At 44.4% G+C, this 56249-nt stretch carries 38 protein-coding genes and 1 pseudogene; 19 read left to right on the top strand and 20 right to left on the bottom strand.

The genetic code is table 11. The features are described from left to right. Positions 1 to 363 precede the first annotated feature (363 nt). Both pta and ackA read right to left on the bottom strand, forming a co-directional pair. Positions 364 to 2508, bottom strand: coding sequence for a phosphate acetyltransferase (pta, locus tag L2755_RS14195; protein WP_248981341.1), 2145 nt, complete (start codon positions 2506 to 2508; stop codon positions 364 to 366). A 103-nt stretch (positions 2509 to 2611) separates the two neighbouring features. Then, entirely contained in the window at positions 2612 to 3808 is a 1197-nt protein-coding gene (gene ackA, locus L2755_RS14190) for an acetate kinase (protein ID WP_248981340.1), read from the bottom strand. A 200-nt stretch (positions 3809 to 4008) separates the two neighbouring features. On the opposite strand from ackA, the gene yfbV reads away from it, so the two are divergent. Then, entirely contained in the window at positions 4009 to 4452 is a 444-nt protein-coding gene (gene yfbV / locus L2755_RS14185; protein ID WP_248981339.1) for a terminus macrodomain insulation protein YfbV, read from the top strand. 35 nt (positions 4453 to 4487) lie between these two features. Here the strand turns inward: yfbV and pflA are convergent, their stop codons facing one another. The 3 genes from pflA to L2755_RS14170 form a co-directional block, all read right to left on the bottom strand. Then, a complete protein-coding gene (pflA, locus tag L2755_RS14180) occupies positions 4488 to 5228 on the bottom strand; it encodes a pyruvate formate lyase 1-activating protein (protein ID WP_248981338.1) in 741 nt (246 codons plus the stop codon). 71 nt (positions 5229 to 5299) lie between these two features. Then, positions 5300 to 7582 (bottom strand): formate C-acetyltransferase, encoded by a 2283-nt coding sequence (pflB, locus tag L2755_RS14175; RefSeq protein WP_248981337.1) that lies wholly within the window; start codon positions 7580 to 7582, stop codon positions 5300 to 5302. A gap of 542 nt (positions 7583 to 8124) precedes the next feature. Further along, positions 8125 to 9654 (bottom strand): DUF3360 family protein, encoded by a 1530-nt coding sequence (locus L2755_RS14170; protein ID WP_248981336.1) that lies wholly within the window; start codon positions 9652 to 9654, stop codon positions 8125 to 8127. Positions 9655 to 10600: 946 nt separating this feature from the next. Between L2755_RS14170 and focA the strand changes: the two genes are divergently transcribed. Then, positions 10601 to 12163, top strand: a complete 1563-nt coding sequence (gene focA, locus L2755_RS14165; protein WP_428847799.1) for a formate transporter FocA — start codon at positions 10601 to 10603, stop codon at positions 12161 to 12163. A 47-nt stretch (positions 12164 to 12210) separates the two neighbouring features. Here focA and L2755_RS14160 read toward each other — a convergent pair whose 3' ends face one another. Further along, positions 12211 to 13125, bottom strand: a complete 915-nt coding sequence (locus tag L2755_RS14160; RefSeq protein ID WP_248981335.1) for a LysR substrate-binding domain-containing protein — start codon at positions 13123 to 13125, stop codon at positions 12211 to 12213. Between the two features lie 411 nt (positions 13126 to 13536). On the opposite strand from L2755_RS14160, the gene L2755_RS14155 reads away from it, so the two are divergent. The 3 genes from L2755_RS14155 to yfcC all read left to right on the top strand — a co-directional run bounded on the left by L2755_RS14155 (position 13537) and on the right by yfcC (position 16851). Further along, positions 13537 to 13728, top strand: coding sequence for a YhdT family protein (locus tag L2755_RS14155; protein WP_248981334.1), 192 nt, complete (start codon positions 13537 to 13539; stop codon positions 13726 to 13728). Continuing rightward, on the top strand, positions 13721 to 15172 hold the full coding sequence (gene panF, locus L2755_RS14150; RefSeq protein WP_248981333.1) for a sodium/pantothenate symporter: 1452 nt from the start codon (positions 13721 to 13723) through the stop codon (positions 15170 to 15172). Before L2755_RS14155 ends, panF begins: the two co-directional genes overlap by 8 nt. Before the next feature lie 200 nt (positions 15173 to 15372). Next, complete coding sequence (yfcC, locus tag L2755_RS14145) at positions 15373 to 16851, top strand: putative basic amino acid antiporter YfcC (RefSeq protein ID WP_248981343.1); 1479 nt, start codon at positions 15373 to 15375, stop codon at positions 16849 to 16851. 153 nt (positions 16852 to 17004) lie between these two features. Here yfcC and L2755_RS14140 read toward each other — a convergent pair whose 3' ends face one another. From L2755_RS14140 to L2755_RS14125, 4 genes are all read right to left on the bottom strand, one after another. Continuing rightward, on the bottom strand, positions 17005 to 19623 hold the full coding sequence (locus L2755_RS14140) for a TonB-dependent receptor (RefSeq protein ID WP_248981332.1): 2619 nt from the start codon (positions 19621 to 19623) through the stop codon (positions 17005 to 17007). A 1226-nt stretch (positions 19624 to 20849) separates the two neighbouring features. Next, the gene (locus L2755_RS14135; protein WP_202285230.1) at positions 20850 to 21206 is read right to left on the bottom strand and encodes a glutathione S-transferase N-terminal domain-containing protein; all 357 of its coding nucleotides are present in this window, start codon (positions 21204 to 21206) and stop codon (positions 20850 to 20852) included. A gap of 89 nt (positions 21207 to 21295) precedes the next feature. Further along, a complete protein-coding gene (locus L2755_RS14130) occupies positions 21296 to 21928 on the bottom strand; it encodes a Type 1 glutamine amidotransferase-like domain-containing protein (protein WP_248981331.1) in 633 nt (210 codons plus the stop codon). 214 nt (positions 21929 to 22142) lie between these two features. Next, positions 22143 to 25244 carry a DUF748 domain-containing protein gene (locus L2755_RS14125; protein ID WP_248981330.1) on the bottom strand — a complete coding sequence of 1034 codons (3102 nt, stop codon included), beginning with the start codon at positions 25242 to 25244 and terminating at the stop codon, positions 22143 to 22145. A 187-nt stretch (positions 25245 to 25431) separates the two neighbouring features. Between L2755_RS14125 and L2755_RS14120 the strand changes: the two genes are divergently transcribed. Next, entirely contained in the window at positions 25432 to 25764 is a 333-nt protein-coding gene (locus tag L2755_RS14120; RefSeq protein WP_248981329.1) for a 2Fe-2S iron-sulfur cluster-binding protein, read from the top strand. Positions 25765 to 25778: 14 nt separating this feature from the next. Continuing rightward, positions 25779 to 26441 (top strand): FAD-binding oxidoreductase, encoded by a 663-nt coding sequence (locus L2755_RS14115; RefSeq protein WP_248981328.1) that lies wholly within the window; start codon positions 25779 to 25781, stop codon positions 26439 to 26441. A 17-nt stretch (positions 26442 to 26458) separates the two neighbouring features. Here L2755_RS14115 and L2755_RS14110 read toward each other — a convergent pair whose 3' ends face one another. After that, complete coding sequence (locus L2755_RS14110) at positions 26459 to 26845, bottom strand: VOC family protein (RefSeq protein WP_248981327.1); 387 nt, start codon at positions 26843 to 26845, stop codon at positions 26459 to 26461. Positions 26846 to 26999: 154 nt separating this feature from the next. Here L2755_RS14110 and L2755_RS14105 point away from each other — a divergent pair, with 154 nt between their 5' ends. The 3 genes from L2755_RS14105 to L2755_RS14095 all read left to right on the top strand — a co-directional run bounded on the left by L2755_RS14105 (position 27000) and on the right by L2755_RS14095 (position 28594). Next, complete coding sequence (locus L2755_RS14105) at positions 27000 to 27707, top strand: DUF445 family protein (RefSeq protein ID WP_248981326.1); 708 nt, start codon at positions 27000 to 27002, stop codon at positions 27705 to 27707. Between the two features lie 139 nt (positions 27708 to 27846). After that, positions 27847 to 28197 carry a VOC family protein gene (locus tag L2755_RS14100; protein ID WP_248981325.1) on the top strand — a complete coding sequence of 117 codons (351 nt, stop codon included), beginning with the start codon at positions 27847 to 27849 and terminating at the stop codon, positions 28195 to 28197. A gap of 52 nt (positions 28198 to 28249) precedes the next feature. After that, positions 28250 to 28594 (top strand): 5-carboxymethyl-2-hydroxymuconate Delta-isomerase, encoded by a 345-nt coding sequence (locus L2755_RS14095; RefSeq protein WP_248981324.1) that lies wholly within the window; start codon positions 28250 to 28252, stop codon positions 28592 to 28594. An 85-nt stretch (positions 28595 to 28679) separates the two neighbouring features. Here L2755_RS14095 and asnB read toward each other — a convergent pair whose 3' ends face one another. Then, positions 28680 to 30350, bottom strand: coding sequence for an asparagine synthase B (gene asnB, locus L2755_RS14090; RefSeq protein WP_248981323.1), 1671 nt, complete (start codon positions 30348 to 30350; stop codon positions 28680 to 28682). Between the two features lie 414 nt (positions 30351 to 30764). Then, positions 30765 to 32411: a M28 family metallopeptidase gene (locus L2755_RS14085; protein WP_248981322.1), complete on the bottom strand. Its 1647-nt coding sequence runs from the start codon at positions 32409 to 32411 to the stop codon at positions 30765 to 30767. Positions 32412 to 34137: 1726 nt separating this feature from the next. Here L2755_RS14085 and L2755_RS14080 point away from each other — a divergent pair. Then, positions 34138 to 36279, top strand: a complete 2142-nt coding sequence (locus tag L2755_RS14080) for a TonB-dependent receptor (RefSeq protein ID WP_248981321.1) — start codon at positions 34138 to 34140, stop codon at positions 36277 to 36279. A gap of 188 nt (positions 36280 to 36467) precedes the next feature. Here L2755_RS14080 and L2755_RS14075 read toward each other — a convergent pair whose 3' ends face one another. Both L2755_RS14075 and L2755_RS14070 read right to left on the bottom strand, forming a co-directional pair. Then, positions 36468 to 39287 (bottom strand): FAD-binding and (Fe-S)-binding domain-containing protein, encoded by a 2820-nt coding sequence (locus L2755_RS14075; RefSeq protein ID WP_248981320.1) that lies wholly within the window; start codon positions 39285 to 39287, stop codon positions 36468 to 36470. Between the two features lie 78 nt (positions 39288 to 39365). Further along, positions 39366 to 41009 (bottom strand): L-lactate permease, encoded by a 1644-nt coding sequence (locus tag L2755_RS14070; protein WP_248981319.1) that lies wholly within the window; start codon positions 41007 to 41009, stop codon positions 39366 to 39368. A 713-nt stretch (positions 41010 to 41722) separates the two neighbouring features. Here L2755_RS14070 and L2755_RS14065 point away from each other — a divergent pair. After that, on the top strand, positions 41723 to 43123 hold the full coding sequence (locus tag L2755_RS14065) for a cache domain-containing protein (RefSeq protein WP_248981318.1): 1401 nt from the start codon (positions 41723 to 41725) through the stop codon (positions 43121 to 43123). Beyond that, positions 43120 to 43740, top strand: a complete 621-nt coding sequence (locus tag L2755_RS14060; RefSeq protein WP_248981317.1) for a response regulator — start codon at positions 43120 to 43122, stop codon at positions 43738 to 43740. The genes L2755_RS14065 and L2755_RS14060 overlap by 4 nt, the downstream gene beginning before the upstream one ends. Before the next feature lie 186 nt (positions 43741 to 43926). On the opposite strand, the gene L2755_RS14055 is transcribed toward L2755_RS14060, so the two are convergent. From L2755_RS14055 to purM, 3 genes are all read right to left on the bottom strand, one after another. Next, complete coding sequence (locus L2755_RS14055) at positions 43927 to 44997, bottom strand: DcaP family trimeric outer membrane transporter (RefSeq protein WP_248981316.1); 1071 nt, start codon at positions 44995 to 44997, stop codon at positions 43927 to 43929. A gap of 596 nt (positions 44998 to 45593) precedes the next feature. Beyond that, a complete protein-coding gene (purN, locus tag L2755_RS14050; RefSeq protein WP_248981315.1) occupies positions 45594 to 46238 on the bottom strand; it encodes a phosphoribosylglycinamide formyltransferase in 645 nt (214 codons plus the stop codon). Further along, positions 46238 to 47278 carry a phosphoribosylformylglycinamidine cyclo-ligase gene (gene purM / locus L2755_RS14045; RefSeq protein ID WP_248981314.1) on the bottom strand — a complete coding sequence of 347 codons (1041 nt, stop codon included), beginning with the start codon at positions 47276 to 47278 and terminating at the stop codon, positions 46238 to 46240. Before purM ends, purN begins: the two co-directional genes overlap by 1 nt. Positions 47279 to 47496: 218 nt before the next feature. On the opposite strand from purM, the gene upp reads away from it, so the two are divergent. Beyond that, the gene (gene upp, locus L2755_RS14040) at positions 47497 to 48123 is read left to right on the top strand and encodes a uracil phosphoribosyltransferase (RefSeq protein ID WP_248981313.1); all 627 of its coding nucleotides are present in this window, start codon (positions 47497 to 47499) and stop codon (positions 48121 to 48123) included. A gap of 172 nt (positions 48124 to 48295) precedes the next feature. Here upp and L2755_RS14035 read toward each other — a convergent pair whose 3' ends face one another. Continuing rightward, entirely contained in the window at positions 48296 to 49615 is a 1320-nt protein-coding gene (locus L2755_RS14035; protein WP_248981312.1) for a Na+/H+ antiporter family protein, read from the bottom strand. 317 nt (positions 49616 to 49932) lie between these two features. Between L2755_RS14035 and L2755_RS14030 the strand changes: the two genes are divergently transcribed. From L2755_RS14030 to L2755_RS14015, 4 genes and pseudogenes are all read left to right on the top strand, one after another. Beyond that, positions 49933 to 50538: a peroxiredoxin gene (locus L2755_RS14030; protein WP_248981311.1), complete on the top strand. Its 606-nt coding sequence runs from the start codon at positions 49933 to 49935 to the stop codon at positions 50536 to 50538. 715 nt (positions 50539 to 51253) lie between these two features. Beyond that, positions 51254 to 51601: a molecular chaperone DnaJ gene (locus L2755_RS14025; protein WP_248981310.1), complete on the top strand. Its 348-nt coding sequence runs from the start codon at positions 51254 to 51256 to the stop codon at positions 51599 to 51601. A gap of 755 nt (positions 51602 to 52356) precedes the next feature. Beyond that, positions 52357 to 52512, top strand: a pseudogene (locus L2755_RS14020) (IS4 family transposase); the annotation flags it as partial. Positions 52513 to 53113: 601 nt separating this feature from the next. Next, positions 53114 to 53989, top strand: a complete 876-nt coding sequence (locus L2755_RS14015; protein WP_248981309.1) for an alpha/beta hydrolase family protein — start codon at positions 53114 to 53116, stop codon at positions 53987 to 53989. Positions 53990 to 54130: 141 nt separating this feature from the next. On the opposite strand, the gene rnt is transcribed toward L2755_RS14015, so the two are convergent. After that, complete coding sequence (gene rnt / locus L2755_RS14010; RefSeq protein ID WP_248981308.1) at positions 54131 to 54823, bottom strand: ribonuclease T; 693 nt, start codon at positions 54821 to 54823, stop codon at positions 54131 to 54133. Between the two features lie 140 nt (positions 54824 to 54963). Here rnt and L2755_RS14005 point away from each other — a divergent pair, with 140 nt between their 5' ends. Continuing rightward, positions 54964 to 55833 carry a flagellar protein MotY gene (locus L2755_RS14005; protein ID WP_248981342.1) on the top strand — a complete coding sequence of 290 codons (870 nt, stop codon included), beginning with the start codon at positions 54964 to 54966 and terminating at the stop codon, positions 55831 to 55833. The last annotated feature ends 416 nt before the right edge of the window (positions 55834 to 56249 follow it).

Here is a 56249-nt window from a genome sequence, read left to right as displayed (position 1 = left end):
GAGGCATTATCTTATCAAGGTGCCTTGATGACATATTCAAATGTATTTTGGATTAGATCCTAGTGAAAGCTTGACCTCAATAAAGATCTCAGGCATATCTGTATAGATAACTTATAAAGGTTATCCACAGAATCTGTGGACAAGTGTGTTGAAGACTTTTTATTGGTTACTTAAGTCATTAATATATCAGCCTTAAATGGGTTGGTCATTTTTTGATGCATTTTGCTTGTGTACACAATTCGACCTTCTCGTTATTGCTTCACAAGCCTAAACAACGGCTAATGAGATCGCATCGATCGCAATTTGATTGATTTTAAAGCAAAAAAAAGCCTGCATTAAGCAGGCTTTTTTAGTATTGATACATTAGCTTTCGTTTTGTGCAGCTTGGATGGCCGTTAAGGCTATCGTGTAAACAATATCATCAACGAGGGCGCCCCGTGATAGATCGTTTACTGGCTTTCGCATGCCTTGCAGCATAGGACCGATAGATATCAGGTCTGCGCTTCGTTGAACCGCTTTGTACGTTGTATTACCCGTGTTGAGGTCCGGGAATACAAATACAGTTGCTTGACCCGCTACAGGGCTGTTTGGTGCTTTAGAGCGAGCAACGTTTGGCATCACGGCAGCGTCATACTGTAAAGGTCCATCAATGATTAAGTCTGGACGTTTCTCTTTGGCAATACGCGTCGCTTCACGGACTTTATCAACATCAGAACCGGTACCTGAACTACCTGTTGAGTAACTGATCATCGCAACACGTGGCTCAATACCAAACGCAATTGCAGACTCTGCTGATTGAATAGCGATGTCGGCCAATTGCTCTGCATTTGGATCTGGGTTAATCGCACAATCACCATAGACCAAGACTTGATCAGGCATCAGCATGAAGAAAATAGAAGAGACTAAATTTGAACCCGGTGCGGTTTTGATCAACTGTAGCGGTGGGCGAATCGTATTTGCGGTGGTGTTGACTGCACCAGACACGATACCATCAACTTCGCCTTGAGCTAACATCATAGTACCGAGTACCATGTTGTCTTCTAACTGCTCTTTAGCAACAACTTCAGTCAGTCCTTTATTACGACGAAGCTCAACCATAGGTTCGACATAACGGCTACGAACAGATTCTGGTTCAATGATCTCTACACCGTCACCTAAGGTGACGCCTTGCTGAGTGGCAATACGCTCAATCTCTTCGCGATTACCCAGTAGCACGCAACGGGCAATACCACGTGAAGCGCAAATGCTGGCGGCTTCGATTGTTCTCGGCTCATCACCCTCTGGTAGAACAACTGTTTTACGCGCAGCACGGGCGAGTTCTGTTAACTTGTAACGGAACGCAGGTGGCGATAAACGGTGCTCACGGGGTGAGTTCTTAGTAACACTCTCTACCCAGTTTTGATCGATATGGCCAGCAATGTATTCCTGAACCTGCTCAATACGAACGGCATCATCGACCGGAACTTCGTGATCGAAACGCTGAATGTTAAGCGAGGTTTGCCACGTATTGGAGTCAATAAGGAATACGGGTAAGCCGGTTTCGAATGCTTGTTCACAAAGCGCCATAATTTGCGGCTCTGGCTCGTATCCACCGGTTAGCAATAGTGCGCCAACTTTGATGCCATTCATTGAAGCAAGACAGGCTGAAACGATGACATCACTGCGGTCGCCTGAGGTGACGAGTAGCGAGTCGGTTTTAATATGGGTAACCATATTGGGAATACTACGGGCACAAAAGGTCACTTTACGCATGCGGCGAGTGTTCATTTCACCGGCGTTGATAATTTTGGCGCTTAAGTGCTTCGCAAGATCAGATGCACGCGGTGCTACTAGATCGAGGTTGTAAGGCACTGTGCCTAAAATACGTATTTTGCTCTTGCCTGGAAGCTGGAACATGCTTGCCGGATCAGGGCGCTGAATATCGTCATGATCGAACACTTCAGACAGATCAGGGCGTGCACGACCTTCGTCATCAACCGGAGCACCCACTTTGTTGATAATGGCACCAATGAGACGTTTGTTCTTACTCCCGCCCCATGAATTATGTGAGATCTCTAAGCGGTTCATCAGCGCTGTCGCACTTTCATTACCTGGAGTGGCTACAAAAATCACATCAGCATCTAATGCTTTAGCAATCGCATGGTTCACGTCGCTTGAGAAAGGATGGTTGCGGGTTTGCACTAATCCTTCGACGATGATGGTTTCAGTATCGTCAGTGCATTCAGTTGCACGAGCGATAATCTGCTCCATTAACACGTCAGTTTGATCAGCACGAATAAGGTTCTCAGCATGATCCATATCGAATGGTTCGAGCGGGTTAACTGTCGGTGATTTGCTTAAAATGGTGGTTGAACGTTCAGGTCCACGATCGGTTGGGCGTTGTTGGGCTATTGGCTTAAAAAAGCGCACCTTAACACCGTGACGCTCAAGCGCACGAACCATACCTAAACTAATAGATGTTAACCCTACACCGGTCCCTATAGGGATGAGCATAATGTTGCGAGACATAAATACCTCTTAAAACTCGAGAAAGCCACAAAAGTATGGCATTAGAAACATTGTTTCGAGCCGCTAACTTATTTAGTTAGCAGCTCGCAATAGATAGGTTTTACTATTTAATGAGTGCCACAGCGTCTTGTGCGATAACCCACTCTTCATTGGTTGGGATCACCATCGCGACAGGACCTTCGTCTTTGGTAATTTTGCCTTGCTTACCAAAACGTGCTGCGGCGTTACGCTCTTTGTCGACTTTAAAGTTGAAAATAGCCAATGAGTTAAGCACTTTTTCACGGATAAGATCTGAGTTCTCACCAATGCCGCCAGTAAATACTAGTGCATCAAGACGCTCTAAAGGTACAGTGTAAGAAGCGATATACTTGGCTAAGCGATAGCAGAAAATCTCAAGTGCAAGTGTTGCCCCCTTGTGACCTTTCTCATATCCCTCTTCAATGCCACGGCAATCGTTAGTTAGCTCAGATATACCCAAAAGACCACTTTGTTTGTTCATCAGGTTGTTCACTTCTTCAAGTGTATAACCAAGACGATTAACCAAATGGTAGATAATTGATGGGTCAATGTCACCACAACGGGTGCCCATCACCAGACCTTCTAGCGGCGTCAGTCCCATTGAAGTATCAACGCTCTTGCCACCTTTAATAGCCGTTACTGACGCGCCATTACCAAGATGTGCGCAAATAATATTGGTATCGGCTTCATCTTTACCTAGAGCAGCTGCCGTTTCACGGCTGATGAATAGGTGACTTGTGCCGTGCATGCCATAACGACGGATTGCATTTTCTCTATATAGCTTATACGGAAGGGCATAGATAAAGGCTTTTTCTGGCATTGTTTGGTGGAAAGCGGTATCAAAAACAGCAACCTGAGGGAGTTTAGGAAACGATGCCTGAGCGGCTCGTATACCAATAAGGTGTGCTGGATTATGCAATGGCGCCAATGTGGCACAATCTTCGATGCCTTGAACCACGCTCTCATCGATAATGACTGAGTGAGTAAATTTTTCCCCACCATGTACGACGCGATGACCAATGGCTTGGATCTTTTCAGCAATTAGCGGATGAGCAACCAAGATTTTGTTAACAATATATTCCACAGCTTCTCTGTGTGCAGTAAATGCACCTAGGCTAGCATCGTGCTTGGCACCGTTTACTTTCCATTTAATTCGAGAGTCTTCAAGCCCAAAACACTCGGCTAGACCAGAAATTTGATCATCACCGGTGAGCGCATCAATAACCGCAAACTTAAGAGATGAACTACCACAGTTAAGCACCAATACCAGTTTGTTTGACATGTTTAAACCTTTCGCAATAAGTAATGAAATCGTTTGATTCACTGAATAACAATAACTTCTATGGCAACTATAGGCCGAAGTCGTAAAGTGTGCCCTGTAAAAGGGCGGAAATCTGTTGCTTCCCTGGCATAGAGCCTTGGGGCAAGCTGAGTGTTTGTGCTAAAGTTAGGCTTGTTATTGATTCTTATTAGGTGCCATTTTTGAGCATTTTCGTTCTCAAAACCTTAGGTGAAGGTCGTCGTTATATGAAGACGTGGCCTATGGTTAGACAACTCAGTTTTTACTTTCCTGAGTATCGCGTTATGCGCGCGACTCAAATTGCTTTGCCATTAATGCCGCTGTTGGCAATATTGGCGGCTGCAAGTCAGTTATACCTGCACGGTTGGGATCACCTACCTCAGGCAATCACCATTGCGTTGTTCTTTATTAGCTTACCTATCCAAGGTCTACTCTGGTTAGGCTGGCGCTCCGCTCACCCATTGCCGTTATCGTTACTCGACTGGGGTAATCAGTTATCCACAAAACTGGCGCAAATGGGGGTTAATTGTCGACCCTTAGGTGCTAAAGCTTGCTACTTCGATATGGCACTTATTTTAAAAGCGGCATTCGAATGTTTGGATGCAAGTTACTGGGAAGAGCTTTAGCCGTTATCTACAGTTGCTGTATAACTTAACAACACTTAGTAAATAGCGTTAATCCCCATATCGATGAAGACTTGCTTTATCTGTTCCATGGTGTCAGCGCTTGGAGGTGAGATTTTGTTGAGTTGATACTCTTCACCCATCGCTTGCCATTTATGTTTGCCTAACTCGTGGTAGGGCAGTAGTTCCACTTTCTCGACATTGTTCATTGGCTTGATAAATTCGGCCAACGCCTGTGCCGATGAAATGTCGTCGGTGAATCCACCGACAACCACATAACGAATCCAGGTCTTTTGACCACGCTGGTGCAAATGCTCGGCAAACTGCAACGTACGTTGGTTACTGACCTTGGTTAAGTCGATATGCTTTTCGTCGTTCATCTGTTTGATATCGAGTAACACCAGATCGGTATTATCAAGTAACTCGTCAATGACCGGCGTATATTTACGCACAAAACCATTGGTGTCTAAGCAGGTATGAATACCCTCTTTTTTGCAGGCTTGAAAAAGTTCGGCAACGAACTCTGCTTGCAATACAGCTTCACCACCACTGGCCGTGACACCGCCGCCACTGGCTTCAAGAAAAGGCCGATAGCTAATGATTTGACTCATTAACTCATCGACTTTAATCTCTTTGCCGCCGTGTAGATCCCAAGTATCGCGGTTATGGCAGTACTGACACCGCATTAAACAACCTTGCATAAAGGTGATAAACCTTATGCCGGGTCCGTCTACGGTACCAAAGGACTCTAAAGAATGAATCCGACCTGTTACTGCCATTTCTGCTCCTTGAGAGGCTGGTGCAACGTTGTGCTACGCCAGCCTATTCGACACTAAGTGACTAACGTTGCTTACAGACCTTTAGTAAAGGTACGGGTAATTACGTCTTGCTGTTGCTCAGGTGTGAGCGAGTTAAAGCGCACAGCATAACCAGAAACACGGATGGTTAGCTGTGGATACTTATCAGGGTTAACCACAGCATCTTCAAGCATTTCACGGTTCATCACGTTAACGTTGAGGTGTTGACCACCTTCACGGCTATCGTTATGGGCAAAATAACCATCCATTAGTGCAGCAAGGTTGGCTTTACGACCATCATCATCTTTACCTAACGCGTTAGGAACGATAGAGAAAGTGTAAGATATGCCATCTTGTGCATGAGCAAATGGTAGTTTAGCAACTGATGTTAAAGAAGCAATCGCTCCTTTCTCGTCACGACCATGCATTGGGTTTGCGCCTGGAGCAAAAGGTGCGCCAGCTGGACGGCCATCAGGTGTGTTACCTGTTTTCTTACCGTAAACCACGTTAGAGGTAATGGTTAAGATAGACTGCGTTGGTATCGCATCACGGTACATCTTCATGGCACGGATCTTAGCCATAAAGCGTTCAACAAGCTCAGTGGCTAAATCATCAACACGTGCGTCGTTGTTACCAAACTTAGGGTAATCACCACTGATATCGAAATCGATAGCGATGCCGTTTTCGTCACGGATGGGTTTAACTGTGCCGAACTTAATCGCAGACAGTGAATCAGCAGCAATTGATAGACCTGCAATACCACATGCCATAGTACGACGAACATCTCTGTCATGAAGTGCCATAAGGGCTGCTTCGTAAGAGTACTTGTCATGCATGAAGTGAATGGCGTTCAATGCAGATACATATTGCGTTGCAAGCCAGTCCATCATGGTGTCTAAGCGACCCATAACGTCATCAAAATCTAAAACGTCATCAGTGATAGGGGCAGACTTAGGACCGATTTGAGTCTTAAGCTTTTCATCAACACCACCATTGATGGCATAAAGCATAGTCTTAGCAAGGTTGGCACGCGCACCGAAGAACTGCATGTGCTTACCAACAACCATAGGGCTAACACAACATGCGATAGCATAATCGTCAGATTCAAAATCTGGACGCATTAGGTCATCGTTCTCGTATTGGATAGAGCTAGTATCAATCGATACTTTAGCCGCATACTTTTTGAAGCTCAGTGGTAATTTCTCTGACCATAGAACCGTAATGTTTGGCTCTGGGCTAGGGCCCATGTTGTACAAGGTGTGTAAGAAACGGAAGCTAGATTTAGTCACTAGTGTACGGCCATCAAGACCCATACCTGCAATTGACTCTGTTGCCCAGATTGGGTCGCCAGAGAATAGCTCATCGTATTCTGGTGTACGTAGGAAACGCACCATACGCAGCTTCATCACGAAATGGTCAACCATTTCCTGAGACTCTTGCTCAGTTAAAATGCCTGCTTTGATATCACGTTCGATAAAGATATCGAGGAAGCTTGAAGTACGACCAAGTGACATTGCCGCGCCATTTTGGCTCTTAACGGCAGCAAGGTAACCAAAGTAGGTCCACTGGATCGCTTCTTTAGCGTTAGTCGCAGGCTTTGAGATGTCAAAGCCATAACTAGCGGCCATCTTCTTCATTTGACCAAGCGCTTTATGCTGCTCTGCAATCTCTTCACGAAGTTGCATAGTGTAAGACAAGTTTTCACCGGTTTCGAAGTCAGCTTGTAGCGAACCGAATTGAGCAAACTTATCTTGCATAAGGTAGTCAATACCATATAGCGCGATACGACGGTAATCACCAATGATACGACCACGGCCGTAGGCATCAGGTAAACCAGTTAAAATGCCAGACTTACGACAGCCCATAATTTCAGGGGTATAGATGTCAAAAACACCTTGGTTGTGCGTTTTACGTAACTCTGAGTAAACATACTTGATGTTTGGGTCCAGCTCACGGCCATAAGCGGCGCAAGAACCTTCAACCATGCGAATACCACCGTTGGGTAACATTGCACGCTTAAGTGGCGCTTCTGTTTGCAGACCAACAATCGTTTCCAAATCTTTAGTGATATAGCCCGCTTCGTGAGAAGTGATTGTTGATACTTTGTCGGTATCAAAATCAACAGGGGCGTGAGTACGGTTTTCTTGCTTAACGCCAACCATCACTTTATCCCAAAGTTCAGTCGTCGCTTCAGTCGCTTCAGCTAAGAACGATTCGTCGCCCTCGTAAGGAGTGTAGTTAGCTTGAATAAAATCACGCACATTGACTTCAGTTTTCCAATCGCCTGACGTGAAACCATCCCACGCGTTTGCAAACTGTTCAGTTTTTTCGGTCATCGTACTTTTACCTTCTGTTTGGGATAAAGGTTATTGGGTATCGGCTCTGCCTTATACACCAATAGCTATGTCTTAAACGCCTCTTCAACTCTTTCATCAAGAAGCGTGTGGAAGTGAGTGCACTTCGCTGTAATTCGTTTGGACTTTCTCAACCGCTAACATCTTAATGCTGTGGATGTTAACTTGAGGGAATTGGTAAGACCAATTAACCAGTCGTATATTAGCATAGCAGGCTTTGTGCTGCACCTTTATCAAAGTGGAATTGGTCCATAAATCCTAAAACTGTTAACAAAGTAGCATTTTTTGAACAATTTAATATTTGGACCCTGTTGCTATGTCAGGTATTTACCTGTTGGTATGATTTTCGCAGGTGGATTTGTAACCCACATATTTGCTTTGATGCTACTGGCTGATATAACAAATGATGAGTATCAAAGATATTGATAAGAATTATAGAAGAGAAAATGACGAAGAGAGCGCGGGTCTCTCTTCGTCATTATATACTCACTGAATCCACCATTTTCAGGTAGAACGGCTCTATATTAAAGCAGTGCCGGGATACCGGTGATCATACCTACCGCTAGCATTGCTGCTAGGCAGATAACAAAAGCTAATCCTGGGATCACTATTCGATCAGTGACTGATAGTGATTTGGCGCGCTCTTTATCACCGATCAGACCGTTGTTGTCCAAGAACATGGTGAGTGCCCAAGCTAACACTGGGTTTGCCACAAAAGCGGCGAAGATACATATACCCGCAGCCTGACTATTTTTAGTGTCTTTTACCATCTGCATACCCGCTTCAAGCAGTGGTAAAAATACGCCAACTAGCAGTGCAATTGACATGACCGGACGCCAAACCGTGACATCCATTGGATAGCCAATAACGGCAACTGCGATACACATAATACCGAGTAAAATGGCGCCTGCTGGAATAGGACGTTTAGCAATAGCAGCAGGGATCATGTAGGTTCCCCAAGATGAGGTAATGTTACCGCCACCGACTGCCGTTCCGACAATTTGACGAAGAGAACAGGTCGTCATTGTGTCATCAACATCCATCAATACTTTCTCTGAACCCTTTGGATAGTTAAGTTCTTGGAAAATACGGTGTCCCAGAAAATCGGGTGACCACATCGCCACCGCGAGAATCGCGAATGGCAGTGACGCAATGAAATGCTCGAGGTTAGGTAAGCCTAACTGCCAGCCATATTCAGTTGAACCCCACCAGTACATTGGGTTTAAATTCGGGATACCAGGTTCAGTGATAAACTTAAGATCGAGCCCAGCGCCAAGTGCAAAAGCCAGAACGATAGCGGCAATAGAACACAGTGGAATGGCTAACCAGCGTTTACCTATTTTTGCTAGGTAAGCGTAGATAATGACGTTGGCCAATAAAATAAAGAAGGCAACATAGCCTAAGCTGTAATCCAGAGCATGCTTGGCTTCAAGGCCGCCAGCCCAATCAAATAATGACGTTATTTGACTTTTGGCACCCATAAAACCTAAGAAAACAAGTAAGCCACCGGCCACACCACTGCTGGTCAAGTTGACTAACTTTGAGCCCCCTTTGAAGTAACTTAAGATGAGGCCGAATATCCCGAGCAATATGGCTAATGCGAGTGGGTGAGCGCCTGCTAGCGCGATAGCGCCAATCAGAGGGATCATTGGACCATGGTTACCGGCGAGGTTGGCTCGGGGATTAATAAAACCGGAACTGATAATACAAAAGAGTAGGGCGGGAATGAGCATTTCAACACGCACGACTTGGATAGCAAATTCTGCCCCCAAGTTTACGTGTTCCCAACGTTCAGATAGTCCAGAGGCCCAAGCAGCCATAACGGCTGAATACATCACTGTGATACCTATGGTACCCGCAATGGCAGGGACTAAGTCTTCCCATTCGAATCTAAAATCTCTACCTGGGAGGTTGAGTCCCCAACGTTTTGGCTTCATTATTTTCAGCTCGTTATCCAAATACTCCTCGCGGGTATTGAACTCAGATGCTGGGCGGTGAAGTGCTTGGTAGCTCTGATCAGAGCCTTCTACTTCATTTTTTACTGTTTCAGGCATAATTTCTCATTCTCCGAAAAGAATTTAGGTGATTCATCGGAATTCGTGACAGCTTTTGGGTGTTCCCTGTGAATTAACAACTGGTGTCGCCATAAGTGTAGTCGACTTCAAGCCTTTGTTAACGCTTCTGTAACCGTAAATTATCAGCCATTTTTGCCGCTAAATGCCGGTTACAGTAGTATTCCATTACACTCTATAAATTGGTCAGACCAATTTACCTTAAAGATATTAACATAGTCACCAAGGTACAACACCAAGTATCAAAGTTATTGAATGTGCTGTTTAGATAATTTGAGATCAACTTAACAACTTATACAGTGATGACTAAATAATCTAATAATAGGCATGTAATTTGCCTTAGTGTCTAGATCAATAAACACGACAAAAACGTCTGATTTATGACCATCAGTAAACATTTATTGTGGTGTTGCATCCGTGGTCACAATAATGTGGCGTTTGTCACACCAAACTTAAAGCTTAGTGTGATCTGGATCTTTTTGTTTGCAGGCGCGGGAGCGCTTAAGAGATCGCTGTAGTCGCACAATCACTTCTATATTTACTATCAATTAACTCAAATCAAGTGAATTGATAGTACTGCTTAACCATTTATTCATCCCCTTGTTAATCGATAATCATCGGTCGTGGAGTCTCTTCACCTTCGTCGCTGATCTTTATCAGCCTCTTTAAAATAACACGTAGATATGTTAAATTATTTTAAAAACAGGTACTTATAGCTCGTTTTGTGTCGACCTTCTAAATTTAACAACTCTATCTCCTTGCTTTTTAATATCAATAATAATGATGTTAACCATCATTATTATCAGATTTCATTGCCTTGGAAGTTGGGTTAATTTTGCTGTTAGAGCGAGCGCAGTTATCGACTAACAGGAGAATTTAATGAATGTAGGGCGTATTAAGCTTAGTGACGTAAAGGCTAGGGGGAAGAATGACTGGACATAGTCAAGCAAACCTCATCCCTTTAACCCGACAAACGGAGCAAACAGCAGGGCCCATTAATGCGGCAATGCCGAGTTTGTACCAGCAGGCTGAGGGGTACGGTACAGATAAAGTGATCAAAGCGACTTGGCAATCTTTTGGTTTGGCAATTTTTGCTGGTGCATTTATTGCGTTGGCATTTGTATTCTATATTACGGTCACCACTGGGAACAGTGGGCCATGGGGACTTATTAGGCTCGCCGGGGGACTAGCTTTTAGCCTTGGTTTAATGCTGGTGGTGATCTGTGGTGGTGAGCTATTTACCAGCACCGTGTTGAGCAGTGTGGCCTGGGCACAGAGAAAAGTATCAAGTAAAGAGCTGCTTAAATGCTGGCTGCGAGTCTACGCAGGAAACTTTGTCGGAGCGATGCTGATGTTGGCCATGATCGTCATTGCCGGCATGCAACATTTGAACGACGGGCAATGGGGACTCAACGCCCTTAATATTGCGCAACACAAGCTACACCACGGTTGGTGGCAAGCATTTGTACTGGGTATGTTGTGTAACATGCTGGTTTGCCTTGGCGTTTGGATGACATTCGCCAGTAAAGACGCATTAACTAAAGCCATTTTGTTGATGTTGCCAGTTGCCATGTTTGTCAGCAGTGGCTTTGAACACAGCATTGCTAATCTGTTTATGGTGCCATTAGGGATTGTTATTGCCCAATTCTCAGAGCCTAGCTGGTTCGAAGCACTGAATGTAACGCAAAACCAATTTGCAGATCTTACTGTCAGTCATTTTGTTATCAATAATTTAATTCCAGTCACGCTGGGCAATATTGTCGGTGGTGGTCTATTTGTGGGCTTGGGATATTGGTTAATAGAAAAAGCTAAGCCAACAACATACCAAAAGAAACCACGTTCAAATAAAGGGGGCAGCCTAGCGGAAGTCATTTCGTTATCGACTCTCGATAGTCAAATCGACACCCCATTAGCAAAGCAAACAGATCCTCAAACTGCACTTATTCAGAACAATAGCCGTTCTCAACCTTTTCCCGGAGTAAAAACAATGCCAAAAACAATTCAAAGACTAAACGTAAGCGATCTCATGAACCCAACTCCATTCACACTGACTGCCGATCTATCTGTCTATGAAGGGCTTAAACGACTGTCAGACGCTGCTAGTCGCGGCGCGCCGGTGGTAAACGACAAGCAGCAGCTACTAGGGTTTATTTCACAGCAGGACCTATTACGCAGTTTGTGGTCTGAGGAGTTTGTCCGCGGTATTGGCTATAAAGTGGGTGACTTAATGCAAACGCAAGTATTAACTGTCACGCCTTTGGATGCTGTCGCTGATTTGATTGAGTTAATGGTGGTAGATAGAAATAAGCTATTCCCTGTGAGTGATAGCGGTATGTTGATAGGAAACACCTTTAAAAGTTATGAAGAGCGTCTGCGTGGGGCAAACGCCAGCAAGCCGAGTGTCTTCCCTGTGGTAGATGAGGGCGTGTTATGCGGGGTTATCACACGAGAAGATATCAGCCAAAAAATATGTGAGCTGTACAAGTTCTAAGTTGGCACTGGTTAACAGGTGCAATGTGGCATTGCACCTGTTAGTCGTTAACGGCTATTTTTCGATACAAGCTTGTGACGACTTAGGCGCCTAGCTTCAGTGATCACGCAGTCTCTTAAGGGGTTTTCCCCTGAATCATTGCGCCAAACAAAGGAAAGATGACGCTGCATATTTAATTCAGGTGTTAATAGAACAACCAACTCGCCATTAGCAATCTCTTTCTCTACATCTAAGTAGGGCAGACTGCTTAAATAAGGGCCATTTTTAACCAGAGCCTTGAGCACTGATACATACTCATACTCCTTCCACACATGCAGTTTTTCAATAATCCCATGAATAGCACCTTCGAAAATACGCCGAGTACCGGCACCTTGCTCGCGAAGCACCCATTTAGCTTGTTCTAGTTGCGCTAAGCTGGCTGATTTGGATTTTGCGTATGGGTGATGCGGCGATGAAACCACCACCAGGTGATCATCTAGCCATTGTTCTTGGTGGAGTCGGCTATCATCGTTTCGACCTTCGATTATGCCAAAATCGTATTCGTAATTAAGTAGGCCTTCGATCACGTTTTCGGTGTTCTCTACCGTTAAGTCAATTCGAAGTTCTGGGAAGTCAGCATCAATTTTACTGATAAGCTCAGGAAGCAGATGCTCTGCAGCTGTTTGACTCGAACAAATTCTAAATCTTCCACTGATAAGGTGCTGTTCGTGAAGACCTAATTCTATCTGTTGTGCGTCTTGTAATAAACGTCGGGCCTTGGGCCTGAGCCAGTTGCCCCAATGGCTTAAGGTAAGTCGGTTTCCTTGGCGAATGAAGAGTGGCCGATCAAGCAAATTCTCTAACTGTCCCAGCGACATACTCACAGCCGATTGTGTCATAGACAATTTTCTCGCAGCCGCGCTGACGCTTTCTAAACTGGCAACGGCATCAAAAACTATGATCTGCTTAAGAGAGTACTTCATTATGGGTATTGTTTTCCCTAACTAAAAAATCGTTAAATGGAAACTATCAATTTAATTGATGGTTTATAAATCTGATTTTAGGGGGAGATCTTGAGCTAAACAAGCAAAGTTGGTTAACTAATAGAAGAACTTAGAGGCTGCTCACCCTTCTATATATAGTGTGCACCGAAATAGATCAGCTTGATTAATTTTGTGTGTGTTTTATCGTAGACTAAAGTTAGCTAGTTGTATTTTTAACGGTTTTATATTGAGTGTTTTTACAGCTGTAGATTATCGGTTTAAACATTTATCAAGATCAGGGTTTACTAACTCGTCTATCCGACTGGTGCCGATAGCCAATATTGATTAGAATCGGCAGCAGCTGTTTTTAGTATTATCCCCTATTTTATCGTTAACTCAGGCTGTGCTTTCATGAGATCGTTATCAACCACTGCATTGTTATTGACCCTTGGTTATTTTGTTTTATGGTGCCTAGGACCTGTGTTGTTAGCAGACCAAGGCTACTGGTTTAGCTTACCTATTTGGTTTTGGTTTTCCTGCATTCTGGCACCTCTGCTGCTCATTATTGTTTTAGTAAGAGCATTAGGTGATACCCGTGACTAGCTTATTCCCCGTTTTGCTTTACCTAACACTGAGCTTATTAATGACGCGGCTTTGGAGTGCTCGTCAATCACGTAAAACCGATGAGAGCAATGGACTGCATACTGACAAGGCTAAGCGATTTTTTATTGGAGGCACATTTCTCGGTGGGCCGTTGCTGGCGTTAACATTAGTGGCCACTTATACCAGTGCGGGGTCATTTATCGGTGGCTCTGGCGCGGCTTATAAGTATGGGCTTGGCTGGGTGTGGTTAGCCCTGATCCAAGTGCCAGTGGTGCTGTTAACCTTAGGCGTGCTGGGGAGTCGCTTTTTGGCGATAAGGCGACATCAACATGCAACGCTCATTGAGTGGTTGGATGCGCGTTTTCAAAATCGATACTTAAGTACTTTTGCCATGGTGAGCTTGGTGGTCGGTTTTATTGCCATGATATCCGTTCAATTCATTGGCGGAGCTAGGTTACTCTCTGGGGTGACGGGAATAAGCTATGAGCTTGGCTTAGTTATCTTTGTTGGCACGGTATTGGCCTATACACTAACGGGGGGATTTAGGGCGGTAGTCATGACTGACGCCTTGCAAGGGATTGTGATGTTGTTAGGGCTGTTTATTTTGTTGCTGGTGATATTATCGCAACCCGAATTATCCGAGAAGATGCAGCAGCTATCGCAGCAAACTCCGGCGCTATTTACTCCCCACAGCATTGATGGCTTTTTATCTTGGCCAATGATGTTGTCGTTTTGGTTATTAATCTGTTTTGGCACTATGGGCTTGCCTCATACCGTGGTGCGACTGTTGGCCGTTAAAGACAAAGCCTCACTAAAAACGGGCATTATTTGGGGGACTATCATCTGTTTCTTGATGACGCTTATACCGCATTTATGTGGCGTGCTTGGCCGTGCGTTATTTCCCGATTTAACCGTACCAGATAAGATCATGCCAATGCTCATGTCGGGTTTATTACCGCCGTTAATAGCCGGAACACTGCTGGCCGCACCCATTGCAGCGGTGATGTCGTCGGTTGACTCGATGTTACTGCAATCAGCAAGCAGTATTGTTCGCGATGGAGTGGTTAAAGTGTTGCCAAGTCTAACCGGGTCTAAGCAAGTCTGGTTGACTCGGTTAGTGATGCTTATTATCACCCTCAGTGCTTGTTACTTTGCATTGAGCCCACCGGATATGATTGTTTGGATTAACTTAGCGGCATTTGGTGCCTTGCAAGCGGTATTTTTGTGGCCGATTATCGCAGGGCTCTATTGGCCCTCAATCACTGGGAATAGTGCACTTGCTGCAATGGTGAGTGGCATGTTGAGTTATCTTTTAATGCAAAGCCAAACACCTTTGCCATATCAGATCCATCCGATAGTGCCGGCTTTGTTATGTTCATTAATTTGCATGCTAATAGTCCAACAATTAGCTCGCTATTTTGCGCAAGCGCATTCGACGGCATGATAATGTATTAGTCAATTGCAGATAACTACGCTGCTGATGCGTAGATAAAGCCCCAACATTGGTTTATATTTGCTGCCATATAACAATAATATGGCAGCAAAATGAATCCAGTTTCTTCGTCGAACCAACTCAATCCCATTCCCGCACCCGCATCAGAGCTTAATAACAGTAGTGATCATACGCTGAACAGATCTTGGCAGATGCCAGATACCTTAGTCATTATTTTCTTTGTAGCACTTGCTGCGGCGCTGCTGACCTATTTTATCCCCGTTGGCTCGTTTCAAACCCAAGAGGTCAGTTACGTTATTGATGGCGTGGAGAAGAGCCGTAGTGTTATCGACCCAAGTTCCTTTGCATATGAAGTAGATGAAAGTGGTGAGCCCATACTTAACCCCGTCAGCTTATTCGAAGGAGGCGGCGGCGCGGGCTTCTTTAATTTTGCGTTTGAGGGGCTGGTCTCTGGGTCCAAATGGGGCAGTGCGATTGGCGTCATCATGTTCATGCTCGTCATCGGCGGCGCTTTTGGCATTGTGATGGCAACAGGCACCATTGATAACGGCATATTAAAGTTAATCGATAAAACCCGTGGCAACGAAACTCTGTTTATTCCAGTGATATTCAGCCTGTTCTCCTTAGGCGGCGCTGTTTTTGGCATGGGGGAGGAGGCCATTGCTTTCGCGATAATTATTTGCCCATTAATGATAAGGCTTGGCTATGACGGCATTACCACTGTGATGGTGACCTATGTGGCGACCCAAATTGGTTTCGCCAGTTCCTGGATGAACCCTTTTAGTGTTGCGATTGCACAAGGTATTGCAGATGTGCCGGTTTTGTCGGGTTCAAGCATGCGCGTCGTGATGTGGCTCGGCTTCACCTTAATGGGCTTGGTTTTCACTATGCGTTATGCCGCAAAAATTAAAGCCAAGCCAACGCTTTCTTATAGTCACAGTAGTGACCAATATTTTCGTGACAATGCCAGTGAGTCAAAGCTTGATAGCCGTTTTAATGTGGGTGATATATTGGTGCTATTGACGATTGTAGCGACGATAGCGTGGATAATCTGGGGGGTGATCGCCAAAGCGTGGTTTATTCCTGAAATAGCCAGTCAATTTTTTACCATGGGGATCATCGTCGGTATCATAGGGGTGGTGTTTAAGCTTAACAACATGAGCGTTAATAAGGTTGCAGTGAGCTTTAAACAAGGCGCTGCAACAATGTTGGAACCTGCGGTATTAGTGGGTTGTGCATCAGGGATTTTACTGTTGTTAGGGGGCAGTAATGCCGCGAATCCAAGTGTGTTGAACACCATGTTGAGTGTGTCTGGTGAGTTTATCGGTCAATTACCAAGTGTGATGTCGGCTTGGTTTATGCTGCTGTTTCAATCGGTATTTAACTTTTTTGTGACCTCGGGTTCAGGTCAAGCCGCCTTGACTATGCCTTTGATGGCACCTTTAGCTGATATCGTTGGGGTTACCCGTCAAGTCGCCGTGCTAGCCTTTCAATTAGGTGATGGTTTTACCAATGTATTAGTGCCAACGTCAGCATCGCTTATGGCCACGCTCGGGGTGTGCCGAGTGGATTGGGGGCAGTGGCTTAAGTTTATCTGGCGCTTTATGGTGGCGCTGTTTTGTGTGTCCAGTGTGATTGTCATCACTGCTCACTACTTGGGGTTTAGTTAATTTCTTATAGTGTTACGTTAAGGTTTCGAGGTCTTTCGATGAAAAGTTAGCATATTGCGATAACAGATCAGGGCGAGACATTAAATAAAAAGCCAGTTGGGCTACCAACTGGCTTAATGTACATAATCACTCTACTTTGGAACTCTAATCAACTTAGAATTTTTGCGTATAACTTGCTGTGTAAGTACGACCATATAAGTTATACAATGCAGCGTCATAATTTAAGTAAGAATCTAATACTGGGTCTTCGTTAGTTATATTACGAACACCTACATTAAACTTACCATTCCAGTCAGTCATATAGGAATAACTAGCATCGAATGTGGTTTGAGAGTCCAAGCTACCTATATTCTCATAGGTATTTGGATCAGTATTTTCAGCTTGGCCGTCAATGTATTGAGTGAGAAGTGATGCGTTGTGATCGCCATATGACCAATCAATTACCCATGTAAAGCGGTATTCAGGTAAGCCATTACGACCAGCCATGTCATTCACAGGGCCATCAAAGTATTCTTCATCTTCATAGGAAAGCACATAGGTAAGATCGAATGTTGAACCAAAATCACCGACAGCAGTTTCAAAGCCAGTGTATGTTAGGTTGAAATCGATACCTGTTGTATCAAAACCATTACCGTTAACAAGTGGGGTAGTGGCTTCAATTAGCGCGCCATCGGCACTGTCACCAGCACGAACAAGTTCACCACTTGTGTTACCGTAACCGACGTTTTGCTCTTCTCTTAATAAAGAGTTTAAAGAGATGAATGTGATTACATCATCAATACTTAGGTTGTAGTATTCAACTTTAGTGCTGAAATTATCTGTAATGTTCCAAATGGCACCTAAATTGTAAAAATCAGAAGTTTCAGGCTTAAGATTTTCATTAGATGTTCTTGTTACATCATACTGTTCTTCTTTGCAATCACCGGTCGAAATGCCGTTTATATCACAGTAGCGATAATCAGTAGCATCATCAGCACTGAATGAGTTTGGTGAATACAAATCAGATAAAGCAGGAGCGCGGAAACCTTGTCCCCATGACGCTCTAAGTACTACATCATCCAATACCTGATAGCGTAGTGCCACTTTAGGCGTTGTTGCAGTACCGAAATCTGAATAGTCATCATAACGGAAGGCTACGTTTAATTCTAAATCATCAGTAACTGGAATGATCGATTCAGCGAAGAATGCAAACACATCACGATCACCGGCCGAACCACCACCTGATGAGCCAATAACTTCGCCCGCAGAAGACTCTGCATCATAGTGAGATACATATTTATACTGTGAAAATTCAGTACCAATATACCAACCAACTATACCTGCTGGAAGCTCAATTACTTCAAAGTTTATGCCAGCGTTTAGGCTTTGGAAGTCCATCGTATCTTGTGCAAGAGTATCATGGGAAATAGCAGCGATAACCTCATCACTATTACCTTCTGGACCGAAGTTGAACTCACCACTTTCAACTAACGCTTCAACAGTAGGGCGATGTACATAGCCAGAACCATAGTTACTGTTTTCAGCTAAGTTGTAGTGGTATGTCACATCCCAACCAAAGTCATCATGCTCGCCAACCAAGCCAATTTGAATGTCGGTGCTGTAATCGATAGTGGTTGAGTCACGAGTACCCACATCAGTAAAGCGATAGTATGCACGACCTGCTTTTTCATTCAGGCCTGATGTAAAACCACCATTTCCGTCTGAAGTCAGAATTTCAACTTGACCAGCACCGACAGTGAAGTAGCCTGCAGCGGGTGCATAGCGACCAAATGTTTCATTACGAGAGAAAAGCCCTTGGCCTTCAAAAATAATTTCGTCAGTTAACTCATAGTTAGCTGATATATAGCCAGCGGTGTAATCACGGCCAGCGTGATCGGCGGCTTCAGCAGTGTAGTCGTAACCACATGCATAGCCATCTTTATAGCTGTATATTTGTCCACCATTGGCCATGTCTTCATTGTCACAGGCTGCCATTGGGCTGAATGTGCCGGTGTCAAGATCACGGAAGTTTCTTGCGTAAGTTGAAACACCTGTAGTGTCTGTTAAATCAGACGCACCTAGATTAGTTGAACTTGAGAACCAGCGATCTGCTTGGTAAATGATTTCACGACTTTGGTGTTCAAACGAGAATGTTAAGCTACCTTTATCGCTGCTTGTGCCACCGATAACATGGGCTTTCCATTCTTCACCACCATCTTGTTCAGGAAGGCTACCAGATGCTGAAACTTCTAATCCTTCATAATCTTTCTTAGTGATGATGTTTACTACACCGGCAACCGCATCTGAACCATAAACCGCAGAAGCACCATCAGACAAAATTTCAATACGCTCAATTGCAGCAGTTGGAATAGTATTCAGGTTTACGGCTGTGCCACCCATTGTTGGTGAGCCAGGCATACGTTTGCCATTTAATAGCACCAAGGTTCTATCTGCACCGGCGCCACGTAACGAAATATTGGATTGACTCTGCCATGAACTACCTGATGATTCAGCGGTTGAACCAAATGTGTTCAAGTTGCTGCGGCGTAATACGTCTGCAACTGACATTTCGCCCGTTTTTTCCATATCCGCTGCTGTAATCGTTGTGACAGGTGAAGAGCCTTCCATATCGGTTCTTTTGATACGAGAACCGGTAACTTGAATGCGTTCAACATTTCCCATTTCCTCAGCGTCTGCCGCAAGAACAACTGGCGAGCTAAGCGCGGCAGTTGCAGCAGCACCACTTACTAACGCAAAGCGTATCGCTTTGGCCAACTTCAAATTTACGTGCATTGTATTACTCCCTTGGAACCTATATTAGTTATATGTTTTATTTTAATTAGCTTTGTCTTTTTTAGGTGGCGAGAATGTAAATAAAAAAGCATTTCTCAGTTGGATAAAACCATAATAAAATAACTGTGGCAACATGCTCATCACAGGGTTTTCAGCTTAAAGGTCAGCTTGAGGTACTATTCTTATCACATAGTAATTATCAGTATGGTTACATTTTGTTTACTTGTAAGGTTGTAATTTGTAATATTGGTAACTCTGGGTTAATTAATAAACTACAAATGGCTAGCTTGTTATTTACATGTTGCGCCTAGGGGATCTTGATGTAAGCTCGGTACGCGATATTAATTAACGCACACTTAACATTGAAAGGTGTTTAAAAGTTTTTAATTAGTAAATAAATAATGAGAATAGAGAGCTGGATCACACTGCTGTAGCCATTGTATTTATTGATTTGTTGCGTACATATGGTGTTACATGCGCTTTTATTTATGACTTCAGAGGGCTGAAATCATTTTTTACAGGGCGGAATAGCTAATTTATTTGCGGGAATAGCTTTATTTTTGTTCGCTAAGTTTGGCTTGTAGCGGCTTAAAGGTCTCACTGTGACGTAAGTAGCAATAATAGTTGCGGCTATTAATTAAAATTTTTATATAAGTTAACAGTAATCTTGCTTTCTCCGTAGGAGTTAATAACCAAGTAACCGTTTTAAACATAGCCGTTGCACCAATAACCATTGAGAAGGTGAATGCAGCTTTAATAAGTTAAAGAAGGCTAAATAAATAATACTGCTCATTAATATCGCTAATGTTAGTAATATGCTAACTCAGCATACCGAAGTTAACAATCGCGTTGGCAATCCAGTGGTATTGCACTTGGAATAGTTCGTCTTGTAGAAAAAGCTAGATCTCAGCAACAATCATTCCAATGGGCGGAAAAAACCAACTAGGTACAATATGGCTAAGTTTAAAGTCGACTGCTCTGTTGTATATAAACATTGATAAGAAAATTAGCTGAATGACTATAGCTGCTCATTATAGGGGGGGGTAGTTAATCGGCTTAAGTATAGTGAGCGTAGATCTAAAATGGCTTGGCGGCTATGAGTCGAGTCGAGCTTGCATCGATAACTCGCTGATGTGCAGCTTATTGCCGCTGATTGCAATAACCCAAACAAAAAAAGGTAGCTCATAGGCTACCTTTTTAATCTCACTTGCAAAACGCTTTGGCGCTTAGGCAAACTTCTTATCTAAGAAGCCGATGATCTCAGATGACTCATACATCCAAATAGCTTGGCCTGCATCTTCAACTTTCATGCAAGGTACCTGCAACTTACCACCCTCGGTAAGTAAAGTGCTTTTATGTGGCTCCTGCTTTGCATCAAGGGTCACTATGTTAAGACCTTGACGGCGCAGTGAGCGGCGCACTTTCACACAGAAAGGACAAGCTTTGTACTCGTAGATGGTCATATTTTTAGTGGCATCATCTACTTTTTGCTGTTCAGCGATAGGACGCTTAAGCTTTTTTGGAGTGAAAATAAAGTTAAAAAACAAAATGATCCGGCCTAGCACCCAACGAATAACAAACATTTACTGCCCTTAATGTGTTTTGATCCGCGAAGATTTTACCCCATGCGCTGCTGGGTTAACAGCCTTGATTAGAAATCGTTTATTTAACACTAATTTTTAACTAACCGCGGTTGGCCGAATATCACTAATTTATCCCCTGCGAGTAACAGCGCGTCATCGTCACCACAGAGGTACGCAGCACTTTTAAGTGATCTAAGCTGTTGGTTGAAATTGGCATGGTTTAATTGAGCTATTTCAAAGTGTGGCACTATATGAAAGGGGACCAGGTTTAATGCTGTGAGCGCGGCGTGCGGCCCTTTTATTTGGTCGCCACAAAGTACGGCACTGGCGATTGACGGTGTTAACAACATTGCACCTGCGCTCACTCCCACTATTGCACCGCCATTCACGGCAAACTCTTTAAGAGGCTCAATGAGTTGTCGCTGCTTTATCGCTTGCAAAAACCGCTGTGTGTCGCCACCTGAAAGATGAATAACATCACAGGTTAATAGGGTATCAAGTGCTTGCTGACTAAACTCTGACTCAAGCTCTAAATAAACCGTCATCTCAGCATTGAGCTCAGCATAAAGTTGTTGGCTTTGTTGGTAATATTCGCGCTGTGGATCAGGCATTGATGCGATGTAACCTATTTTCGGCGTGGTACTGGTGAATGTTGACAGTAATTCACTGATGGCTAAGTGTGCATTTGGCGAAGTCGGCTGACTTATAAGGGCGAGGAGCATAAATCTTAATCCTTTAAAACGTGGAGTCCGTGATTACATTGTAAAATAATACCTTAGCTAAGGGTTTTGTCGGGGTAACCGCTAGGTGTTACTTAGTTAATTGCTGTTGTACTGTGTCTGTTGTTTGAAAGAAATCATAAAAAGGCACCTAAACTCAAGATCCTGAGCTTAGGTGCCTAATATTATACGTCTTGCCGTTAAGTTCTAATCAGTATTAGTTAGCCGTTAACGTCATTAACGCTTGGCTGGCGCCGGTATTTAGATCGACTTTGCTATCGAGCAAAAAGACTCTTTCAGGGGCAACGGTTTTATTGTCTGCTAAGAAAGTCTTCACTGCTATGGCTCGCTGCTGTGCTAGATCGCCTAATGCATCATTAGAGATCCGCTGACCGCCTAAGCTGAAATTGTATAATGCAATATGCCAACGGGTCGCTAACTCCTCAGCGGTCAGAGCATTATCGCCTTGGTGATCGGCTGCAATTGCTATTTTTACATCCATGGCCAGACCGGCAATTTCAGTTTCATAAAGTAATTTTAGCGCAGCAGATAATGCGCCTGATGTTGGATAAGTACTGGCGGTTAACGCCGCTGGCATCTGGTCAATCTCTATTTGAGCTAACTGCGCAAGCTTTTGTCGTAATTGCATTTCGGCCAATGCACGATTGTCTTCAGCGACATTAACGGCACCTTCTACATTCAATCTTAGCATAGGTCTATCGGCTAAGCCCTTGGCGAGCATCTCTAAGGTTGCTTTGGCATTTTCGTCTAGCTCAGCGGTACCTGCTGAAAAGTTTACTTTATCGAGTTCATCATCATCGCCGCCCAATAAATTGGCTAGCAGTGAAAAGGGGGCGGTAACGGCTTTGGTGATGATGTTTGTAAATGCGGTCATCACAATACTGCCGACACTGAAACTTGGCTCGTCTAAATCCCCCGATACTTGTAAGCCTAAATCAATAACGCCATGCCTATCTTGTAAGAGGGCGATAGCGAGAGTGACAGGCAAGGTGGTTGCTAAGCTACTGTTGCTTGGCTTACCCAGTTGCAGTTGATCGACCACTAAGTGATTCTCGCCCACCAATTGGTTGTTCTCGAGTCGGTATTTAAGATCTAACGATAATTGGCCTTTATCAATATAGTAACCCGCGTAAGTTCCCGAATAAGGGTTTACTGAGGTGAGCTCTACATGTTTGAAGCCCAGTGCTAAATCTAAAAATGGTTGTTCGAGTAAGGGGTTGATATCGCCTTTTAATGTGACCGGAGCATAGCGATCAATCTTACCCTTTATATCAACCGATGCTGCCTGTTTACTCGATGATGATAGCTTAGTAATTTGCCCATCAACTTGTTCGATACTGGCGGCAAAGTTAGGGGTCAGTGAATTATCGGCAAAGAAGGTAGAACCGTCTTCAATACTGATTTTATTGATGCTAATTGCCATCGAAGCGGATTTAGCTTTATCTGTTTCGCTGGTTAATGGCGCTGATACTTTTTGTTCTACTCGTGGCTTTTCGGGCATATCTGTGGCAATAACTTGCTTGTTGTTACTGACCATTAACTCGCCAAAGTTGGTGCTTTTGTCTTCAGCGATAATGATGCGGCCATAGGGCTGCTTTAGCGCGATATGATCTATTTCAATGCTGTTGGCTGCTCTATCGAAGCCAAATTGGTTTATATCGACGCTTTTCCACTTAAGCAGTGTCTTTTTTTGCACCGTATCTTTAATGAGCAAGTCGTCAATGTTGATCGCACCATTATAGCTAAGTTGCTCGGCTTCATTGTTAAGCAGCAGCGTCCCTTGGGTAGAGAGCTGACCCTTTTTTAGATCTATATTGAGATAGGGGCTGAGATAGTTCTGAAACTGGCTTAAGCCTAGCTCTGTCAGTGCTAGCTGATTAACTGATTTTTGCTGCTTAATATCGATGCTGCCATTTGATGATAATGCACCTTGCTGATTAATATTGAGCGAGAGTTGGTAATCAATCGGGCTTGATAGGTCGGCATTAATTTTGTCGGTAAGCAGCTTAATATCGCTTATCTGCCACAAGGTTCCCTGGGTGACTATTTTCTCGGTAAGATTGACTCGGTAATTCTCTAGCTCAATAGCATTTAAAATGGCTGTCCAAGGCAAGCTTTCTTTGCTGCTATCAAGAGTATTGTTAGACGCAACTTTCTGTTTCGCCGCCGTTGATATTTGTGCTAGCTTTGGTTGTAATAGCCTTTGTAGGTTACTGCCTTTTTGGTCGAGCGTCGTGTTAACAACCAAGCCTTGAGAATGTATTTTTTCGGCTGTTACTGTTTTTTTATGTAGATCAAAGTGAATGCCTTCAACCGCAAAAATGGGCAGAGTTGCAATAATGGCATCACTATTTTTAAGGGCGATACCTTCGAGTTTTACCACCCCATTACTGGTGGTTACTTGAAAATAGTCGGCCTTTTCTTCGAGTCGATATTGGCTGTCGACACTGAGTTGACCCGTCGCGAGATTGGCAATAAACAACTTATCTACAAATGACCAAAACTGCGGCAGTTGGATATTGGTTAATTGAATATCACCTACAACTGATAGTGGTTCTAATTGAACGATACCCTGAGTCGCAATTTCTCCGCCGTTATTACCGACAAGATGGATTGCATAGTGATTACTTTGCTCCCCCTTTTGGGTCTGCATTGATGCTTCAATGGCATTTTGAGAATCAAAGGACTTAATATTGAGGTTCACTTGTGGGTAGAGCAGTTTCCCTTGAGTGATATTGTCGATAAAGCGTAAGTCAGCATCAAGGATAGCCAAGTTCTGCAGCATAAAGTGTGGCAGACCAGTCGACGCGGCAGAGGTTTGCTCTGTGGTTGATGCGTTATTTTGCGCTAGAGTATCGATAATATCGCTGAAGTTGAACGTCATAGCGTTATCCGCTTTGAGCCTTTCAACATTGACAGACGGCTTTAGTAAGGTGACATCGGCAATGCTAAAAGCGCCGTTGAAAATAGAATGCCAAAAACGAAACTCAAAAGTCAGCTGTTCAAACCCAACAAATTCATTACTGTTTAGGTTAGTCTTGGCTTCTTGTATTTGAAATTGATCGATAGCCACTTTCAAGGTAAAGGGGTTTATATGGACATCGCTTAATGTCACAGTGCGCTGTAGCATTGTTGTTAACTGCTTCGGTACTTGCTTAACGGCGATATAGGGTATTAGCAAGCCTAAAATGGCGGTAAAAATAACATAAAGCGTAACCGCGAGCATGAGCAAGCGCTGATAGCGTGGTCGTTGGCGGTATTTATCTCTAAACCCTGTGAGTGTTTTGGCAATAAGCATGCTGACCTTAACTTCTTTTAAATGAATGAGCACTGTTTCTGCAGCTGGTGAGAACTTGGTTTATGCTGAATTGTCACAAGAGTGTTACAAAGCAGAAGTGGGCTTCTATAATTTTAGCTACATTATTATGGAAGTGCGGCTGATATCATAATATTTTTTGTTATTAATTGAGAATAAATGTTCGCCAATGACAACTTTCTTTTTAGATGGCCAAGCTTTTGATTCCGCTGAAGATGAATCAGTACTAGAGACCCTCATTCGCAGTGGTAGCTCGATAAACTATTCCTGTAAAAAAGGCGCTTGTAAAACGTGCTTGGTGCAGCACGTCTCAGGGGAGCTTAGTGCGGGATCACAGCGAGGTTTAACTGCGCGGCTAAAAGCAAATCATTACCTTTGTGCTTGCCAGTGCCAACCGGTGGAAGGACTCAAACTAAAAACGGTGTTTGAGCAAGACTTGTTTGTGTCCGCGCAGCTGCTTGAGCGAGTGTTTTTGACTGAAAGTGTACTGAAAGTGTACTGAAGGTGCTGATTAAGTTGTCTGAAAACCTTCATTGTTATGCAGGACAATATATCAACCTCAGACGGTTTGATGGACTGACACGCAGTTATGCAGTCGCTAAGGTCTTTGATGGCAATGTTATTGAGCTGCACATTAGCCGAAAATATAATGGTCTATTGAGCGGTTGGCTATTTGGCACCGTCAGTATTGGTGAGCAGCTCCTCATTCAAGGGCCTTTAGGCCAATGTATCTATAAAGCAGCGTACCAACAGGATAAACTTATCTTAATAGGTCATGGGACGGGGTTCGGCGCTGTGATGGGTATTGTAGAGCAGGCGCTAGCAATGTCCCATCAAGCTGAGATCCATCTTTATCATGGTGCTCGCACAGTCGATGAGCTTTACCTTCATAAAAAGTCCCTGTCCTTGATGTTGGCGCATAAAAATGTCCACTATCGTGCCTGCATCACTGCTAAAGCCCAAGTTGATTTGGTTGATAAGCGTTACTTGCAAATTCAACCCTTTGAGCTTGCAGCTAAAGAACACCCGATTAATCGCCATAATCGGGTGTTTCTTTGCGGTGACGCGGAGGCTGTGGTTAACGCACAGCAACAGGCTTTTTTAGATGGATTTGAATACGCGAAAATTCACGTATTGCCATTTGAATACAAAGATTTGCGCTCGGTTAAACGAAGGTGAATTGAATGCTGTATTGATCATTTAGCGGCTTGTAGGTAACTGATGGCAGCGATAATGGCCCCTTGGGGATCTTTTAACCAACAAAAACGACCAATGCCAACGATATCTTCTGGGCCAAATAGAATGTCAGCGCCTAATTCAAGGGCTTTTTCGGCTACAGCATCCACATTTGTCACCGTGATATATCCGGTCCAATTACTCGGCATTGCAGGTGCTGGACTTTGCACTATGCCACCGATATCGATGCCGTCATTGATAATAATATGATAGGGGGCATTGGCAACGACAATGGGCTTAAATCGCCAACCAAATACTTCACTATAAAAGGCCATCGCTTCTTCACTGCTGCTGGCGGTTAGTTCATGCCAACTCAAAGAGCCCGAACTGCTTGATGTGGGGTTCATCAGCTTTCCTTGGTAGGTACTGCTTGAATAAGTGTAGCTTCTAAGATTGCGTTGTCTGCCTCGATTTGTAGTAACGGATAAATTATTGTGTTGCTTAGTGTCTTTAACGGGAGGTAACATAGCCCGTTTTCAATCATGCTCATGGGGAATTAGCTTGAATAAAAGTGTTGTTACCAATTTAATTGCTGCGATAGCGGTGTTAGCCGGCTACCTGCTGGCGTCGCCCATTTTATTGACGGTAGGGCTGTTTGCATTGTCTGGCGCAATAACCAATTGGCTTGCAATCCATATGCTTTTTGAGAAAGTGCCCGGGCTTTATGGTTCTGGTGTGGTGCCTTCGCGTTTTGAAGAGTTTAAAGAGGGGATCTCTCATCTAATGATGAAGCAGTTCTTTACCGAAGAAAATATTGAGCGATTCCTGTCGCAGCAAGGCGGCGCTGAAAAGCATATTGATTTGGCTCCGGTCATTGAAAAACTCGATCTTTCGCCCGCTTTTGATGCTCTGGTTAGCACTATTTCACAATCTTCATTCGGTGGTATGTTAGAGATGTTTGGTGGAACAGAGGCGATACAGCCAATGCGTGAACCTTTCATTGATAAAATGAAGGCGTCGCTCAGTGACATATCACAATCAGATCAGTTTTATGAATTGCTGAAAGCCGAGCTTGAACAGAGTGATGTGATTGATGATATGCGGGTTAAAATCGAAGAGATTGTCAGCCAGCGTTTAAATGAGTTAACACCTCAGCTGGTTAAAGAGATCGTGCAAGACATGATTAAGAAGCACTTAGGTTGGCTCGTTGTTTGGGGCGGCATTTTTGGTGGTTTAATAGGCTTAGCTGCGGCGCTGGTTCAAGGCTGATTTAACTTAGGTTAATGGCAAGTAATAGATGATGAAAGGGAGCTTAGGCTCCCTTTTTTGTGGCCAGCGTTCTATAGCCTTATGGTAGAACGTGATATTGTCTTAGCGATAAAGCTAATTTCGTTATAGGGAGCCATCGATGAGCCAGCATCACACGATTAACTATTTGGAAATGCCTGTGAGTAATATTCAGGCGAGCAAGGATTTTTTCAGCCAGGTTTTTGCTTGGGAATTTGTTGATTACGGACCGGAATATACCTGTTTTTTAAATGCCGGGATCAGCGGTGGTTTTTACTTGTCTGAGCAAGACTTTACCTTAGCGAAAGGCTCACCATTAGTGGTGCTCTATTCAAATGATTTAAGTCTATCATTGCAAAATGTTGTTGCTGCGGGTGGAGTGGTGAGCAAAGACATATTTTCGTTTCCGGGTGGGCGTCGATTTCACTTTCTCGATCCTAATGGGAATGAATTTGCTGTATGGTCTGAATAATAACGAGCATAAGAACGAGTACTAACACTATAAATAAAAACAAGGGCTGAACATGCCGCATTGTGTTATCGAGTACGCTAAACCGTTGAAGCACGTTATATCAATAGAAGCGATGGTCGAAGCCATACATCAAGCTTTGATTGATTCCGACCTATTTGAAGCAACGGCCGTTAAAACCCGCGCTCATGGCGTAGAGCACTTTAGAGTAGGTGAAGATGAAGCTAACACCTTCGTGCATATTCATATGGCCATTATGCCTGGACGCAGCGACCAGGAAAAAGCGCTATTGCTTGAGCGGGTATTTGAGTCTATTTCGCTGATCACTAATGTAGTTAGCAGCGTGACCATGGAAATTGTCGATATTAACAAGCAGCATTACTTAAAGGTGATCAACTAAAAGTACTTAACTAACGATGCTAATCACTTTTTGTTAAGGAAAGAAAAGCCACTCAATCGAGTGGCTTTTTATTGAATAACTCCCATTAGCTTATATAAGCGCTGTCGTGAACAGACTGTACAGCGCGTCCAGATGGGTCGATGATGCCTTGTAGACTTTCATCCCAAGCTAGTGCTTCTGGAGTTGAACAGGCTACCGACTTTCCGCCAGGGACTGTTTCAGCTGCGCTGGTCAGCGGGAATAGCTCTTCAAAGAAGGTACGATAGAAGTAGCCTTCTTTGGTCTCTGGCGTGTTGTACGGGAACCTAAATTTTGCATTTGCCAGTTGCAGATCGTCAACGTGCTTGGCAGCATGCTCTTTTAGACCATCAATCCAAGAGTAACCAACGCCATCACTGAACTGCTCCTTTTGGCGCCAAGTAACTTCTTTTGGCAATTTGTGCTCAAACGCTTTGCGCAAAATGTGCTTTTCAATCTTACCATTTTTTGACATTTTAGCTTCTGGGTTAATACGCATTGCGACGTCTATAAACTCTTTGTCGAGGAAGGGTACCCGAGCTTCAAGCCCCCACGCTGCCATGGCTTTGTTGGCACGCAGGCAATCAAATAGGTGCAACTTATCGAGCTTACGGACTAGCTCTTCATGAAAGGCTTGTGCATTGGGGGCTTTGTGGAAGTATAAGTAGCCGCCAAATAACTCATCAGCCCCTTCACCCGATAGCACCATCTTAATGCCCATGGCTTTAATTTTACGCGCCATTAGGTACATAGGTGTCGCGGCGCGAATAGTGGTCACGTCATAGGTTTCAAGATGATAAATCACATCTTTAATGGCATCGATGCCATCTTGAAAGGTAAAGGTGATTTCGTGGTGGATAGTACCTATCACGTCAGCGACTTTCTTTGCTGCGATAAGATCTGGTGCGCCCTCAAGGCCTACTGCAAATGAATGTAATTGCGGCCACCATGCACTGGTTTCGCCATCATCTTCAATGCGTCGCTTGGCAAATGTCTGGGTAATTGCTGAAATGACCGATGAGTCTAAACCGCCGGAAAGTAGCACGCCGTAGGGGACATCTGACATCAATTGACGCTTAACGGCAGCTTCTAGTGCTTCACGTACCTCTTCGCTGCTGGCTGGGTTGTTTTGAACTGCGGAAAACTCACGCCAATCACGTTGATAGTATTGAGTAAGCTCACCTATTTCGCTCGATAAAAAATGACCTGGGGAGAAAGTTTCAACGGTTTTACATACTGGCATCAGCGCTTTCATTTCTGAAGACACATAGAAGTTACCTTCGCTATCACGACCCGTATAGAGCGGGATGATGCCCATATGGTCGCGGCCGATTAGATAAGTATCTTTAGCTTTGTCGTATAAAACGAAGGCGAAGATGCCGTTGAGCTTATCTAAAAATGCCGTGCCGTATTCCTGATATAGAGCCAGAATGACTTCGCAATCAGAGTTCGTTTGATAGCTGTATTTATCACCGAGCTCCGCTTTAAGCTCTTTGTGGTTATAGATCTCGCCATTGACAGCCAAAACAATACTTTCATCTTGGCTTAGCAACGGCTGTGCGCCGTGCTCAATATCGACAATGGCTAAGCGCTCATGGGCCAGAATGGCTTTATCACTGCTATAGATCCCTGACCAATCAGGTCCACGGTGACGTAACAGTTTTGACATTTCGAGTGCGACTTGGCGCAGTGGCATTGCGTCAGATTGAATATCTAAAATAGCGAAAATTGAACACATAGGTCACTCCAAAAAAATGTCAGTCTTAATCTCAATTGAGTATTACTCTGCCATTGAAAACGAATAAGCACAAATCTAAAAATAGAGTTTCATCTGTGAATCGCTGCTTTGACTGTGTTAATCGCTATTAATTTAGTTATTAAATTATGTAATGTTCATCTTGTTGCTGGTTATGGTGTGTAATCCTTATTTTGATGTCGGGTAGTGCGGCTTCTACTGGAGATATGATAATGCACTGCAGATAATGACAACAATGAGAGGAATTTGGTTAATTTAGTGATATTGGGCACAAAATGATGAACTGATGGGGTTAATTAATGCAGCGGAAAAATCATTTTGGATTAAGGTCATCCATAAAAAACGCTCGCAAGCGGATAGCTTACGAGCGTTATACGTTATATCGACAGCTACTGACTATTTGCTATCAGCTTTTGCGGGCCTAAGTGAGTGAAACTCAGTACCGCTGAAATAGCCTGGCCAGTCGTTATTATTGCCCAATGCTGTTGCTGCATTGTAGTAGATGGCTAAATCTTCTAGCGCCCCACTCAAGTCCCAATCCTCTCGGTACTCGTCACAAACGTTGTGATAACAGCCTTTCATCTTCAGCTTCATCATCACTTTGTATTGCGCTGTGGCTTCATCAATCGGTTGGCTGCCGCCGCCAGCGAATACTGCTGGGACCCCATGTTTGGCGAAACTGAAGTGATCAGAGCGGAAGAAGCCGCCAGACTCTGGGTGTTTTTCACTGGTTGCTGTGCGGTTTTGCCCTGCAACAGCCGCAATTAAATAGTTTTCCAACTCAGATTTACCTTTACCTACGATGGTGTAATCTGTTGTGCGACCATAAATGTTGGTGCTATCTAAGTTAAAGACGGCAACGGTTTTTTCCAATGGATATACCGGATTTGAGGCGTAGTAACGCGAGCCGAGTAAGCCTTGCTCTTCACCTGTCGTCGCCACAAAGGTGACTGAACGGGCAAGTGGATTGCCGTTCTTTGCCTGCTTGGCGAATTGGCGGGCAATCTCTAATATACCCGCCGTACCTGAAGCATTGTCTAGTGCGCCGTTGTAAATTTGATCGCCATCTTTGCTGGGGTCTAAGCCTATGTGGTCCCAGTGAGCGGTAAATAGGATCTGCTCATCAGCACGGCTGCTACCTGGTAACGTGGCAACAACATTATAGCTGTTGGCATATTCGGTTTTATTCTCGAACGCGATAGAGGCCGTTTGGTTAAGCGCTATGTTGATAGCACTACTCGCGGCGCGATCCGAGACTGTGTTTAGAGAAAGACCTGCTTTTTCAAATAATTTGCTGGCGACATCAAGGGTCATCCAACCTTCAACTTCTATCCATTTCGCTTGCTCTTCTTTACTGCGCACGAGATCTTGCTGTGCACCAGTCCAGCTACTTTCGACAACGGACCAAGGATAAGAGGCTGGCTTGGTATCATGAATGATAATGGCACCTAACGCGCCTTGACGGCTGGCTTCTTCGAACTTATAACTCCAGCGACCATAGTAAGTCATCGCTTTACCGTCGAATTTTCCTGATGTTGGTAGAGCAAATCCTGGGTCGTTGACTAAAATAACCGCAATTTTGCCCGTCATGTCAACATCTTGGTAATCGTTCCATTGATACTCGGGAGCGTTGATCCCATAACCAACAAATACTAGTGGTGCATTAGCAATATCAACCTTAGTAATATCATGACGACTGCCTACAACCACATCTTGACGATGCTGTAATTGCATATCACCGAAACGGATAGATTGCTGTTCTGATGCGGTATAAGTCACCATCGGTACCGCTTGCAGGTAATCTTTGCCATTGGGCTTGGTTAGCCCCATTTCAGCAAATGCCTTGCTAAGGTAGTCCAAGGTTAGCTGTTCGCCTTTGGTTGTTGGTGCGCGCCCTTCAAACTCATCTGAAGCGAGGACTCTTATGTCTTGGCGGAAACGAGATTCGTCAAAGGAGATTTTTTCTGGGGTGACTACATCTGTTGTATGTTGGCTGCAAGCACTGAGCAGAGCAAGTGCACAGATTGGAAGTATAGTGCGCATCAATATGTCCTATTATTGTTGTTTTAGGCTTTTGTATTGTTTTCGATAATTCATTGAGAATTTTAGCTGGCAATAATGGCGGAAACTTACCCATGATGACAAGCGGTAGAGAGCCTGAAAGTGTTACTTGATATTGCATAATCGACCTATTCTGCTAATGAGCGCGGTTCCTCAAAGGTTTTAAAGGGCGGCTAGCGAGTGCTACTGACGCAGAGCTTCCAACGTAAGTATGAGATATTTTTGCCCTCCACTGTTTAGATTGAGTAAACGGCAATGCCGGCACCGGTTTTCATTTTAAATGCATTTAGTGCTTTTGGCATGTTACTTAGCTCTTGTAGCACTCTTAGTTATCAGTCAATTAACGCAGTCATTTAACGTTAAATTTCCCGCGGGGCATTATTCTGCATGCGTAAGGGCTATAGAGGAGGTATTGCAAATATTTTCTTTCACCTTTGCTTAAAGACTGAGCCAAGAATATCTTTTGTTAAATAAACACTTAGCTGAGGTGGAGATTAGTTTGTGTCCAGTCCCCCTCCATCTACAATCACAAAAAACAAATTGGCGCTTGTGTGTACACATGTGTGTAGCTACTATTGCAGTCCAATTTTGATTTGTTGTTTGCCCATGGGGTAGGTGAGTGCTAATAACAATTGCTACGAGTTAAAGAGAGTCCAAAATAGTTAGATTGTTTCCAGCGAATATTTTTTCACGTTGATCATTACTAAATACATCTGCACTGATCCGATAATTTATTATTTATTATTTATTATTTATTTTTGCATCTCGGATTACCTATCTAGGCAAGCCGTTATGTACACTTTCTTAAGAGGCTATATGTCACTTTTCCGTAAAAGAACACCTTGGTACAAAAAGAAACAAAAACACAAACTAGAGAAAGGGCTGTCTTTGTTTTGCCTTACAGTCATAGTTGTGATGTTAAATCTGTAAGCAGAATCAAAATACTCGGACAAAACTGAACGTCTACTGAGTTAATTTTGATTGAGTTTATACCGCAAGTTAACTTGACTATTTTTTTAGTCCACTTTCAAAACCTATCTCCAGCTAATGGTCTATTTCTGGCTGACATAAGTGATTACCCTACAGTAAGTGAAAAATGACTTTCTAAGACTGTATCAACTTGCAGATAGTCAGTCGTTAGTGCTGTTAATATTGATTTTGCGGTATAAATTATATAGGCAGTGTGAATTGTGTTACCTATAGATAGAACATCTTCTGTTACTTCGATATCTTATTGCAATTATCAAGTCATGGGAACTGGCTAGCTTAAGATTGTGCCAATCAGCTCATGAGTGGAAATGATGGTAAGTTGCTTGATATCGCTCTATTTAGCTTTCTATTACAAGCAGTTTCATTAACAAATAATCAGGGATTGATATTTTATGAAAAATCGTAAGCGTGTAGGGAAAACGATGAAAAGACACAAAAACAAATTGGAGAAGCTACTGTCCGCATTCTGCCTAATTGTCATTTTATTTATGCTGTTTTTATAGATTTCAATATCGGGCAAATAACAATGTGATAGCAAACTTCTAAGACCCTAAAACTAAGTTCACAGTCCTTATATACAGTGGCGGTCGTTAACAGGGACGCGGGAGTGATCCTTGTATCAATTGTAAGTAATTTGTTTGTAAATGTTGTGTAAGTGCATTGATTTCCTTTTCCATATGTAAATAATAGTCGTTCTCATTTACATATGGAAAGACAAGTGAAATTAAGTATTTTAGGATTGGCAGTATTGAGTGCTTTGGCAATGACAACGGCTCAAGCAAAAGAAAATACACCATCGACAGCGGAAGATGATGCTATAGAGCACATTTTAGTTTCGGCTTCTCCATTTGCACAGAAGTTAAGTGATACCCCCAATTCGGTGTTTATCGTGTCTGAGGCCGATCTCGATCTTCAACGTGTGGTTGCACGTAACCTGTCTGAAATGATCTCTAATTTGGTGCCTGGCTTTTCGCCGAGTACTGAAACCATGTCGACGTTTGGGCAAAACTTTCGTGGTGGTAAAGCGATAGTGATGATTGACGGTGTGTTGATTTCAACGACGCTGCGTGCGGGTGGACGCGATCTACAATCTATTTCAGTTGATGTCATTCAAAGTATCGAAGTGATTAAAGGCGCTAGCGCCATGTATGGCAATGGTGAAGCGGGTGCCATCATCAATGTTATCACTAAGAAGCCTACGGTTAATTTTGAAATGCAGACGCGAGTGGGCGTTGAAGCATTTGCAGATGAATTATCTGATGCTGGCTACAGTGTGTCACAGAGCTTTTCCGGTACCACTGACTTTGACCTCGGTTACTTGCTGAACTTGTCGGGTAAAGATCGTGGCAATTTATATGATTCAGATGGTAACCAGCTACCTGGAGCTCCCAATAGCCAAGGTGGAATGGGCGATGCCGATGAATATGATGTGCTATTCAAATTAGAGCAGGAGATGGATGATGGCCGTTTTGCATTGCTGGCACATCACTATAACATTGAGAATAAGCTGCACTACAAGCGCACTGTTAACGATGAAAACGGTTTAGTTGAAATAGACAAAAGCGCGCCATATACCGGCGCTAACCCTAAAACCAAGCTAAGCACCATTCAGCTGACCTACGACAATGACGATGTACTGAACCAGCAGTTAAGCCTGTCTACCTATTACAGTAAAGTCAACGTAGGTTACGAGTCAGATTCTGAGATTGTATCAAAGCGCAGTGGCTTTAAAGCGGCGATGCAGTGGACGATTAATAACAGCAGTCGTCTGGCCTATGGCTTTGAATATGGTCGAGATAATACTGAGCAAGGTAGAGTTCGCGATGTAAATGTGGGACAGGATGTTGACGGTAACCTGCAAACACAGTCGCAGTATATCTGCTCGGTGTGTGATTTAACTGAAACCAAGTTAAGCCCTTTTGCGCAGTACTGGAATCAAATTACTGATGACTTGACGCTACAAATTGGTTTGCGATATGAAAATTTTGAAATAGAAGTACCAGATTACCAACGTTATAAAAGAGGCGTGTTGTCAGACAAACAAGGCGATACCTTAAAGTATGATAAACCACTGGTTAATCTAGGTTTAGTATACCGAGTTGCTGATAACACAGATCTATTTGCGAGTTTCTCGCAGGGATATTCTCATGCCGATATGCGTATGCTCAGAGACATGCCAGTGGATAGTGTTAGCGAATTTGCAGTTGATATTCCGGCCACTCAGACCAATTACTATGAAACAGGTCTGCGTTATGGCGGTGAAAGCTTACAAGCCAGCTTATCTTTCTTCTATTCTGACATTACAGACGGTTATGCCTACGACTACAACGTTGACGCCGAGCTAGTCAAACGAGTGGCAGCGGTCATCGTTGCAGATGAAGAAATATGGGGCTTTGAAGCAACATTGGATTATCAAATCAATGATGCAATCAAAGTAGGCACTAGTGTTTCGCAGTCGGAAGGCCAACGTACTAACGGCGAAACCGGTGTTGATTACTGGATGAATGGCACGCGTATCACGCCGATTAAAGCGACATTGTATGGTGATTATCGCTTTAATGAGATAGCGTCACTGCACCTACAAGCCAACTACGTTGGTGACAGAGACAAAAACAGTCCAGAAAGTGAAGCGGGTTATAGTTACTACGAATCACCTTATGATGGTTATACCTTAGTGGATCTAGTGACTAGCTTTGATACTGATTACGGCCGGTTAACCTTGGGTATCGATAACTTACTCAATGAAGATTATCAGCCGCTAGTGTCGCAAATGAACAAAGAGGTTGTTTGGGAGCAGTATCGTAATCAATTCTCTGGTTATGGTCGTCGCTTGGCACTGGAATACAGTATCAACTATTAGTGAGTGACTATGGTGAGTCGCTGAGATGATTTTCGAGATCTGAAAATTATCTTTAGCTGTTCAGCCAAACTCAATCAGTTCCGCAGGCTTTGTCTAGTGGTTGGCACTCAAGGTGTTATCTCTAGTGGGTATAAATAAAATAAGGGGCTGAAATTAGCCCCTTATTGATAACGGCAGTTTAGTGGCGTTTAGCCACGAGTACACTCTTCGAGCAGATAGGCCAGGTGACGATAAGGGATGCCGCTATGTTGAGTCAGACCGACTTCACACATACGGTTAGCGTAATACCCTTCATTCACATCAACTGGGATCAGCTTCTTAATATTACGCAGAGCACTGGCATTTATCTCAGGCTTATAGAGGCCTTTTTCACCTGAATAACCACAGCATTCGATCCCCGCTGGACGAATAACCTGGTTACAACAGGCATCCGCTATTGCGGTCATTTTAGCTTCAACCTTCATTGTTTTAGCGCTACAACCAAGATGCAGTGCGGCATGAGATTTCTTGTTAATGGTCAGTTTAGGCAACAATTTGTCATGCATAAACTCAACCAGATCAACTATCTCTACTTTCTCAATTAAAGCCGCATCACCCGCTAAAGTTCGCTTAGTACATGACAGCGCATCGACGATAACTGGCAACTTTCCGCCTTGGGTCATGGCTGAAACAGCTTGAATCAACTCGAGACGCTTTGCATCGGCATTTTTAAAGTCTCCCTTAGATTCCCACATCTGGCCACAGCACAGATCGCGCGTCTTCTCTGGAGTGATAACGTTATAACCCGCTCGCTCCAGTAACGTGACCACAACTTCCGGCAGCGGTCGCTTATCGGTATCGACCGGCGTAGGACCGAAGGTGCGACCACCACAGGCTGGGAAGTAAACCACAGTTTCCTGTCCAGGCTTAGGTGCCGAAACCTTGGGGAGTTTGCCGCCTTTAGGGAAGGAAGGATTCCAGTAGGGAACTTCACTGCTGAGCAATCGTCCGGCCTTCATCATAGTACCGGTGATGCCGTTGCCGGTGATCTTGTGGATGACGCCCAACATATCGAAACCGGTACTGATCACGCCGTTTACCACGCCGAAGTGATTAGCCTGGAAATCGAGGAACTTTTGTTGACCACTGCTGATGGACGGGGTTCTTAATTTACGCACCAGCTGGCCCATTTTATTATCCACGGGGCAGGCTATGGTGCACATCTGACAAGCGGCGCAAGTATCGATAACATCATACTTAGCGGCGGCGCGCATGGTATCGGCAGCCTGCTGATCACCGCTTTGCTCCAGACGAGCGATCTCACGCAAGGTCGCAATACGCTGACGAGGGGTGAGGTTCAGAGCCGATGTCGGGCAGGTCTTCTCACAGAAACCACACTCAAGACATTTATCGATAAAGTCATCGACTACCGGGCAAGGTTTGATGTTCTTGACGTGGATTTTGGGATCATCGTTTAAGATGACCCCGGGATTCAGGATCCCCTGGGGATCGAATAGCTGTTTGATGCTCTTCATCAGAGTATAGGCGTCCTGCCCCCACTCCATCTCAACATAAGGTGCGACCGCGCGACCGGTACCATGTTCGGCTTTCATCGAGCCGTCATACTTGTTGATCACCATGTCGGCAATTTCATCCATAAAGGCATGGAAATTGTCAATATCAGTCTGAGTCGAGAAGGTCGGCGTGATGATAAAATGAAAGTTACCGGCCAATGCATGGCCATAGATGCAGCCTTCAGGATAACCAAATTTGTGCATTAGGGTAGTAATATCACTCGCGGCGCTGGCTAAGTGTTCAAGCTCGAACGCCACGTCTTCGATAATTACCGACGTGCCTTTGGGACGTTCACCGGCAACGATAGGGAACAAGCCCTTACGCATAGCCCAGTACTCGCCATATACCGCAGCGTCGCTGGTAAAGTTGATGGGACGTAGAAAATCAAATCCTTCGAGCTTAGCGATCACATCCTTGGTGTAGGCATCTAAAGTATCGGCATCATCGGCACGGGATTCGATCAGCAGAATAGCTGACAGCGGTGGCAACTCGGATAACCACTCAGGCATCCCGGGTTTGCCGGTAACGGCCTTGATGGATGGCCAGTCGAGTAGTTCGGCCGCGGCAACACTGCCGCCGTTAATTAACGGAATTGAGCGGGCTGCATCTTCCATGTTGTGGTAAACAGCTAAGGCAGACGCTTTAAATTTTTCTTCATTGACTGTGTGGTAGGTGACTTCGTTGATGAAAGCCAATGTACCTTCCATGCCGACCATCAGGTGATTGATGATATCAAATGGATCGCTGAAATCGACTAAGGCATTGATGCCGTAACCTGTGGTGTTTTTTATGGAAAACTTCTTACGAATTTTGTCGGCAAGCACTATGTTGTGGCGCGTCTTATGCGCCAGTCCATGCACCTCCTCAAGCATTTTGCCATGAGACTTGGCGAATGCGACCTTAGATTTTTTACAGCCGGTGTCGAGCTCGGTACCATCGGCGAACAGTAACTTGGCCGACGCTATGGTCTGATAACTGTTTTGTGCGGTGCCGCAGCACATGCCCGAGGCATTGTTAGCCACAATACCCCCTACCATGGCCGAGGCAATCGTCGCCGGATCTGGGCCAATTTTACGGTTATGCGGCGCTAACGCTGCGTTGGCATCGGCACCTATGACGGCGGAGCCAAGGGTGATCTGTTTAGCATCGTCGCTGACTTCAATCTTTCTGAAACCATCATGGCCAAGAATAAGCAAAATCCCTTCACCAAGGGCCTGACCGGCTAGGCTGGTGCCCGCCGCACGAAAAGTCACCGCTGCATTATGCTCTCGGGCAACGGCTAGAGTACGCTTAACTTGTTCCATGGTTTCGGCATGAACAACGACTTCAGGAACAATTCTGAAGTAACTGGCATCGGTTGACCAAGCGAAGCGACGAACATACTCATCCGTCACAGGTTTTTCACCCAGTTGCGTACGTAAATCACTTATTACAGCTTTATAGTTTATCGACATGGACATATCTCTTTACTCGCGATGATTAAGTTCAATCAGCACCGGAATGTGCGGTTCTGATTGATTGAGTATCACTTTTTAGAAGCCACCCCAAAGGAAGGCGATGGTGCCTGCGATCATGGCGTAGGCCAGAGCGACCGGCATAGTCTTACGAATAATTTCTGATTCTCTCCCCGCCATACCGACTACGGTCGCGGCGGCAACGACGTTCATCACACACATCATGTTACCGGCGTTGGCGCCAATGCCCTGAAGTGCCAGAACCATAGCTTGGTTCATGCCAATGCTATCGGCGACGCTGTACTGCAGGCCGGAGAACATCATGTTGGAGAAGGTGGCACTGCCTGATAGGAAGGCACCGAAAATACCGACGATAGGGGAAACCCAAGACCATACCGCCCCCATGCTGCCAGCTAAGGTATCAGCCAAAGCAACAGGCATAGATGTCAAACCCGCCGCATTTTCGCCTGAGTTAAGAAAGATCTTCACCATAGGCACTGAAGCGCCGAGGGAAATGATGGTTGGAACCATAGAGCGGCACGATACCGTAATAGACTCACTGATGGCTTTCTTGTTCATTCTGAACAGGAAGAACCCTAGGATACACACGATTATGAAGAAGGCACCTGGTGCATACAGGGTCTTGAATCCGGCCCCCAGTTCGGTACCTAACAGGCCGGTCCATTTGATGTTAAAACTCAGCAACCAAGATTTTAGCGGGCCAATAACACGAGACAGCACCAACAAGGCCGCCATGATGATATAGGGAGTCCAGGCTGCAATTTGTGAGAACTTCGCCGTGGAAGCGACTTTAGTCTCTTTTTGGACGTCGTTTTCGGCAAAATCATTCCAGGGAGTCTTAGGCAGCATAATGCCTTTTTTGGCAACCGGGATAACGATAGCCATACCCACAAGGGCACCGATGACCGATGGAAACTCGGGGCCGGCAACGAAGTTAATGATCCAGGCCGGAACCGTGAATGCCAGTCCGGCAAACAGAGCAAACTTCCAGATGGCAAAGCCTTCGGCGAATGACTTGTTACGACCGAAGAAGCCGGTCAGCAAGGACACCATAACCAGAGGAATGAGGGTACCGGTTACAAGATCTATGGTGATCATGTGCATGGCAATGAACTGAGCATAATCGGCAAAGCTGCCGCCATGCTGAGCAATCTGCTCGGCCGCCATGTTAACGCCACCAGAAGTTAGACCCTGTTCCATACCAAACAGTACCGGTAGACCAATTGCACCGAAGGATACGGACGCAGAGTCAGCAATCAGGGCAACAACCGCAGCGGCAATGGGTGGAATACCCAGCAGTACCAGCAAAGGGGCGCCGATAGCAGCCGGTGTACCGAAGCCGGCACTACCTTCGATGAATGAGCCAAACAGCCAACAGATAATGATGACCTGCACACGTGCATCGGCACTGATATTGGTGAAGCCTGCGCGAATGGTATCCATCGCGCCTGAATACTTCAGGGTATTAAGCAGGAACACGGCACCGAAGATGATACTCAAGGGTGTCAATGCAGCCAGCAATCCTTCGACGACGGATGCCGCCAAAAAGGTGGTATCCATCTGCCAGACAAACACGGCGGCTAGGCCGGTTAAGATTGCAGAAATGGGCATAGCCCGTGATGCGGGCATCTTCAGCAATACTAAAAATAGCATTACGCTGATCACCGGCGTTAGACTTGCGAGTAGTTGAATAAAGGTCATGCTTGCCTCTTATTATCTAATTTTTACTTAGAGTTATTTCTAGTTAATAGTAGATTTGTTGACTCGTTGGTTACTGTCGTTTGCCTTGAGCGCTGACCTAGGGTCAGATGCCCGGCAAATGCATTATTTATCTACAGCGAATCATATGGCTTTATCGGGGTTTTTTTTATCCGTGTTTGCACCTAATACAACTAAGGGTTTACACGTAGAAAGGTCAGTTTTCTGGTGTTGATATCTGCACTTTTTGGGGGGGGAATCGAGGGGGTGTTGTTTTTAACCAATTAATACAGCTGGTTACACGTTCAGGCTCGAGTTTTAGTTAAAAGACTACAGAGCCCTATTCTAGGTGACTGGCGATATGATATAGATCAACTTTGTCACGATTAACCGTGAAATGTGTTATCGATGAGTGTCGAGACACGGTCGCAAGACGGGTAAATGACACCGAAGCAGCAGCGGAAAATTAACAGGACTATTTATTCCGATTGTAAAGCTGAATTTATTGTGTTTTCTAATTAATCTGACGACATATTTTAAATATTAATGACCCTGAGTGTTTGGTCGCGCAGCTGTCATCAAGATGAGTTATTTGCCCTTCCTTTGATTTAACCCCTATATATTTGGGGATTTGTTGCGACGATTTAGTTGATTAACTGTTAATATACCCCCGTTTTTGCGGGGCGAGCCCTGATATAGCGGAGTATTAATCAGCGATGAATATCAACCATAAGTTACAGCTAATCACCGTACTTCCACTCATTATATCCTTGATGCTAGTGCTGTTTGTGACTCAAATGCAGTATAGAGATCTCTCCCAGCAGGTGGTTGATGTTTATCGGCAGAGTATTATCGATCACCGCAAAGAGGAGCTGAAAAATTATCTGGCGATCGCCAACGTGGCTATCAAGCATCTCTATCAAAATAAGAGCGATGACAAGCAACAAACCCAGCAAGAAGTTAAGTCCATGCTGGCCAATATGCGCTTCGGTGAAAACGGATACTTCTTCGCCTACGATCTGAATGGCAACAGTCTGGTCTTACCGGATCAGGAGTGGCGGGTCGGTAAGAACTGGTTAGATTTGGCTGACGACAACGGGGTCCACTTTATCCAAGAGTTAATCTCAGGAGCGAGGAAAGGCGGCGGTTATCTCAGCTATCTATTCAATCAGCCCGCTAATGACGGACAACTGGGACAAAAACTTGCCTATGCCGAGGTATTGGGACAATGGGAGTGGATGTTTGGTACTGGCGTCTATATTGATGATATTGATAAGGAGGCGGCGTTATTGAGCACCTCTATAAGTCGTCATATCCGCAACACCTCCCTAATGACTCTGGCGATAGGTTTTTTAGCGGTCAGCGCCGTGTTTATCGGTGGCATCTTTATGCGTGTGGGTGAAAAACGACTCGCAAATGCTAAGCTCAGAACGCTTAACGAGCGGATTTATCAGACTCAGGAAGAGGAGTGCAAGCGGGTTTCCAGAGAGTTGCACGATGGCGTTAGCCAAACCATTGCCGCGGCCCTGTTTGCTATGGAAACCGCCCAATTGAAACAAGAATATGGTGACGATTCCAGTCCTGAACTGGAGAAGTCGATTACACTGACGCGGCAGATCATGCTCGATATCCGTAATATCTCCCATCAATTACATCCGGCCATCCTCGAGGACTATGGCTTGGGCGCTGCGTTAAAAGAGTTGGGCAGGGAGTTTTCGTTGCGTACGGGTATCGAGGTCAAGGTGCAACGATTATCGGTGCGCAAGATCCTGTCAACCGAGCTTAGCTGTGCGCTTTACCGCATTGTGCAGGAGTCGCTGACCAATATTGAGCGTCACTCTGAGGCAAAAAATGTGTTTATTTCACTGGGACTGACGCCGGGATGGTTGATCTTGGAAGTTCATGATGATGGTAAGGGGTTTAACTATGAATGCTTTGAGAAAAAATCGACCCCGTTTGAGGGAATAGGCCTGAGGAATATGAAGGAAAGAGTGAGTTTTTATAATGGTGAGCTCAAGGTGGAGTCAACTATTGGCAAAGGAGTGACGCTGGTGGCACGTATACCCCAGAGTGAGTTGCGTTATCGAGCCGATAGTGCCACCGGGGGATTGTCATGATCCGTGTGCTACTGGTGGACGATCATCCCCTGTTTCGCGAAGGGTTACGCTATCGTCTGAGCCTAGACAGTGACATTGAGGTGATAGCTGAAGCCGACAATGGCCTCCAGGCACTGGAAATCCTCAAGGAGTTGCCGATCGATCTGGTGTTGACGGATATCAATATGCCGCAAATGGATGGTATGTATCTGCTTGAACTGATTAAGGAGCAGGAGATCTCATGCAAGGTGGTGATGTTGAGCATGCATGACAACAGAGAATATATTATGGCGGCAATGCGCTACGGTGCTGATGGCTATATTCTCAAGGATGTACCCGGTAAGGAACTGATTGAAGCCATAAAAAAAGTTGCCTCCGGCAAGCGCTATTTCAGTGCCGAAGTCGTAGACACCTTGTCCCAGGAGCTGGCCAGTGGCAAGCAAGTGCTGGTAACCCAGCGGGAACAGTTGGTGTTACGGTTGATATCGCTGGGGATGAATAATAAACGCATTGCGCTGGAGATGAATGTCAGTGTACGCACGGTCGAGACCCACAAGCGTAATATCAAACAGAAACTGGCGATAGACAGTACGGCCGGCCTGGTGCGTTATGCCATCGATCATGGCTTGGATAGGTAACACTATTTACGCCGTATTTTCAGATGGCTGCCGTATTGAAAAAATACCCGAAGCGGGGTCATGCTTCGGGTAAAAGGCTAGCAAACTATGCATAAAAGACCAACAGTTCGCCGCAAAATAACCCTAAAAGGCCTCCTGCAGCCCGAGGGAAACCGGCGACATAAATTAGCTTATGCCGCGTTGTTATTAGAGTACGTACTTGGCCGAAAGCTGGATGTAATCAGAGTCGGCGCTGTCAGTGGCAGAGATATCAGCATCATAGTTGCCGAATTCAACGCCCACGCTTAACTGTTTATTAAGCTGTTGGATCAGGTTGACGCCGTAATGATTACGATCTGAGTCAGCACCCACGCCATTGAAATCTTCAACTTCAGAGTGACCGTAGTAAACGCTAGAGCGCAAGTCGTCAGTCCAGAAGTGGCGATAAGCAACGGTATAGGCTTGTGTTGTCAGCAGCTCACCACTGCCATCAGCATTGACCTTGTCGCCAGCGTTGTGGCCAGGCGAAATATAACGACCTGCAGCGCCAGCGTTGTAGGCGAAGCGGAAGTCATCTTTACCGAAGGTATTGATTTTACCGCTTATGCTGTAAGCCAACTGAGTGCCGTCGGCATGACCTTGCACACCGTTGTCATCGAAGGTGCGAGCCAGGGCGGCAACAGCCACCTGGCCAAAATCGCCCTTGTAAGTGTAACGAGCCACTGCATCGGGGATACTTTGGTTGGCATCGGTAGCATTGGCTGGGTTTTCCAATGCCAGTTGTAGACCACCATTGGTATAACGGATCTGGGTTTGACGAATGAATACCTGACCGACGTGCGCTCCTCCAAAGTCCAGTGCCTCGGCGATAGAAGCCAGTGGCATAAAGGTTGACCAGGTCTGGCCGACTTTCCAGTTCTTGTAAGCAATAAAGGCATGACGCATACGCGGTGTGTATGAGTTAGAAACCAATGCGTTACCACCACCGCCAAAGAAATCATACTCGAGGAATCCAGTCACGTCGCCATGAGTGAACTTTACATTGAAGCGCGACTCTTTGGCCTGGAGGCTGGTTTGATTGGTATCTGGCGCGCTGGTGCTGGTACCAATCCAGTAGTCACGATAAGCCTGGTCGCCGCTGACATTACGCAAGTCGGCTTTGAAGTAGCCGCCGAAGGTTAACTTCGAGCTTTCGTCGATTATGACTTCGTAGCCCGCAAAAGAAGATGCTGAGAAAAATGCAGCTACCACTAACGCCGTTTTAGTTATTCTATTCATCAAGGTGCCTTTTTTGTATTTGTTGATTTGTTGGTTATTGTCGTTTGTCTTGAGCGCTGGCCTAGGAGGCGCTGCCCGGCAAACTTATGGTTTATCTGCGGCTAACCATATGGCTTTGTAGGTGCTTTTTTAATCCGTGTTTACACCTAAGACGACTAAGGGTTTACCCGTAGAAATGCTGGGTTTCTAGTGTTCAGACTTGCGGTTTCTTTGGAGAGGTAACGGGTGGATGTTAGTTTTAATGAATAAATACAGTCTGTTGTGCAATGACTTCTCGGGTGTAAGTTAATGGGTTGCAAGGAAGAGTTGTAGGCTGCTAGAGATATGATGTAGATCAACTTTGTAACGATTAGTCATTAAGTGTGTTACTGGTGAGTGACGAGGTGGTCACGGATAGGATTAGGGGGTCGAAGTGAATAAGGTCAAATATCTTTGTTTGTATCCGCTTTAATTTACTTGACGGCACAGGATACTAGAGGGTAACTCTTGAAAAATCCTCTATATTGAATAAGTGCATGAGGCAGCCTCAGGGCTGAAAATAAAAAAGGCGCTTTAAGCGCCTTTTATCGGTTTGAACTAGCCTTTATGCTAAGAGCTTAATCTGCAGCGTAGCCATGGATATCGAGTACTTTGCTATCAAGTACAGCGGCACCGGCTACCATTTCCAATCGTTGTTGGCTAAACCATTTTACGACGAGAGGATAGATAGCATGCTCTTGTTCGTGAACACGTTCTGCAAGAACCTCAACAGAATCATCTTCATAAACCGGCACCTTAGCTTGTAAGATCACCGGACCTGAATCTAGCTCGGGTGTCACAAAATGCACACTGGCGCCATGTTCACTGTCTTTTGCATCAATAGCACGTTGATGAGTATTCAAACCAGGATATTTTGGCAGCAGAGAAGGGTGGATATTAATCATCTTCCCTTCAAATCGCATGACAAAATCATCACTCAATATGCGCATAAAGCCAGCCAAGACAATGAGATCTGGCTGATACTTTGCTATCGCACTAAAGAGTCTCTCATCATAGTCTGGTCTCGTTTCGCCTTTATGAGCGATGACGCAGCTGGTATCAATTTCATTCTGGTGAGCACGAGTCAAGCCATAAGCATCGGGCTTATTACTAATAACACCAATAACTTCTGCTTGTACGTTATCATCACAGCCATCAATAATGGCCTGTAGATTACTGCCATTACCAGAAATTAATACTAAAACGCGACAGCTCTGAGACATTACAAGATCTCCACTTGCTCTTCGTCGTCGTTACGCTTGGCAATGTTACCGATTAACCATGCGTTTTCGCCTTCAGCATTTAATAATTCAAGTGCTGAACTGACTTTGTCTGCAGGTAATGCGATGACCATGCCCACGCCACAGTTAAAGGTGCGGTACATCTCAAATTCAGTGATGTTGCCGTTTTCCATTATCCAATTGAAAATAACAGGCCACTGCCAAGAGTCACTTTTAACCACGGCTTTGCAATCTTCTGGTAGTACACGGGGGATATTTTCCCAGAATCCACCACCAGTAATGTGCGACATTGCGTGAACGTCATGCTGTTCAATCAACTTAAGCAGTGATTTTACATAAATTTTTGTCGGTTCTAATAAGTGGTCAATCAGCGGCTTGCCAGCGAGTTCTTGCTCTGGGTCAGCTTTGCTTACTTCTAATACCTTACGAATTAGAGAGAAACCATTTGAATGCGGGCCGCTTGAACCAAGCGCAATCAGCGCATCACCGTCTTGCACTTTGGTGCCGTCAATGATCTCTTCTTTTTCAACAACGCCGACGCAGAATCCTGCTAGGTCATAATCGTCGCCTTCATACATGCCTGGCATTTCAGCGGTTTCACCACCAATTAATGCACAACCAGATTGAACGCAACCTTCGGCGATACCTTTAACAACAGCAGTGGCAACTTCAACATCGAGTTTGCCTGTTGCATAGTAGTCGAGAAAGAATAATGGCTCAGCACCAGACACGATTAAATCGTTTGAGCACATTGCAACGAGGTCAATACCAACGTTGTCATGCTTCTTATAATCAATAGCAAGGCGTAGCTTAGTGCCGACGCCATCAGTACCAGAAACCAGTACTGGATGCTTATACTTAGTTGGTAGCTCACAAAGTGCCCCAAACCCACCTAGGTTGCCCATAACTTCTGGACGACGGGTACGTTTAACGGCTGACTTGATGTTGTTAACTAGTGCATTTCCGGCATCAATATCAACGCCTGCATCTTTATAGCTTAGTGGGGTAGTAGGAGTGCTCACGGAGATCCTCTCGGGTACGGGTCGATTGTTATTGGATTTTATGCGGCGCTATTCTACCAGTTTGTCGGTAGCCTCGAAAGCTTAGTTTTTCAATAAAGTTCGCGACAGGGGTCACGATTTAACGTCTTTTTAAAACTTTAAGTTTTCCTATGCGAACAAATCTACTAGAATCGTTAAAATTTACTGTAAAAAATACGTTAGAAAATCAGGAGAACAAGATGAAAGTCGTTGAAGTTAAACATCCTCTAGTCCGTCATAAAATTGGGTTAATGCGTGAAGGTGACGTGAGCACTAAGCGTTTCCGTGAGCTAGCGGCCGAAGTAGGGAGCCTACTGACGTATGAGGCAACGGCTGACTTCCAAACAGAGAAAGTCACCATCGAAGGTTGGAATGGCCCGGTTGAGATCGAACAGATCAAAGGTAAAAAAGTCACTGTAGTGCCTATTTTACGTGCGGGTCTTGGCATGATGGACGGTGTATTGGAAAACGTACCAAGTGCACGTATTTCAGTTGTTGGTATGTACCGCGATGAAGAGACACTTGAGCCTGTGCCTTACTTTGAAAAACTTGCCAGTGATATGCCAAGCCGTATCGCGTTAGTGGTCGATCCGATGCTAGCCACCGGTGGCTCGATGATCTCAACTATCGACCTGCTTAAATCTCGTGGCTGTACTGCAATTAAAGCCCTTGTGTTAGTGGCTGCGCCAGAAGGTGTTGCTGCACTAGAGAAAGCCCATCCAGATATTGAGCTATATACAGCATCAATTGATGACTGCCTAAACGAGCAAGGCTATATTTTGCCTGGTCTTGGTGATGCGGGTGATAAGATTTTTGGTACTAAGTAATACACAGAATCGTTGTGCTCTGAGTCAATGAACTGATTCAAATGCAAACATTAAAAAAGGAGCTAAATAGCTCCTTTTTTGTTTTTATCCTTCCTAGCACCCTAGCACCCTAGCACCCTAGCACCCTAGCACCCTAGCACCCTAGCACCCTAGCACCCTAGCACCCTAGCACCTAGAGCACCATGGCGGCAATCCAACCAAACACGAGTAGCGGAATGTTGTAGTGAATGAATGTTGGAATAACACTGTCTCTAATATGGTCGTGTTGGCCATCAGCATTCAGACCCGCCGTCGGGCCCAAGGTTGAGTCGGACGCTGGAGAACCTGCATCACCTAACGCTGCTGCTGTGCCCACTAAGGCAATCGTTGCTGCAACAGAGAAACCAAAAGTCAGTGCTAACGGCACGTATATAGTGGCAATAATCGGGATCGTTGAGAAAGACGAGCCTATCCCCATGGTAATAAGCAGTCCCACCAGTAACATTAAGAAAGCAGCGAGTGCTTTATTATCACCGATGATGTCGCTAAGAGATGTCACCAATGTACTCACATCCCCCGTCTCTTTTACTACCGCGGCAAAACCTGCAGCAGAGATCATGATAAAGCCGATATTGGCCATCATGCGCACGCCTTGGTTAAATACATCTTGGTCGGCGACATGTTTAAGCGCACCTGAGAAGCTAAAGATAATAAAGCCGACTAGTGCACCGAAAATCATTGAGTTCGTATAAAGTTGAGTGACCAAGGTGGCGGCAATCGCAATCATCGCGATGGCGATATTACGCTTATTGACCCCTTCCTCTGGCTCTGCAATGAGGATTAACTGCTCTTTATATTCTCTTGGTTTTCTATAAGTGATAAACACCGCAATCAATAGACCAGTGATCATGCCTAAAGCGGGCAGTAACATTGCCTGTGGGATCTGAGAACGAACCGCTTCTAAGCCATTATTGTTAAGATTTGCTAGCAATATATCGTTGAGGAAAATGCCGCCAAAACCCACTGGTAATATCATATAGGTGGTTACTAGGCCGAATGTCAGTACACAAGCAACCAAACGTCTATCGAGCGACAGTTTTGACATCAAGTGTAATAATGGCGGGATCAAAATAGGAATGAACGCAATGTGAATAGGCAAAATATTCTGTGATGATATTGCCATCGTTAAAATGGCTAATAGCAATGCCCAACGCACTATTTTGATGTTTTGGCTAGATTGTTCTTTACCTAAAGCGCTAATCATCTTGCGAGAGATAAGCGTAGTGAGCCCAGAATGAGACAAGGCTACCGCGAAAGCGCCCAGCAATGCGTAGCTAAGGGCAATTTGAGCTCCCCCACCTAAACCGGTATTAAAGGCATCAACAGTTTGTTGTAATCCCATCCCACCCACTAAACCTGCAACGAGTGCACTAATGGTAAGAGCGATAACTACATTTACTCGAGCCAGGCTTAAGCCCAGCATTAAGCAAACGGCAATGACGACAGCGTTCATAATATGGTTAATCTTTTTCTTATATTTAAAGTTGTGGCTATTTTTGCCTGTTAACAGCACGGATGTCCAGTACCACTGTGCTATATCTTGATTTCGATGTGAATTGTGAACTCGCTGTAGCCTTAATTGCGTATAAAGTGTAAATATCAGCACCGCTAATAAGGAGATGCTGGCGGCATAGTAGTCAGTTAACAGAATAATGATCTAAAAAGGTGATATTGATCTCAAATAGCTTGTGTGAACTAAAACACTGCCTATAATGCCTTTAGATTTAAAACGAACCAGCGTTTTTAGCAATCCATAGATGGAGAAATAAAATGAGTGTATTAGTAGGCCGTCCGGCTCCTGATTTTACTGCTGCTGCGGTACTTGGTAATGGTGAAATTGTAGATACCTTTAACTTGTCTGAAGCAATCAAGGGTAAGCCAACCGTCTTATTCTTCTACCCACTAGACTTTACATTTGTATGTCCTTCAGAGTTGATCGCTTTCGATCACCGCATGGACGAGTTCAAAAAGCGTGGCGTTGAAGTGATTGGTGTTTCTATCGATTCTCAGTTTACTCATAATGCATGGCGTAACACTCCTATCGACAAAGGTGGTATTGGCCAAGTTCAGTACACCTTGGTTGCAGATGTTAAGCACGAAATCTGTAAAGCATACGATGTTGAGCATCCAGAAGCCGGTGTTGCCTTCCGTGGTTCTTTCCTTATCGACAAAGAAGGTCAAGTTCGTCATCAAGTGGTTAACGATCTTCCACTAGGTCGTAACGTTGATGAAATGCTTCGTATGATCGATGCACTTCAATTCCACGAAGAGCACGGTGATGTTTGTCCTGCTGGTTGGGAAAAAGGCGACAAGGGCATGGACGCAACAGCAGAAGGTGTAGCGTCTTACCTAAGCGACAATGCAGATAAGCTATAATATTTGCGTTTAGCTGTTAGTTGTTAGCTATTAGTTGTTAGAGAAGCCGCGATTAAACGCGGCTTTTTTGTGTCTGCGATTTATGACTCATGTTTGGCTATTAGTGTTAGCCATTTTTATCAAACTTCGTTTTTGATGTTTTGCCTAAAGGTAGTTAGTTGCTGACTCAATATGATTTGGCTGCTATATCAGCTTGTAGTTTTTAAAGTCAAAACAGAAATTAAAGTCGTGGTGCTTCGCCCACACCCGAGCCAAGGGGTAAAGCGCTTGTACCCCTTGACAATCCCTCAGCGCCCCGGCGCTTCTTCTGAGAAGCGAAACTTCCAACGGGGGAGATTGGTGTCTGCACATTTGGCTTGTTAACTCTTGATTCCGATATGCACTGATTGTTATTGACTTTTTTATCTGCACGGCTGTATGAGCCGTGCTACGAGTGTAGTGAGATATCAGGGACGCTGTACTCGTAAAGGCATATAAATAGGTGCTAAAAGGTGTAAACACTCATCACAGATGTTAAAGAGGGCCAATTGAGCGAGCAAACTTCAAATCATATCAAGTAATTATCATCATACAGCTTAAAAAAACGACTACCGAAAAAAAGCAAACTCCTATAGCATAAGGCATATCAACTCATCTGGATGTGGCAGCGGCCAATGTCTTGCAGACAGCACAACTCATAAATACTAAGATGTTATGTTTTCATCCGAGGGAGCGTATGACTGAAACTTATCACGATTGTAAACACTGTTCTGGAACTGGTACTTGTGAAAATGGTATAGATGATAGCTCTTGCGCTATTTGTGCACGCCGGAATTTCATATTAAAACATAGTCCTGCGCATGGATTGGTGTGTTCGGTATGTAAAGGGCATTGTAAAATTGAGCCTATGTCATCAAGACTTAAAAATAGAACAGGCCCTTTGTTGGCTATTTATATAATGGCTACAGCTATCATGATGGTAACTACAGGCAGTAGTGAACATTTCAGCGAAGTATTGGCATTTATTGGTACATTGACAGGTGCAATAACTGGATTCTATTTCAGCGGTAAAAATAAAACATAATAGTTAAGGATAGACCGCGCGTAGTAAATCAAGGCATACCTAATTGCACATTATACCCCTCTTACTAAGCTTTAAGTTATTGCTGAAGTAGGAGGTTGTTATGCCCGTACCTGAATAACTCAAATATATGCCCTGGCTCAGGTAGTGATCATGCGTTAGCCCTGACAGTACGGGAGCGTCCATATATGTCTTCGTTGTCTTTATAAAAATTGATATGGTTTATATATGAGCTAATAAATAATTAGCTCATACCTTTATTTTTTTAAATCAGATGTTTTAAAGATCATTCCTGCACTTCCATGGCTCCTTCCATGGACAGTGTTCAGTATTTTGAATATTATAGTTAGTATCTTTAGCAATTGCCCTGTCGCTAATAAACGCGCTGCCAATTATAGCAACAAACAATAAAGAGATTAGACTTACTGAAATTTTCATTACACTATCCTTAGTTAAATAAAATTAGATCCTTCGCACTACTTTATCAAAAGATACAGCCAGTATTTCATAGAAAATCAAAAAGGTAAACCGCTCAACTTATATCCAGCAGAAACTAGAAAAGAAAGAATAATAACTCTAGATCTCAACAGTAAGCTACATGCGTTTTTTCGTAAAAAGCTCATGCGGTAAAGGGGCTGAGCTTGATGTTGCTCCACGAAATATCAATTCTAAACAATAAGATATAAAGTAGAAGGGAAGGTTCATGGTATTTGGTGAACAAATCTATCGTCAAACAAAAATAACCACGGATTAATGCCATGAATGCGAAACTAGTTTTATCAAAATGCCTATCGCTTGTCACCCCGTTAATGCACAAAACTCGCCGGCAGAGTTTATTTTCAGCAATCGAAAGCTCAATGAATGGTGGCTCCCTATCAATTACAGGTCTTGGCCTCGACGGAGTAAATCGAGCCATCTATACCTAATTGTATTGTTGGTTTATTGTGGATGGCTTCATTTATCACGCGATTGATTCCAACGTATTTCGGCAACTTCGATGGGGAGTTGATGTTTTCTGTTACTTAAGAAGTCAGCTTCCAAATCAGTGTTTTAAAATTAAAAGCACAAATGCCGATAATTTACGCTTTTCAAACCCAGTGTAGATACGGTTGAGGCCGTCGAAAACAGGGACGTTTTCGTTGAGCCCACAAGGATGTGCTTGCGGCGAGTCTCAGCTGTATCTACACATACGCCTGCCGCAGGCAATTGGAACCACTTTGGGTTAAGTTATCACTGAATGACTTGATTTCATAAGAGTCAATTCCTCAGCGCCCCGTTAGAAATTTCTGAGAAGCTAAATTTCCAATGGGGGAGATTGCTGTCATTCCCAGGTTTTAATATTAATGAGAAATGGCACAAATTTATAAACACAGCCAAATTTTACTACTGATCCAGTTTACTGGGGTTTACCGCATTTAAGATCCAAAGGTCCCATGCCGTATATTAAAAAAGTTGCAGCTGGTATGACCTCTGCTGTAGTGTTGTTAAAATGTTACGATCTTTAACGGGCTTGAAATGAATGATTTTTCCATCGATGACGTAGAGGTTTATTGCCAAGACGATTACAAACTTGCTGCCACCCTATTTAAACCCAGCGGTAAGGTGAAAGCGGCGATATTGATCGGCCCTGCCACTGGGATCTCGCAGCAGTTTTACAAAGGTTTTGCTGAGTTTTTAGCTGCGCATGGATATGCCGTAATCACTTTTGATAACCGCGGTATTGGACTGTCATTATCGGGTAAAGTTAGTGCTAGCAATGCTACATTGCAGTGTTGGGGCGAACAAGATATGCCTGCCATTCTTGAGTTCCTCAAAACAAGGTATCCAGATAGTGCTTATCATTTAATTGGTCACAGTGCGGGTGGGCAATTGGTTGGTTTAATGCACAATGCCAGAGATCTCAATTCAATCTTCACTTTTGCGAGCTCTTCCGGTCAGTTAAAAAACATGAAAATGCCTTACGCCTTAAAAGCTTATTTTTTTATGAATCTATTTATCCCTGTGAGTAACTTGCTTTTTGGTCATACTAAATCGCAGTTGCTTGGCATGGGAGAGCCTCTACCTAAAGGCGTTGCCCAACAATGGCGCCATTGGTGCAATGGTCAGGGTTATGTAAAAACAGCTTTTGGAAAATCGATACATACTCACCTGTACAATACGCTTTCGACACCGTCATTGTGGGTGAATGCAACCGATGATGATATTGCTATTGATATCAACGTGGCAGATATGTTGGCTGTGTTTGAAAATATGAATGCTGCAACAATGACCTTATCGCCTGAAGCAAACAATTTAGGTGAAATAGGGCATATGAAGTTTTTTAGTCGCAAAGCGAGTCATTTGTGGCAGCATCCCTTAACGTGGTTAGAAAATCATACGCCTTCGTCATGAATATGCGGGAAGAGTAGACTTTATTCTGTTGTGATGTTCGCTCACTCCTACCTAAGAGGTTAGCTCACCTCTATATTTCAAACATAAAAAAGCCGCACTATTTGCGGCTTTTAAATTTGGCGATGAAAACTAACTTTACGATTAGGCTGCAGGCTTAGCTTCTACTTCCGCCACATCTTCTGACTCAGTCTCAGACTCATCGGCGATGTATGGCCAGCCGCCGAGTGACTTCCAGCGGTTGACGATTAAGCAAAATAGTTCCGCAGTGCGCTCTGTGTCATATAACGCTGAGTGTGCTTCACGGTTATCAAACGGAATGCCTGCCATGGCGCAAGCCTTCGCTAATACTGTTTGGCCGATGGCTAGACCTGCGAGTGCGGCAGTGTCGAACGTGGCGAAAGGGTGGAACGGGGTGCGTTTTAGGCCATTACGCTCGATGGCTTGGCTGACAAAACCATGATCGAATGCGGCATTATGGGCAACAATAATACTGCGATGACACTCAGAGGCTTTTTGGGCTTTTTTAACCTCTTTGAAGATCTCTAAAAAGGCTTCTTTTTCACTTACAGCGCCACGAAGCGGGTTAGTCGGATCTATACCGTTAAATGCCAAGGCTTCAGGTTCGAGGTTAGCGCCTTCGAACGGTTCTATGTGATAATGCAGCGTCTTATCTAAACCGATTACGCCGTCGTCATCCATCTTTAACATAGTGACTGCAATTTCTAGTAGCGCGTCGGTCTTTGAATTGAACCCGGCTGTTTCAACATCGATAACCACTGGGAAGTATCCTCGAAAGCGGTTTTTCAATTTGTTGGGGTCGAAAGTGTCAGTCATTAAATTATCCAAAAAGTTAGCAGGTGCCTATTATGGGGCAATGGATAATGACTGTCATGTGCGTTTGGTCGTTTTATGGGCTAAAGAAAGATAATTTTGTGCCGATAGAGTGTAGTGACTCAATTATAGAGAGTAGTTTTATGCGGCTTAGCGTTCTTTTTGCGACATTATTATGCTTCCCCTTTTTTGCTAGTGCTGATCTAAAGCAATATGTGGCTTCATTAGAAGAGTCACAGTGGCGCGTGAGCGGCAATAATCCGGTAATGTGTCGTCTTGAGCACGATATTCCATCCTACGGGAAAGCTGTTTTTACCAGTATCGCGGGTAAAAATCATAATTTGAACTTTACTCTCGATATGTGGGTTAAACCTGATCAAGTCACTGAGGCCAAGTTGATGAGCATGGCACCGCCATGGCGACCTGGTGTGGTGTCTAAAGAGATCACTGAGTTGACCTATCAGAAGTATTTTAGTGGTGAAGTGCCGCGTAATACTGCTTGGTCTATGTTGGCCGAACTTGAGAGCGGCATGCAACCGACTTTTTATTATGCTGATTGGTACAACGAGAGTAATAAAATAGCGGTTGGCTTGTCTGCGGTGAATTTTAGGCGCCAATACGCGCAGTTTAAATCTTGCTTGTCGACGCTACTGCCTTACTCTTTTGAAGATATCGCCTTTACAGTACTCACTTACGAGTCGGGTGGCACGGAGTTAACGCGTTATGCCAAGGCACAAATTAGCAAGGTAAAAGAATATTTAGCCTACGACCAAAACGTTGATCTTGTATTAATCGATGCTTACACCGATAGCTATGGTGGCCGCAGCGCTAATGAAAAGGTGTCGCTGCAGCGTGCTGATTCAGTGAAAGAGTTGTTTGTGGCTAGCGGTATTCCACAAAGTCGTATTCACACCATGGGTCATGGCGAGCGCAGACATGTGGCATCAAACCTGAGCATTGATGAGCGCGCAAGAAACCGCAGAGTAGTGATTAGAATAAGTAAACCGCTCTAAGCATTCATATAGCCATATCACGATCCTAAGCCCTGTTTAAATAGCAGGGCTTTTGTTATTAAGCTGTGGCAAAAATGAGATAAAAAAAAGCCCGCTTACAAAAGTAAGCGGGCTGCAAAAATATATGATTTGCAATCAACAAATTGAAGGAAGGAAGTCAAGCTAAGAACCAGGGATGTAACTTCCGTGGATAACCACCAAAGTTTAAGAGTTCTTTGTTTCCGAATCTGCTAGGCAGACACTTCCTGAAAACGAGACGAATTATAGGGCGAGAATGCGAAGCTGACAAACTAGAATAATTCAACGCATTCATTAGTAAAACTAATGAATGCGTTGAATTATTCTAGTTTGTCAGCTTCGCATTCTCGCCCTATAATTCGTCTCGTTTTCAGGAAGTGTCTGCCTAGCAGATTCGG

The organism is Shewanella abyssi (assembly GCF_023284025.1).
In the GTDB taxonomy this organism is placed as follows: Bacteria; Pseudomonadota; Gammaproteobacteria; order Enterobacterales; family Shewanellaceae; genus Shewanella; species Shewanella abyssi.
This window is presented reverse-complemented; position numbering and strand designations above follow the sequence as displayed.

Coding starts and splice junctions, on each gene's coding strand:
- pta (WP_248981341.1), bottom strand. CDS start 2,508: ATGTCTCGCAACATTATGCTCATCCCTATAGGGACCGGTGTAGGGTTA.
- ackA (WP_248981340.1), bottom strand. CDS start 3,808: ATGTCAAACAAACTGGTATTGGTGCTTAACTGTGGTAGTTCATCTCTT.
- pflA (WP_248981338.1), bottom strand. CDS start 5,228: ATGGCAGTAACAGGTCGGATTCATTCTTTAGAGTCCTTTGGTACCGTA.
- pflB (WP_248981337.1), bottom strand. CDS start 7,582: ATGACCGAAAAAACTGAACAGTTTGCAAACGCGTGGGATGGTTTCACG.
- L2755_RS14170 (WP_248981336.1), bottom strand. CDS start 9,654: ATGCCTGAAACAGTAAAAAATGAAGTAGAAGGCTCTGATCAGAGCTAC.
- focA (WP_428847799.1), top strand. CDS start 10,601: ATGACTGGACATAGTCAAGCAAACCTCATCCCTTTAACCCGACAAACG.
- L2755_RS14160 (WP_248981335.1), bottom strand. CDS start 13,125: ATGAAGTACTCTCTTAAGCAGATCATAGTTTTTGATGCCGTTGCCAGT.
- L2755_RS14155 (WP_248981334.1), top strand. CDS start 13,537: ATGAGATCGTTATCAACCACTGCATTGTTATTGACCCTTGGTTATTTT.
- yfcC (WP_248981343.1), top strand. CDS start 15,373: ATGCCAGATACCTTAGTCATTATTTTCTTTGTAGCACTTGCTGCGGCG.
- L2755_RS14140 (WP_248981332.1), bottom strand. CDS start 19,623: ATGCACGTAAATTTGAAGTTGGCCAAAGCGATACGCTTTGCGTTAGTA.
- L2755_RS14135 (WP_202285230.1), bottom strand. CDS start 21,206: ATGTTTGTTATTCGTTGGGTGCTAGGCCGGATCATTTTGTTTTTTAAC.
- L2755_RS14130 (WP_248981331.1), bottom strand. CDS start 21,928: ATGCTCCTCGCCCTTATAAGTCAGCCGACTTCGCCAAATGCACACTTA.
- L2755_RS14125 (WP_248981330.1), bottom strand. CDS start 25,244: ATGCTTATTGCCAAAACACTCACAGGGTTTAGAGATAAATACCGCCAA.
- L2755_RS14120 (WP_248981329.1), top strand. CDS start 25,432: ATGACAACTTTCTTTTTAGATGGCCAAGCTTTTGATTCCGCTGAAGAT.
- L2755_RS14110 (WP_248981327.1), bottom strand. CDS start 26,845: ATGAACCCCACATCAAGCAGTTCGGGCTCTTTGAGTTGGCATGAACTA.
- L2755_RS14100 (WP_248981325.1), top strand. CDS start 27,847: ATGAGCCAGCATCACACGATTAACTATTTGGAAATGCCTGTGAGTAAT.
- L2755_RS14095 (WP_248981324.1), top strand. CDS start 28,250: ATGCCGCATTGTGTTATCGAGTACGCTAAACCGTTGAAGCACGTTATA.
- asnB (WP_248981323.1), bottom strand. CDS start 30,350: ATGTGTTCAATTTTCGCTATTTTAGATATTCAATCTGACGCAATGCCA.
- L2755_RS14085 (WP_248981322.1), bottom strand. CDS start 32,411: ATGCGCACTATACTTCCAATCTGTGCACTTGCTCTGCTCAGTGCTTGC.
- L2755_RS14075 (WP_248981320.1), bottom strand. CDS start 39,287: ATGTCGATAAACTATAAAGCTGTAATAAGTGATTTACGTACGCAACTG.
- L2755_RS14070 (WP_248981319.1), bottom strand. CDS start 41,009: ATGACCTTTATTCAACTACTCGCAAGTCTAACGCCGGTGATCAGCGTA.
- L2755_RS14065 (WP_248981318.1), top strand. CDS start 41,723: ATGAATATCAACCATAAGTTACAGCTAATCACCGTACTTCCACTCATT.
- L2755_RS14060 (WP_248981317.1), top strand. CDS start 43,120: ATGATCCGTGTGCTACTGGTGGACGATCATCCCCTGTTTCGCGAAGGG.
- L2755_RS14055 (WP_248981316.1), bottom strand. CDS start 44,997: ATGAATAGAATAACTAAAACGGCGTTAGTGGTAGCTGCATTTTTCTCA.
- purN (WP_248981315.1), bottom strand. CDS start 46,238: ATGTCTCAGAGCTGTCGCGTTTTAGTATTAATTTCTGGTAATGGCAGT.
- upp (WP_248981313.1), top strand. CDS start 47,497: ATGAAAGTCGTTGAAGTTAAACATCCTCTAGTCCGTCATAAAATTGGG.
- L2755_RS14035 (WP_248981312.1), bottom strand. CDS start 49,615: ATGAACGCTGTCGTCATTGCCGTTTGCTTAATGCTGGGCTTAAGCCTG.
- L2755_RS14030 (WP_248981311.1), top strand. CDS start 49,933: ATGAGTGTATTAGTAGGCCGTCCGGCTCCTGATTTTACTGCTGCTGCG.
- L2755_RS14025 (WP_248981310.1), top strand. CDS start 51,254: ATGACTGAAACTTATCACGATTGTAAACACTGTTCTGGAACTGGTACT.
- L2755_RS14015 (WP_248981309.1), top strand. CDS start 53,114: ATGAATGATTTTTCCATCGATGACGTAGAGGTTTATTGCCAAGACGAT.
- rnt (WP_248981308.1), bottom strand. CDS start 54,823: ATGACTGACACTTTCGACCCCAACAAATTGAAAAACCGCTTTCGAGGA.
- L2755_RS14005 (WP_248981342.1), top strand. CDS start 54,964: ATGCGGCTTAGCGTTCTTTTTGCGACATTATTATGCTTCCCCTTTTTT.